The organism is Peribacillus sp. YIM B13481, from assembly GCF_042787985.1.
Taxonomy (GTDB): Bacteria; Bacillota; Bacilli; order Bacillales; family DSM-1321; genus Peribacillus; species Peribacillus simplex_A.
The window spans coordinates 1-57671 of the sequence record NZ_JBHZPE010000019.1 but is presented as its reverse complement, the minus strand read 5'-3'; the positions used below and the strand labels follow the sequence as shown (position 1 = coordinate 57671).

The 57671-nt window shown below is 40.4% G+C and carries 55 protein-coding genes, 5 pseudogenes and 2 riboswitches (1 of these 62 running past the window's edge); of the genes and pseudogenes, 20 read left to right on the top strand and 40 right to left on the bottom strand.

The window, feature by feature from the left end; genetic code table 11:
- A protein-coding gene (locus ACFX4X_RS13045; protein WP_377383967.1) for a GNAT family N-acetyltransferase crosses the window boundary here: on the top strand, nt 1-348 show its 3' portion. It extends 159 nt beyond the left edge of the window; 348 of the gene's 507 nt are visible here — the last part of the coding sequence; its start codon lies beyond the left edge, outside the window; the stop codon is at nt 346-348.
- A 69-nt stretch (nt 349-417) separates the two neighbouring features.
- Here the strand turns inward: ACFX4X_RS13045 and ACFX4X_RS13040 are convergent, their stop codons facing one another.
- Together ACFX4X_RS13040 and ACFX4X_RS13035 are read right to left on the bottom strand one after the other, a co-directional pair.
- Nucleotides 418-612, bottom strand: a complete 195-nt coding sequence (locus ACFX4X_RS13040; RefSeq protein WP_284471400.1) for an aspartyl-phosphate phosphatase Spo0E family protein — start codon at nt 610-612, stop codon at nt 418-420.
- Between the two features lie 251 nt (nt 613-863).
- Entirely contained in the window at nt 864-1052 is a 189-nt protein-coding gene (locus ACFX4X_RS13035) for a Fur-regulated basic protein FbpA (protein ID WP_377383963.1), read from the bottom strand.
- A 176-nt stretch (nt 1053-1228) separates the two neighbouring features.
- A riboswitch (SAM riboswitch) is annotated at nt 1229-1333 on the bottom strand.
- 159 nt (nt 1334-1492) lie between these two features.
- Nucleotides 1493-1597, top strand: a riboswitch (TPP riboswitch).
- Nucleotides 1598-1691: 94 nt separating this feature from the next.
- Here ACFX4X_RS13035 and tenA point away from each other — a divergent pair.
- From tenA to thiE, 5 genes are read left to right on the top strand one after another with little or no spacing between them, the layout of a single operon-like run.
- Nucleotides 1692-2381, top strand: coding sequence for a thiaminase II (gene tenA / locus ACFX4X_RS13030; protein ID WP_089364158.1), 690 nt, complete (start codon nt 1692-1694; stop codon nt 2379-2381).
- A gap of 15 nt (nt 2382-2396) precedes the next feature.
- Nucleotides 2397-2918 (top strand): energy coupling factor transporter S component ThiW, encoded by a 522-nt coding sequence (thiW, locus tag ACFX4X_RS13025; RefSeq protein WP_284472102.1) that lies wholly within the window; start codon nt 2397-2399, stop codon nt 2916-2918.
- Nucleotides 2887-3693 carry a bifunctional hydroxymethylpyrimidine kinase/phosphomethylpyrimidine kinase gene (gene thiD, locus ACFX4X_RS13020; RefSeq protein WP_284471402.1) on the top strand — a complete coding sequence of 269 codons (807 nt, stop codon included), beginning with the start codon at nt 2887-2889 and terminating at the stop codon, nt 3691-3693. The genes thiW and thiD overlap by 32 nt, the downstream gene beginning before the upstream one ends.
- Nucleotides 3690-4505, top strand: coding sequence for a hydroxyethylthiazole kinase (gene thiM / locus ACFX4X_RS13015; RefSeq protein ID WP_061462177.1), 816 nt, complete (start codon nt 3690-3692; stop codon nt 4503-4505). Before thiD ends, thiM begins: the two co-directional genes overlap by 4 nt.
- On the top strand, nt 4486-5118 hold the full coding sequence (thiE, locus tag ACFX4X_RS13010; protein WP_284471403.1) for a thiamine phosphate synthase: 633 nt from the start codon (nt 4486-4488) through the stop codon (nt 5116-5118). Before thiM ends, thiE begins: the two co-directional genes overlap by 20 nt.
- A 35-nt stretch (nt 5119-5153) precedes the next feature.
- Here the strand turns inward: thiE and ACFX4X_RS13005 are convergent, their stop codons facing one another.
- Nucleotides 5154-6359, bottom strand: a complete 1206-nt coding sequence (locus tag ACFX4X_RS13005; RefSeq protein WP_377383958.1) for an MFS transporter — start codon at nt 6357-6359, stop codon at nt 5154-5156.
- A gap of 278 nt (nt 6360-6637) precedes the next feature.
- Here ACFX4X_RS13005 and ACFX4X_RS13000 point away from each other — a divergent pair, with 278 nt between their 5' ends.
- Entirely contained in the window at nt 6638-8125 is a 1488-nt protein-coding gene (locus ACFX4X_RS13000) for an aldehyde dehydrogenase family protein (RefSeq protein WP_061462174.1), read from the top strand.
- A gap of 414 nt (nt 8126-8539) precedes the next feature.
- Nucleotides 8540-9772, top strand: a complete 1233-nt coding sequence (locus tag ACFX4X_RS12995; protein WP_377383955.1) for an aminopeptidase — start codon at nt 8540-8542, stop codon at nt 9770-9772.
- 513 nt (nt 9773-10285) lie between these two features.
- On the opposite strand, the gene ACFX4X_RS12990 is transcribed toward ACFX4X_RS12995, so the two are convergent.
- Nucleotides 10286-10573, bottom strand: coding sequence for a hypothetical protein (locus tag ACFX4X_RS12990; protein ID WP_284471406.1), 288 nt, complete (start codon nt 10571-10573; stop codon nt 10286-10288).
- A 385-nt stretch (nt 10574-10958) separates the two neighbouring features.
- On the opposite strand from ACFX4X_RS12990, the gene ACFX4X_RS12985 reads away from it, so the two are divergent.
- Nucleotides 10959-11126: a hypothetical protein gene (locus ACFX4X_RS12985; RefSeq protein WP_167555970.1), complete on the top strand. Its 168-nt coding sequence runs from the start codon at nt 10959-10961 to the stop codon at nt 11124-11126.
- A 124-nt stretch (nt 11127-11250) separates the two neighbouring features.
- Here the strand turns inward: ACFX4X_RS12985 and cspC are convergent, their stop codons facing one another.
- A complete protein-coding gene (gene cspC / locus ACFX4X_RS12980; RefSeq protein WP_010331195.1) occupies nt 11251-11451 on the bottom strand; it encodes a cold shock protein CspC in 201 nt (66 codons plus the stop codon).
- A 328-nt stretch (nt 11452-11779) separates the two neighbouring features.
- On the opposite strand from cspC, the gene ACFX4X_RS12975 reads away from it, so the two are divergent.
- Nucleotides 11780-12040 (top strand): hypothetical protein, encoded by a 261-nt coding sequence (locus ACFX4X_RS12975; RefSeq protein ID WP_377383952.1) that lies wholly within the window; start codon nt 11780-11782, stop codon nt 12038-12040.
- Nucleotides 12041-12095: 55 nt separating this feature from the next.
- Here ACFX4X_RS12975 and ACFX4X_RS12970 read toward each other — a convergent pair whose 3' ends face one another.
- The 3 genes from ACFX4X_RS12970 to ACFX4X_RS12960 all read right to left on the bottom strand — a co-directional run bounded on the left by ACFX4X_RS12970 (nt 12096) and on the right by ACFX4X_RS12960 (nt 13948).
- Nucleotides 12096-12713: a YdcF family protein gene (locus tag ACFX4X_RS12970; protein ID WP_377383949.1), complete on the bottom strand. Its 618-nt coding sequence runs from the start codon at nt 12711-12713 to the stop codon at nt 12096-12098.
- A 105-nt stretch (nt 12714-12818) separates the two neighbouring features.
- Nucleotides 12819-13604: a serine hydrolase gene (locus ACFX4X_RS12965; protein ID WP_377383946.1), complete on the bottom strand. Its 786-nt coding sequence runs from the start codon at nt 13602-13604 to the stop codon at nt 12819-12821.
- 179 nt (nt 13605-13783) lie between these two features.
- Nucleotides 13784-13948, bottom strand: a complete 165-nt coding sequence (locus ACFX4X_RS12960; protein WP_081108733.1) for a YezD family protein — start codon at nt 13946-13948, stop codon at nt 13784-13786.
- A gap of 522 nt (nt 13949-14470) precedes the next feature.
- On the opposite strand from ACFX4X_RS12960, the gene ACFX4X_RS12955 reads away from it, so the two are divergent.
- A complete protein-coding gene (locus ACFX4X_RS12955) occupies nt 14471-15859 on the top strand; it encodes an amino acid permease (protein WP_061462169.1) in 1389 nt (462 codons plus the stop codon).
- A 41-nt stretch (nt 15860-15900) separates the two neighbouring features.
- Here ACFX4X_RS12955 and ACFX4X_RS12950 read toward each other — a convergent pair whose 3' ends face one another.
- The 21 genes and pseudogenes from ACFX4X_RS12950 to ACFX4X_RS12850 all read right to left on the bottom strand — a co-directional run bounded on the left by ACFX4X_RS12950 (nt 15901) and on the right by ACFX4X_RS12850 (nt 35804).
- Entirely contained in the window at nt 15901-16878 is a 978-nt protein-coding gene (locus ACFX4X_RS12950; RefSeq protein ID WP_377383942.1) for an aldose 1-epimerase, read from the bottom strand.
- A 257-nt stretch (nt 16879-17135) separates the two neighbouring features.
- The gene (locus ACFX4X_RS12945) at nt 17136-17435 is read right to left on the bottom strand and encodes a YxcD family protein (RefSeq protein WP_089364719.1); all 300 of its coding nucleotides are present in this window, start codon (nt 17433-17435) and stop codon (nt 17136-17138) included.
- Nucleotides 17423-17869: a hypothetical protein gene (locus ACFX4X_RS12940; RefSeq protein ID WP_061466005.1), complete on the bottom strand. Its 447-nt coding sequence runs from the start codon at nt 17867-17869 to the stop codon at nt 17423-17425. The genes ACFX4X_RS12945 and ACFX4X_RS12940 overlap by 13 nt, the downstream gene beginning before the upstream one ends.
- A 207-nt stretch (nt 17870-18076) precedes the next feature.
- The gene (locus ACFX4X_RS12935; protein WP_483878232.1) at nt 18077-19432 is read right to left on the bottom strand and encodes a C40 family peptidase; all 1356 of its coding nucleotides are present in this window, start codon (nt 19430-19432) and stop codon (nt 18077-18079) included.
- 520 nt (nt 19433-19952) lie between these two features.
- Nucleotides 19953-21017 (bottom strand): sulfate/molybdate ABC transporter ATP-binding protein, encoded by a 1065-nt coding sequence (locus ACFX4X_RS12930; RefSeq protein ID WP_089364718.1) that lies wholly within the window; start codon nt 21015-21017, stop codon nt 19953-19955.
- Between the two features lie 10 nt (nt 21018-21027).
- Nucleotides 21028-21915 carry a sulfate ABC transporter permease subunit CysW gene (gene cysW / locus ACFX4X_RS12925; RefSeq protein ID WP_377383935.1) on the bottom strand — a complete coding sequence of 296 codons (888 nt, stop codon included), beginning with the start codon at nt 21913-21915 and terminating at the stop codon, nt 21028-21030.
- Nucleotides 21916-21924: 9 nt separating this feature from the next.
- Complete coding sequence (gene cysT, locus ACFX4X_RS12920; protein WP_375166307.1) at nt 21925-22755, bottom strand: sulfate ABC transporter permease subunit CysT; 831 nt, start codon at nt 22753-22755, stop codon at nt 21925-21927.
- 75 nt (nt 22756-22830) lie between these two features.
- Nucleotides 22831-23862, bottom strand: coding sequence for a sulfate ABC transporter substrate-binding protein (locus ACFX4X_RS12915; RefSeq protein ID WP_176432051.1), 1032 nt, complete (start codon nt 23860-23862; stop codon nt 22831-22833).
- 279 nt (nt 23863-24141) lie between these two features.
- Entirely contained in the window at nt 24142-24795 is a 654-nt protein-coding gene (gene nadD, locus ACFX4X_RS12910) for a nicotinate (nicotinamide) nucleotide adenylyltransferase (RefSeq protein ID WP_284471414.1), read from the bottom strand.
- A gap of 475 nt (nt 24796-25270) precedes the next feature.
- On the bottom strand, nt 25271-26116 hold the full coding sequence (gene kynA / locus ACFX4X_RS12905) for a tryptophan 2,3-dioxygenase (RefSeq protein ID WP_377383931.1): 846 nt from the start codon (nt 26114-26116) through the stop codon (nt 25271-25273).
- Between the two features lie 17 nt (nt 26117-26133).
- On the bottom strand, nt 26134-27495 hold the full coding sequence (locus ACFX4X_RS12900; protein WP_089364712.1) for an amino acid permease: 1362 nt from the start codon (nt 27493-27495) through the stop codon (nt 26134-26136).
- A gap of 1 nt (nt 27496) precedes the next feature.
- Nucleotides 27497-27794 (bottom strand): annotated as a pseudogene (locus ACFX4X_RS12895) (kynureninase/PvdN C-terminal domain-containing protein).
- A 389-nt stretch (nt 27795-28183) separates the two neighbouring features.
- Nucleotides 28184-28408 (bottom strand): hypothetical protein, encoded by a 225-nt coding sequence (locus ACFX4X_RS12890; RefSeq protein ID WP_377383929.1) that lies wholly within the window; start codon nt 28406-28408, stop codon nt 28184-28186.
- Nucleotides 28409-28508: 100 nt separating this feature from the next.
- Nucleotides 28509-30023: a carboxylesterase/lipase family protein gene (locus ACFX4X_RS12885; RefSeq protein ID WP_377383927.1), complete on the bottom strand. Its 1515-nt coding sequence runs from the start codon at nt 30021-30023 to the stop codon at nt 28509-28511.
- Between the two features lie 228 nt (nt 30024-30251).
- Complete coding sequence (locus ACFX4X_RS12880; protein WP_061462155.1) at nt 30252-30665, bottom strand: MerR family transcriptional regulator; 414 nt, start codon at nt 30663-30665, stop codon at nt 30252-30254.
- Nucleotides 30666-30749: 84 nt separating this feature from the next.
- Nucleotides 30750-31175: an STAS domain-containing protein gene (locus ACFX4X_RS12875; RefSeq protein WP_377384005.1), complete on the bottom strand. Its 426-nt coding sequence runs from the start codon at nt 31173-31175 to the stop codon at nt 30750-30752.
- Between the two features lie 141 nt (nt 31176-31316).
- Nucleotides 31317-32356, bottom strand: a pseudogene (locus tag ACFX4X_RS12870) (SulP family inorganic anion transporter); the annotation flags it as partial.
- Between the two features lie 658 nt (nt 32357-33014).
- Nucleotides 33015-33269 (bottom strand): annotated as a pseudogene (locus tag ACFX4X_RS12865) (family 1 glycosylhydrolase); the annotation flags it as partial.
- Nucleotides 33260-34378: an NADH-dependent flavin oxidoreductase gene (locus ACFX4X_RS12860; RefSeq protein ID WP_377383925.1), complete on the bottom strand. Its 1119-nt coding sequence runs from the start codon at nt 34376-34378 to the stop codon at nt 33260-33262. The gene ACFX4X_RS12860 and the pseudogene ACFX4X_RS12865, both read right to left, overlap by 10 nt.
- Before the next feature lie 21 nt (nt 34379-34399).
- On the bottom strand, nt 34400-34708 hold the full coding sequence (locus ACFX4X_RS12855; protein WP_284471421.1) for an iron-sulfur cluster assembly accessory protein: 309 nt from the start codon (nt 34706-34708) through the stop codon (nt 34400-34402).
- Nucleotides 34709-34817: 109 nt separating this feature from the next.
- On the bottom strand, nt 34818-35804 hold the full coding sequence (locus ACFX4X_RS12850; protein WP_377383923.1) for a Gfo/Idh/MocA family protein: 987 nt from the start codon (nt 35802-35804) through the stop codon (nt 34818-34820).
- Between the two features lie 205 nt (nt 35805-36009).
- On the opposite strand from ACFX4X_RS12850, the gene ACFX4X_RS12845 reads away from it, so the two are divergent.
- Nucleotides 36010-36795 (top strand): SDR family oxidoreductase, encoded by a 786-nt coding sequence (locus ACFX4X_RS12845; RefSeq protein ID WP_284471423.1) that lies wholly within the window; start codon nt 36010-36012, stop codon nt 36793-36795.
- A gap of 259 nt (nt 36796-37054) precedes the next feature.
- Nucleotides 37055-37466 (top strand): annotated as a pseudogene (locus tag ACFX4X_RS12840) (transposase); the annotation flags it as partial.
- A gap of 126 nt (nt 37467-37592) precedes the next feature.
- Here the strand turns inward: ACFX4X_RS12840 and ACFX4X_RS12835 are convergent.
- A complete protein-coding gene (locus tag ACFX4X_RS12835; RefSeq protein ID WP_377383920.1) occupies nt 37593-38846 on the bottom strand; it encodes a multidrug effflux MFS transporter in 1254 nt (417 codons plus the stop codon).
- 351 nt (nt 38847-39197) lie between these two features.
- Nucleotides 39198-40175, bottom strand: coding sequence for a 2-hydroxyacid dehydrogenase (locus ACFX4X_RS12830; protein ID WP_176432063.1), 978 nt, complete (start codon nt 40173-40175; stop codon nt 39198-39200).
- A gap of 342 nt (nt 40176-40517) precedes the next feature.
- Here ACFX4X_RS12830 and ACFX4X_RS12825 point away from each other — a divergent pair, with 342 nt between their 5' ends.
- The 3 genes from ACFX4X_RS12825 (at nt 40518) to ACFX4X_RS12815 (ending at nt 42967) form a co-directional block, all read left to right on the top strand.
- Nucleotides 40518-41474, top strand: a complete 957-nt coding sequence (locus tag ACFX4X_RS12825) for an MBL fold metallo-hydrolase (protein ID WP_284471425.1) — start codon at nt 40518-40520, stop codon at nt 41472-41474.
- 57 nt (nt 41475-41531) lie between these two features.
- Nucleotides 41532-41675, top strand: a complete 144-nt coding sequence (locus ACFX4X_RS12820) for a hypothetical protein (RefSeq protein WP_284471426.1) — start codon at nt 41532-41534, stop codon at nt 41673-41675.
- 89 nt (nt 41676-41764) lie between these two features.
- Nucleotides 41765-42967 carry a M14 family zinc carboxypeptidase gene (locus ACFX4X_RS12815; RefSeq protein ID WP_377383915.1) on the top strand — a complete coding sequence of 401 codons (1203 nt, stop codon included), beginning with the start codon at nt 41765-41767 and terminating at the stop codon, nt 42965-42967.
- Between the two features lie 863 nt (nt 42968-43830).
- Here ACFX4X_RS12815 and ACFX4X_RS12805 read toward each other — a convergent pair.
- Together ACFX4X_RS12805 and ACFX4X_RS12800 are read right to left on the bottom strand one after the other, a co-directional pair.
- The gene (locus ACFX4X_RS12805) at nt 43831-44802 is read right to left on the bottom strand and encodes a TRM11 family SAM-dependent methyltransferase (RefSeq protein WP_377383909.1); all 972 of its coding nucleotides are present in this window, start codon (nt 44800-44802) and stop codon (nt 43831-43833) included.
- A 158-nt stretch (nt 44803-44960) separates the two neighbouring features.
- Nucleotides 44961-46052 carry a CotH kinase family protein gene (locus ACFX4X_RS12800; RefSeq protein WP_377383907.1) on the bottom strand — a complete coding sequence of 364 codons (1092 nt, stop codon included), beginning with the start codon at nt 46050-46052 and terminating at the stop codon, nt 44961-44963.
- A 155-nt stretch (nt 46053-46207) separates the two neighbouring features.
- Between ACFX4X_RS12800 and ACFX4X_RS12795 the strand changes: the two are divergent.
- A pseudogene (locus tag ACFX4X_RS12795) lies at nt 46208-46261 on the top strand (hypothetical protein); the annotation flags it as partial.
- A gap of 22 nt (nt 46262-46283) precedes the next feature.
- Complete coding sequence (locus tag ACFX4X_RS12790; protein ID WP_377384013.1) at nt 46284-46733, top strand: hypothetical protein; 450 nt, start codon at nt 46284-46286, stop codon at nt 46731-46733.
- Nucleotides 46734-46857: 124 nt separating this feature from the next.
- On the opposite strand, the gene ACFX4X_RS12785 is transcribed toward ACFX4X_RS12790, so the two are convergent.
- Genes ACFX4X_RS12785 through ACFX4X_RS12775 form a run of 3 tightly spaced genes read right to left on the bottom strand, consistent with a single transcriptional unit; the run spans nt 46858 to nt 49600 of the window.
- Nucleotides 46858-47169: a DUF3870 domain-containing protein gene (locus ACFX4X_RS12785; RefSeq protein ID WP_061462142.1), complete on the bottom strand. Its 312-nt coding sequence runs from the start codon at nt 47167-47169 to the stop codon at nt 46858-46860.
- A gap of 23 nt (nt 47170-47192) precedes the next feature.
- On the bottom strand, nt 47193-48398 hold the full coding sequence (locus tag ACFX4X_RS12780; RefSeq protein ID WP_377384002.1) for an acyl-CoA dehydrogenase family protein: 1206 nt from the start codon (nt 48396-48398) through the stop codon (nt 47193-47195).
- A gap of 14 nt (nt 48399-48412) precedes the next feature.
- Complete coding sequence (locus ACFX4X_RS12775) at nt 48413-49600, bottom strand: CaiB/BaiF CoA transferase family protein (protein WP_377383904.1); 1188 nt, start codon at nt 49598-49600, stop codon at nt 48413-48415.
- Between the two features lie 468 nt (nt 49601-50068).
- Between ACFX4X_RS12775 and ACFX4X_RS12770 the strand changes: the two genes are divergently transcribed.
- A complete protein-coding gene (locus tag ACFX4X_RS12770) occupies nt 50069-51007 on the top strand; it encodes a DHH family phosphoesterase (protein ID WP_284471433.1) in 939 nt (312 codons plus the stop codon).
- Nucleotides 51008-51163: 156 nt separating this feature from the next.
- Here the strand turns inward: ACFX4X_RS12770 and ACFX4X_RS12765 are convergent, their stop codons facing one another.
- The 4 genes from ACFX4X_RS12765 to ACFX4X_RS12750 form a co-directional block, all read right to left on the bottom strand.
- Nucleotides 51164-52177 carry an aliphatic sulfonate ABC transporter substrate-binding protein gene (locus ACFX4X_RS12765; protein WP_377383901.1) on the bottom strand — a complete coding sequence of 338 codons (1014 nt, stop codon included), beginning with the start codon at nt 52175-52177 and terminating at the stop codon, nt 51164-51166.
- A 35-nt stretch (nt 52178-52212) separates the two neighbouring features.
- A complete protein-coding gene (locus ACFX4X_RS12760; RefSeq protein ID WP_061462138.1) occupies nt 52213-52971 on the bottom strand; it encodes an ABC transporter permease in 759 nt (252 codons plus the stop codon).
- Nucleotides 52904-53746, bottom strand: coding sequence for an ABC transporter ATP-binding protein (locus ACFX4X_RS12755; protein ID WP_284471435.1), 843 nt, complete (start codon nt 53744-53746; stop codon nt 52904-52906). The genes ACFX4X_RS12760 and ACFX4X_RS12755 overlap by 68 nt, the downstream gene beginning before the upstream one ends.
- Nucleotides 53747-54044: 298 nt before the next feature.
- Nucleotides 54045-56147 carry a YhgE/Pip domain-containing protein gene (locus ACFX4X_RS12750; RefSeq protein ID WP_377383897.1) on the bottom strand — a complete coding sequence of 701 codons (2103 nt, stop codon included), beginning with the start codon at nt 56145-56147 and terminating at the stop codon, nt 54045-54047.
- A gap of 582 nt (nt 56148-56729) precedes the next feature.
- On the opposite strand from ACFX4X_RS12750, the gene ACFX4X_RS12745 reads away from it, so the two are divergent.
- Complete coding sequence (locus tag ACFX4X_RS12745) at nt 56730-57422, top strand: DUF421 domain-containing protein (RefSeq protein WP_377383895.1); 693 nt, start codon at nt 56730-56732, stop codon at nt 57420-57422.
- Nucleotides 57423-57671: the final 249 nt, after the last annotated feature.

The following is a 57671-nucleotide window of genomic DNA, read 5'->3' as shown; positions in this document are numbered from 1 at the left end:
AGTCGACCGCTATATATCATTACTATAGAAGGGCAAACTGCCGGATGGATGAGCTTTCAATCTTTCTATGGCCGGCCAGCTTATGATTCTACGGCCGAAATCAGCATTTATATCGATGATTATTTCCGGGGAAAAGGAATCGGACAAATTTCGATTCAAAAGGCAATTGAAGTGAGCCCTAAATTAGGGGTGAAAACTTTATTAGGTTTCATTTTTGCCCACAATATACCTAGCCTGAAGCTTTTTTCAAAATTCGGGTTTGAAAAATGGGCAAATTTTCCTCGAGTTGCAGAGCTCGATGGCATTGAAAGAGATTTGATTATACTTGGGAAACGTGTCGATAATTAAAATATTCATTTAAAGCTATTGCCTTGAGCAGTAGCCTTTTTCGGATTAAGCGAGGCCGAAATGGAGAATTTAGAAATACCTATATCCTTTCTTAAGGGAAAAATATTCAGAATCTCTTTTATTTGTTAAAGCATTCAACAGCGTATCCAATTCTTGGCTTGCTTGAACAGTTAGAAGACTTGTTAAACCATAAATTGCCGCCAATTTGATCATTTCTTGTCTCTTCTCTTCTACTTTTTCAACAGTTACCTTCTGGCAAAGCATCAAGCCACCTCCCATTTATTCAATTTTTTTACACCTTCATCATAATGAAAATTATAGTTAAAATCAACTATTTATTTGAAATCAAATGTGTAATTTTACAGTTTAAATGTGACAAAAAGCCTATTTCATTTTCTAAATATGTATATATTGTGTCATCCCCTATATAAACATAAATAAAAAAAGCATCCACAAGTATAGACTGCGAATGCTTACATCATATCCCTTATCCCAAGATTATAGCCTATCGATTACTATGTCATCCATTCCGAAGGAGACTGGTTATTAGGTCTATTTATTACAATCTTATATTCATTTTCAAGTACTTTTAACGGGGCATCATAAAGGTGCCTTTCATCAGAGGTTTTGTATACTCCATTGGCCAATAACTCTTCAATAAGCATTGCCTTCCTCTGTTCAATCCTCTTAAATAATTCTGCCATGTAAATGGCTCCTTTCCTAGTCATCATAGAGCCCGCTTCTAGTTGAGCTAAACTGTATTAACCGGTTTGATTTCACCAAATTATATATACCTTTTCTAGTATGCCACTAAACGTTATTCCGCAAAAATAAAAGCCTCTTCTAATTCAAGAAGAGGCTTACAGTGTCCGTACGGCTCTTCTTATCTTCCAAGCAAATGCTTGTTGGATTTAGCACAGTTCCCAAAATGGGTCTGCTGCCGAGGTTTCTTTGGGCCAAGTCCCTCCACCTCTCTGGATAAGAATTCAATATATAAATGATGTAGAAATGATTTTATCCCAATAAACATCAAAAGTCAATTACCTGGTTCTTCCTTTTCCACTTGCCATAAATGGGTTTCCCCTTTCAAATGTGGGTTGCATTTTCTTGTCTTTCTGATATGATGTCAGTAATTACATACAATTCACACCACTAGGGGAGTCTTTTTTTAGACTGAGATGGAATTAGTTCCGGACCCTTTGAACCTGAACCGGCTCATACCGGCGGAGGGAAGTGGATGATATCGTCCATTTGCAGACTTTATCCATCTACCCCGTTCCGTATTCAGGAGCGGTTTTTTTTATGGATGTAAATAGGGGATCTATTCTAAAGGAGGATGAACAATGGAGAATACTAAATTAGAAACCTTCAGTGAAAGACTTCATGGACGGGCAAAAGAAATTTGGAAAAGGAACCATTCACATCCCTTTGTCCAGGCAATTGGAAACGGCACGCTACCTGAAAAAAAATTTTCTTATTATTTGAAGCAGGACTATATCTATCTCATGGAATATTCCAAGCTTTTTGCTCTAGGTGTCATCAAAGCTCATAATATCGAAACCATGGCAAGATTTTCCAGTATTTTAAACGAAACTCTTCAAGTGGAAATGGATATCCATCGGCAATATGCTTCGGAATTCGGAATCAGTACCAAGGAATTGGAAGAAACAGAACCTACGCCTACCACTTTAGCCTATACGGGTTACATGCTAAATGCAGCTCAGCATGGGACTTTGGCAGACCTCATCGCTTGTCTCCTACCATGTGCTTGGGATTATTATGAAATTGGTTTGATATTAAAAAAACAAAATGGTGAAGCATTGGAAAACAACCGCTACGCAGATTGGATAAGGTCCTATTCATCTCCTGAATTCGGTGAGGCACACAAGTGGCTGATTGCTTTATTGGAAGAATTAACAAGAGGCATGCCTGAAAAGGAACTTCTGAGATTAGAAAAGCACTTTTTGGTGACTTCCCGATATGAATATTTATTCTGGGATATGGTTCAAAATGAACAAGATTGGCCACTGTAGGTATTGGCCATGATGATGAATCCAATCAAGAAAATGACGTTGACTGCCATGATCACGGGTATAACGACTCTGACCAGTTCAATTATTTTCATCCCTGTCGGATTTGCTAAAATCTTCCCTATACAGCATCTGGCAAATGTCCTGACAGCCGTTTTATTGGGGCCTGCCTATTCGGTAACACAAGCTTTATTAGTTTCCATCATTAGAAACATGTCTGGTACCGGTTCAATTTTCGCCTTTCCTGGCAGCATGATAGGTGCACTATTGGCTGCCGTCCTTTATCGAAAAACACAAAGCTTGAAATTCGCCTGTCTAGGGGAAGTGATTGGGACCGGCATTCTCGGATCCCTATCCTGTTATCCACTTGCACTCCTCCTATTGGGGGAAAAAGCTGCTCTTTTTGGTTTTTTACCAGCTTTTATGCTTAGTTCATTCGCAGGTGCGCTTTTAGCTTTCATATTACTTAAAATACTTCTAAAAAATAATTATATGAAGGGGATTTTTTATGAAAACAGCATTAACCATCGCAGGCTCTGATTCAGGGGGCGGTGCTGGAATACAAGCAGATTTAAAAACATTTTCTGCACATGGTGTCTTTGGAATGTCTGCCATTACAGCTGTTACTGCACAAAACACAATGGAAGTGCGTTCAGTTCAGGCCATCGAAACAGCTATCATCTCGGATCAAATTGCTGCCATCTTTGAGGATATTCATGTCGATGCAGTAAAAATAGGAATGCTTGGATCAAAAGAAATAGTGAAAACAGTCGCTGCGTCCATTAAAACCTACTTACCTTCCATCGTTATCCTTGACCCAGTCATGATTTCAAAAAGCGGCCACCATTTGCTAGACGAAAAAGCTGTCACTGCCTTAAAAATGGAATTGCTTCCGCTTGCAACACTTGTAACCCCGAATGTACCAGAAGCGGAAGTCCTTACTGGCTTGTCGATTCGAACGAAACAAGATTTTTACAGGGCATGCATATCCATACATGAACTAGGTTCTAAAGCCGTTTTACTTAAAGGGGGCCATGCAGCAGGAAATCCAAACGATCTTTTTTATGATGGAACTGACTTCCAATGGATCAAGGGAGAACGCATTCATACACAAAACACACATGGTACAGGCTGTACCCTATCATCCGCCATTACATCCAACCTGGCAAATGGACTGCCATTGAAAGAGTCGATTGAACTGGCCAAGACCTATATTTCCGAAGCGATACGTAATAGCTTTTCAATCGGTAGGGGGCATGGACCTGTCCATCATTTTCATTCATTTTCAAAAAAAGAACGGAGTGACTTAATATGAATGTTGCTGCAGCCGATTTATTCGTGAAAGTACGAGAAAGAAAACCTCTCGTTCACCAAATCACCAACTTTGTTACGGTCAACGACTGTGCCAATGTCACCCTTGCCATCGGTGGCTCACCTGTAATGACATCGAGCCCCAGTGAAGTGGCGGATATGGTCAAATTAGCGAATGCATTGGTCCTGAATTTCGGTACGATTGATGATAAAGCCTTAGAAGCAATGGAGATTGCCGGCAAGACGGCAAATGCCCTGAATATCCCAGTCATTTTGGACCCGGTGGGAGTGGGTGCCACCTCCTATCGGACAGAGAAAGTCACAGAGCTCCTAAGTAAGGTTACTTTCCAAATCATTCGCGGAAATGCGAGTGAGATCCTACGATTGATGGGGGGGGATATCGTTACACGCGGAGTGGATTCAGGGGAACTAGCGATTAGCAATGCAGAGCTGGCTGCACAAGCAGCAAATAAATTGAATAGTATCATCGTGGTCAGCGGGGCTAAGGATGCGGTCAGCGACGGAAAACATACGTCAATTATCGACAACGGGAATCTCCTTTTAACTAATGTCACTGGTACCGGATGCATGGCCACAGCTCTTATCGGCACCTTTTCCGGAGTCACGGACGATTTCTATTCTGCGGCAATTGCCGGTATCTCGACCATGAGCATTTCAGGGGACCTGGCAGCTGCAAAACTTCAAGAAGATGAAGGGACAGGAACGTTTCGAGTGCGATTAATGGATGCAATATCAAGAATGGATAAGGAAATCTGGATGCATGAGGTGAAAATAAATGAAGAAGTCCCAAATTGATTTAAGTCTATATTTAGTTACGGAAGAGTCGATAGCAATAGAAGAATTGACCAAAATCATTGCAGAATCGGTTTCAGGAGGAGTTTCGATCGTACAACTTAGAGAGAAAAACAATTCCTCCCTCTCCTTTTATAAAAAGGCTTCTGAATTAAAACAGTTATTGAGCGAGCTGTCCATTCCCCTTATCATTAATGACCGGGTAGATATAGCACTCGCTGTTGAAGCGGACGGAATTCATATTGGGCAAGATGATCTTCCACTGCCTGTCATCAAACAAATGGTTCCTGACGATATGATTGTCGGTGTTTCAGTCTCCACACTTGAAGAAGCTCTCGAAGCCGAACAAAATGGAGCAGACTATATCGGAGTCGGTTCCGTTTTCCCTACGAAGACCAAACAAGATGCAACGCTAATGGCCATTGAAGATTTGGAGGAAATTTGTCGCAGCGTATCGATTCCTGCCGTAGCAATCGGGGGTATCACAGCCGATAACATTTCCTCACTTTCAGATAGCGGGCTATCCGGTACCGCAGTCGTTTCAGCAATCATGAATGCAGATAGTCCAAAGATTGCCTCCGAACTCCTTTTAAAAATAATAAAAGACTTTAAGTAAAGAAAAGAGGGGACTGATTGGTCCCCTTCCTTCGTTTATGTCAAAACGGTATTCTTTGTTTCCTTCCCAAAAGCCACAGCAGTGGCTCCCACTAGAATAGCAATTGTAAATATGGTGAAAATCGTTGAAATCGGGGTACCGGCAGCAACTAAATACCCTACAAGCAATGGCCCCAGGACACCGCCAATCCTGCCAATACCAGCAGCTAGCCCTGTACCGGTACCACGAACTGCAGTTGGATACTGCTCAGGTGTATACGCATAAAGCGCACCCCATGCCCCTAAGTTGAAGAAAGATAGGAACATTCCAGAAACTATCAGCAGTGCCAACCCCTCTGCCGATCCAAAGAAAAAGGCACTGATGGCTGTTCCAATTAAGTATGTGATCAAAACGAATTTACGACCCATCTTCTCTATCAGCCATGCAGCTGAAAAATAGCCCGGAAGCTGTGCAAGCGTCATGATCAAAACATATTCAAAGCTTTGAATCATACTGAATCCTTTTAAGACCATCACACTTGGCAGCCATAAAAACATCCCATAATAAGAAAAGACCACGCAAAACCAAAGAATCCACAAAACAAGGGTCTGGCGAGAATATTCCTTTTTCCAGACACTTTTCATGTTGCTTATTACTGTTGGTCTCTGCTTCTTTTCAAGTTCCGTAAATTTCGGTGAATCTGGTAGCTTCAAGCGCAGATACAGTGCATATAAAGCGGGAACTGCACTTAATATCAACGCAACCCTCCAACCATAAGCCGGAATGATGAAATAGGAGATGAGTGCTGCCAATATCCAGCCAACCGCCCAAAAACTTTCAAGGAGGACGACAACCCTTCCCCTTTTACTAGCATCAACACTTTCAGAAACCAATGTCGATGCAACCGGAAGTTCGCCTCCAAGTCCCATTCCAATCAAAAATCGCAATATCAAGAACAAGCTGAGTGTACCGACTGCTGCAGACAGGCCACTTGCGATTGAAAACAATAATAATGTAATGATAAAGACATTCTTGCGTCCGACCCTGTCAGCCATCGCACCAAAGAAAACAGCTCCGACAGCCATCCCTATAGAGTTTATGCTCCCTATCCAGCCAACCTGTTCACTGGTTAAGTTCCATTCCTGTTTCAAAGCAACTATAATGAAAGAAAGCATACCGACATCAAGTGCATCGAACATCCACCCTAGACCCGCAACACCTAATAATTTACGCTGCGATATCGTTTTAACATCATTTCCCATATATTCCTCCTGAAGAACTTTAGACCTTCTAGTTATTTTATCCCTATTCATTTTAACTATTAACTTTAATTTCCGCTATAGTATTTACACATGTCATGACAAAAAAACATCATTCGTTTATAAATGAAGAATGACTCTTGATTGGGGTATTATGTCGAATGATAAAGATTGAATATTCCTTTTTTTTCATTTATTATAAAAATTGGCATAGATCATAGCGTTATCAAATAAGTCATCATGTTTTGCCCAAGATATTCATTTTATTCAGGAGGGTACTTATGACAAATCTAACGTTAGAAGTAAGTGGAAAGCTGCAAAAATTTTTAACAGGACCAAAAAAGCTTTATATTAATGGTCAGTTTGTAGAAAGTGCTTCAAAAAAAACCTTCTCCACTCCTAATCCTGCTACAGGACAAAAACTTGCCGAAGTATATGAAGCAGATAAAGAAGATATCGACTTAGCAGTCAAAGCTGCACGCAAAGCATTCGATGAAGGTCCTTGGTCAAGGATGAGCGCCGCTACCCGCAGCAGGCTTATGTATAAGCTGGCAGATTTAATGGAAGAAAACAAAACTGAACTTGCTCAATTGGAAACGCTGGATAATGGGAAACCAATCAGTGAAACTACCAATGCTGACATCCCTTTAGCTATAGAACATATGAGATATTTTGCTGGCTGGTCCACCAAGATTGTTGGACAAACCATTCCGGTAAGCGGAAATTACTTTAACTACACAAAACACGAGGCTGTTGGTGTTGTGGGACAAATCATCCCATGGAACTTTCCGCTTCTTATGGCGATGTGGAAACTTGGAGCGGCACTTGCTACAGGCTGTACGGTCATATTAAAGCCTGCTGAGCAAACACCGCTTTCCGCACTTTATTTGGCTGAATTGTTCGCTGAAGCCGGTTTCCCTGATGGGGTGGTCAATATCGTTCCCGGCTTTGGTGAAACCGCGGGACAAGCACTTGTCGACCATCCGCAAGTAAATAAAATTGCATTTACCGGTTCGACTGAAGTTGGAAAATTAATCATGCGTTCCGCGTCATATTCATTGAAACGGGTCACATTGGAACTTGGTGGGAAATCCCCAAACATCATCCTACCCGATGCGGATTTCTCAAAAGCCATACCTGGAGCTTTGAATGGGGTCATGTTTAACCAAGGGCAGGTATGCTGTGCCGGATCCAGGGTTTATATTCAAAAGAAACATTATGACAACGTTGTTGCCGATATGGCCAGCCATGCAAAAAATATCAAACAAGGGGCAGGTTTAGATCCAAGCACACAAATTGGGCCGCTTGTTTCCCAGGAGCAGCAAAATCGGGTAATGGGCTATATTGAAAAAGGGAAAAACGAGGGCGCGGAAGTCCTTGTCGGCGGTAACAAACCGGGTGAACAAGGCTACTTTGTTTCTCCTACCATATTCGCTGGTGTTGAAGAGGAAATGACGATCGCTAAAGAAGAGATTTTCGGGCCGGTCATTGCCGCAATGCCATACGAGGATTTAGACGATGTCATTAACCGCGCAAATGCCAGTGAATATGGATTGGCTGCTGGCTTATGGACAAGCGATTTAGCCAATGCCCATTATGTTGCAGGAAAACTCCGTGCTGGTACAGTGTGGGTGAACTGTTATAACGCTTTCGACGCGGCTTCCCCGTTCGGCGGTTACAAACAATCAGGAATCGGACGTGAAATGGGATCTTATGCACTTGATAACTATTCGGAAGTGAAAAGCGTCTGGATCAATTTGGGTAAGTGATTTTTTGAATATTAGAAAGGGGGTCTCAAAGAGACCCCCTTTCTTTCAGTCCGTGATGAACTGAGAAACAACAAAATTATTGCGACTATTCAAACCTTTCCGATAGTCTTTCCTTCTTTAGTTTTGGTAGGTTGAAACATGGACAAAAAGAATGTTGAAGGCACCTTTACTGCTGGAGCTAGCGCGGGTGTACGTGTTCAAACGCCGGTGATGGTGTTGAGGCGGCCATTAATCACCTAAGTGAAATCAATTGGGAATGTTATGTGGACCATGATTTACTGAAAAGTTGTTTTTGATCTTATAATCTTTCATAGAACTATAAAGTTTTTCCATACAACGATGTAAAAAGTTTCTTTTTTATATGACAATAAGTACAATTATAGATGTAGAAAATGGAAAAGGAGTTTTTAAATGATGAGTGATTTTCAAACGAATTTAGAAAAATATGCAGAACTGGCCGTTAAGGTCGGCGTTAATATCCAAAAAGATCAAACCCTGGTTGTAAACACTACATTAGAGGGAGCTGACCTTGTGCGTCTCATCGTAAAAAAAGCATATGAGAACGGCGCGCGGAATGTCATCGTTAATTGGAATGATGATATCGTTGCACGTACCAAATATGAACTGGCTCCTGATGAGGTGTTCCACGAGTACCCAAAGTGGCGGGCAGAAGAAACGATCGAACTTGCGGAAAACGGAGCTGCGTATCTGTCCGTCATCTCCTCAAGCCCTGACTTATTGAAAAGTGTACAACCTGAAAGGATTGCCAACTTCCAAAAGGCATCCGGGACTGCTCTGAAGAAGTGGCGTCAGTATATGCAATCGGATAAAGTAAGCTGGTCCATAGTCGCCGTCCCTTCAAAGGCTTGGGCTGATAAAGTATTTCCTGAAGAAGCAGAAGGAAAACGCGTTGATATGCTATGGGAAGCCATTTTCAAGGCAGTTCGTGTTGATGTGAAGAATCCTGTAGAGGCTTGGAAAAAACACGATGATACCCTGCATGAAAAGGTTGATTATTTAAATGATAAGCATTACCAAAAATTGCATTACACGGCTCCTGGAACCGACCTGACAATCGAGTTGCCTGACAAACACCTTTGGGTCGGAGCAGGAAGCGTTAACGTACAGGGTCATGAATTCATGGCTAACATGCCAACCGAAGAAGTGTTTACGGTTCCATTGAAAACAGGTGTTAACGGTACGGTTTCCAGTACGAAACCCCTTAGTTATGGCGGCAACATCATTAATAATTTTTCCGTAACCTTTAAGGAAGGACGGATCATTGAAGTAAAAGCTGAAGAAGGGGAAGAAATCCTAAAACAATTGGTTGAAACGGATGAAGGTTCACACTATCTTGGGGAAGTGGCACTCGTTCCATTCAACTCACCGATTTCCCAATCGAATGTTTTATTCTTCAATACATTATTCGATGAAAACGCGTCAAACCATCTCGCTATCGGCAGCTCCTATGCTTTCTGTATTGAAGGCGGAAAAAATATGAGTCCAGAAGAGCTTGCAGAAAATGGGCTGAATGAAAGCCTTGCACATGTCGATTTCATGATTGGATCCGTGAAAATGAACATCGACGGCATCAAACAGGATGGCACTTCAGAACCTGTCTTCCGTAATGGGGATTGGGCGTTTTAATTAAAGGGTTGATATAGAGGGGTTTTGAAGGTCCATAACCTTGAGTGGTCACAGAATTGGTCACATTTCATTAGATTTAAACAAATTATCTAGCTCATCAGCCACGTGTTTCTGCATACTAGGAAGCACGTGGCTATAAAGTGTACAGTTTATTTTGGAAGTCCCTTTAAATAGTCACCTGTTGATGCTCTTTAATTAATTTGTCTAGTGTTGGTTTTGATCCACCTAATTCCTTTGCAAGCTGAGAATTCGATAGTTCTCGAATGGTATATCTTTTATATTGCTTGTCGAAGTCTGGAATCAATACTTCTTTCCTTCCTTACTACTTTCCTGCTGCTTTACCTATATGATACTCATGGAAAACAAGCCATTTATATACAGATTATGAATAAAATTTTGTATATAAACAGTATTAAATATTTGTGTTATTGAACTCAAACCAGCGTCTAATAAGGCAAATGTTCATTTTAAAATAACTTCATGTGCAAAATTAACTAATATTACTTAATTAGGCTAGTAACAACCATGTCCGTGATGACCGCCATAACCCATACCGTATCCAGAATGACCGCCATAGCCCATACCATAACCAGAATGACCGCCATAACCCATACCATAACCAGAATGACCGCCATAGCCCATACCATATCCAGGATGACCGCCATAGCCCATACCATAACCATGATAACCACCATAGCCCATACCGTATCCAGGTTGACCGCCATAACCCATGCCATAACCGCCTAAACCGCCATAACCCATGCCATAACCAGGATAACCGCCAAAGAATTGTCTTTCCATTTATATCTCCTCCTCAAATTGCTTCAAAAATAGTGTATGTGTCCATATTCAAAAAGGAATAGACATTTGCCTATATTAAAAATTCACAAGTGTTTACAGACAATTAGCCAGTCAAAAAAGGTATGGGGGAGAATATGAAGAAGCATTTAATGGGCAATGGATTGATATTAATTTTCCCGATCCTAAAATTAGTTTTAGGCATCCTCATTCCTTTTATAATATCCGAATGTGCAGAACCTTTTTAAATATGCTCTGTTCAAGGCAAAAGATCTCACAATACGTCCACTTATCACGTTTAGGAAGCTACATAATATATCATTGGAATATCTTGAACACATTTTTTATTCCCAAATATGTTATACTATTAATAAAGAGGGTGCATAAATTGAAAAGCAATAAGTATAATACTGGCGAAACAGTAACTATTCAGGATACTAATGAATTAGTAACCATTAATAAATGGGCATACGTAAAGAACATGAAAAGATATTCTTATACTGTAAAAGAACATCCAACTACTTTTTTCTTTGAAGAAGAATTAAAAAAAGCTTAATAACACGTCCCTAAAACCCTACTCCGCTCAGAGTGGGTTTTTTTATGCCTTCATTTTTTAAAACAATAAAAAACAGACTCCAGTAGAGGAGTCTGTTCATATAGGTTACGATTTAATTTTAAAATTAAGCTTTTTGAACGTTAGCAGCTTGAGCTCCACGAGCACCTTGCTCAACGTCGAAAGTTACTTTTTGACCTTCGTCTAAAGATTTGAAGCCTTCGCTTTGGATAGCTGAGAAATGTACGAATACGTCGTCTCCGTTTTCACGTTCGATAAATCCAAAACCTTTTTCTGCATTAAACCATTTAACTGTACCTTGTTCCATTTTTGTTGCCTCCTAGTGCATAACACACATGTTATTACTATTTTTAACCATTTGGAAAATAACTAGTATCCTCTTCCACAATCAAAAACAATTCTTTATTAGATTAACATGAAATGATTAATATAGCAAATTATCTAGAGATATTTTAAAAATACAAGGATTACATCTTCTTCACCTTCCTTGGATAGATTTTTTCAATTGCCCATTTCCCTCTTTCCTTTATTTTCTTTATTTATCCAATAGAATGATTCAGATAATGATGAAAGGGTATATCAAATAAGAAACAGTACCATTTCACTTAAAGAGTAAACAGCAAGGAGGTCAATCAATGAAATATTACAAAGTTTCCAATAGCGGTTTTGAAAATAAGGTTATTGTAGCCTATAGCGGGTATGAGGCACTTGGATTCTATTTAATGGAAATCAATGATCAACTTGGTTTTGTTGATGATATAGATGTGGAAGAAGTAGATCCTGATGAACGAGTCGAGATTTCCTACACCGGGTATCCCGTCTATAAGACACTTAAGGAAATATATCAAGAGAACGATTTTTGGGAAATTCCCAATGTTGTCGTGGAAGTCGAATAATAAAAAAATCCCCCGTCTATAAGGAAAGGGAATTCGGATTATGCCCCTGGGATGGTTATCTCCCAATTAATTCAGTCAAATAATATTTGGTAATAGCGAGATATTCACGGATATACGATTTCAACAATACCACTTTTGGTGTCTTTGCCGGTATTCCCTTCATGTCCAAGCCTTCTTTTTTTGCTATTTCAACTGCCCGGTAGATATGAAAATCATTACTGACAATCAATCCGGAAGCAGCTTTATCAGGAATGAGTTCTTTTGAGAAAACAATATTTTCGTGAGTTGTTGTAGATTTGTCTTCCATCATGATACGCGCTGCTTCTATTCCATGCGCGATTAGCCCCTGTTGCATTGCCTTTGCTTCCGAAATATCTTCCCCCGGACCTTTGCCGCCAGATACAATGACCACAGTATGTTCATTCGCCGATAAATATTCTGCAGCTTTATCAATCCGGTATTGTAAAGATAATGATGGAACCGAACCTTTGACCCTTGCTCCAAGAATTATGAGGTAATTGGCATTTTCCGGAATCGGCTGGTGAATGCTTTGTTGAATTTTCATATGTAAAAAACCAAAATAACCCAGTAACACAACAAATCCAATTACGCCAAATTTCATCGTCCTCTTCAATGTTTTTCCCCGTTTCGTTTTCCTTTCATTATATACCATTTTCCCTTATTTCCCCTTATAAATAATAATATGGAAGAGCGGGAATCATGATTGACTTCCCGCTCTTCTTCTTATTATAGTGATGACCATTCTAAATCGGATAATCTATTCTGAGACCATATCATCATATATCAACTTTCCAATTTTACTTATTACTTGACGGCTTTCTTCCTCTGATTTCATATCTTCAGTTAGAACTGCAGCATAAACTGTTTGTGTTTCTGACCGAATGATTGCACAATCATGGGCAACTCCCCGAATTCCGCCCGTTTTGCTTGCGACCTTAACTCCTCTACCCATCAGTGATGGAAGTTTATCCCGTATTTGCTGATTATCAAATACACGCATTATTCTTTCCTGGCTTTCTTTCGTTAAAAAGTAGCCTGTATGTATGGCTTTTAAGCAGGTAATCGTATCTTCCGCCGAAATGGTATTGTCCCGTCCTTCCTTTAATGCCTTAAAATCCTGCATTTTTCGTTCAAGGATGGTATTTTTCAAACCAAGTTCCTTGATGCATCGATTAATTTCATCAATGCCTAACAGGCTCATCATCATATTCGTGGATGTATTGTCAGAAACGGTTATCATCAATGTCAATAAGTCCTCAACCGTTAAAAATACCTTATTTGATAAGGCATGCAGGACCCCAGATCCGCCGGTCACTTCATTAGGGGGGATGGTCACTGGTTGATTCAAATAGATTTTCTTTTGTTCACTTTGACGATAACCTTCGATGATCATTGGTATTTTGATTAAACTAGCTGATTGAAAGGATTCATTCACGTGATATCCAATAGTCTCTCCTAGACCATTTTCAATTTTATATGCAATTTTCCCATTAAATGATTCAACTAATGCCAAGATATCATGTTCTATGGTTTGTAAGGTCATAAATTCCCTGTTCCTCCTTATTGTTTCATTTAAGTCCCTTTAAAAACTCCCTTATACCTTAACTTATTCTACCATGTTAAAAGCAGTACAATCTTCTACGAAATTCCAAATCGAATTAATTTGTATAAAAAGCAAAATAAAAGAGCCTTCGTCTTGAAAGCCCCCTTAAAAAGTGGTAATTATCTTGTTTTAACAGCCCGGCCCTTAACTGGGAATCGTTTCTTCTCAGTTGTATCCACCTGAGTGATTTCACCATCATGTACGGTTATTATGACGGATCCATATTGCAGATCTTCCAAGCTTGAAATAATATGCCTAAATTTGAATTCTTCTTTCTTTTCCATAATCTCTCCCCTTCACTACTGGTAATAAAGATTCGTTTCATATCTAATGTTAAAAAGAGATCGTACGAACATACACGTACTCTCCCCGCTTTCCATGTTTTCTTGAGGAACTTGGTTTACCTATCATATCCTCATCATACTTTGCGTATAAGAATAACCAGTTAATAGGAACTCCACATTCCCCTCCCCCCACTATAAAAAATAAAAGGCACCCGCCATCAAACAGAAGTAGATGTAAGGGTGCCTTTAGTTGACTAATCGGCAATATTTTAGAGTTGCATATGTTATAGAAAAATACGATTTAAAGCAAAAACCGCATTATTCTTACCAACTAACTTGGTATTTACTAATATAATCCAATTCCCTCGTTTTGTCAATATGAATTAGAATTTTCTGATTAGTATGTGTTTTACATTTTACTTATTTACCACTTTACCAAACTAAACTATTTAAGATATACTATTTTAGTATAAGTTGTCGGTATTAACACACACTTTGTATTTAAGAAAGGTTCGATTATAAATGGTAAATAAAAAATGGGGTTTATTGATTTTGACCACATTCGTAATCGGGAATATGGTCGGCGGCGGAATTTTCATGCTCCCTGCTCAATTAGCACAAGTATCCAGCCCATTAGGGGCCACATTGGCGTGGGTGGTTACTGGACTGGGAGTTTTTCTAATAGCTCTGGTGTTTGGTAACTTGGCAGTCCGGAAACCGGATTTGAAGGCTGGACCTCAAAGTTATGCTCAAGCATTATTTAAATCTCCGGCTAAAGGAAGGGTTTCAGGATATAGCATGGCTTGGGGTTATTGGGCTGCAAATTGGGCTGCGACAGCTTCTGTCATCATTTCATTTGCTGGTTACCTATCAACATTTTTCCCGGTCATGCATAGTACCAAAGTGATTTATACTGCTGGTTCATTTGATCTCGAAGTTGGTAAAGCACTAACATTTGCGGTATGCTCCATTGCACTTTGGGGGATCCAGGCAATCTTGGTAAGAAATTTTAACAGTGCTGGAAAACTGAATCTTTTTGCTACGGTTACCAAAGTGCTTGGATTCTTATTTTTCATCATTATCACGATATTCATCTTCGATTCTTCCAATCTGGGGAACGGTGCTGAATTTTATGATAAAGCAGGTTCAGCCATCTCTTTAGGTGCTCAAGTGAATGCTGCTGCAATTTCAACATTATGGGCCTTCATCGGTATTGAAGCTGCCGTCATGCTTTCAAACCGTGCTAAGTCACAAAATGATGTAAAGAAAGCGACGATTCTTGGTTTACTTATCGCTGTTTCCATTTATATCGGCATTACCTTATTGACGATGGGTGCCATATCTCAAGATGATTTGAAAATATCCCAAAAGCCACTTGTTGACGCACTACAAGCTATAGTTGGTTCAAGCGGCACGTATTTAATGGCCGCTCTTGCCGTCATTTCCTTATTGGGATCAACAATCGGATGGATTGTCGTTGCATCTGAAGTTCCTTACCAGGCAGCGAAATCAGATCTGTTTCCGGCCTACTTTGCAAAGGCAAACAAAAATGGAACACCCGTCCGTTCTATGACAATAACAAATATCATGACACAGATATTCTTATTCTCCACTATTTCGGGAACGATCCTGGAAGCTTATAAATTCTCAATGATTGTCGCAACACTCGCTTACTTGATTCCTTATCTTGCATCAGTTCTGTACCAGTTAAAGTTAGTCATGACTGGTGAAACATATGACATCATGAAAGGCTCAAGGGTACGTGATGGCATCATCACCATCCTAGCGTTAGTCTACTCGATCTGGGTCATCAAGACCGGTACAGCCGATATGAATACATTCATACTTGGCATTGCCTTATATGTATTTGGAATCGTTCTATACCCACTCTGGATGAGAAAGAAAGCATAAACTTAAACACCTTGGCATTCAAAAGTGCCAAGGTGTTTTATTTATACCTCTTTCATTATCAGTCTAGTCTTCAGCAGAACCGTTTCCCCTGAGCTTAGCTCCCGCAATCCAGTCAAATCCGCCGATAAATCCAGATTAGGAGCATTCGTTACCCATGTATATGGTTCCGGACAGACGAACCCCTCCTGATTGAACAATACCCAAAACTTAAAACGTTGATCGCCTTGATAAATGACTTGTATGCCAGCATCTTGATCAGTGAGAACACACTCGTTTTCCAGAGCACTTTCCTCATCATAGCCATAAAGATCATCAAACCGCCGACCTTCCAAGCTAAATCCATTTTGGATTTCCAACGTATTGGCCGTTTCATAAATTTCACCAGTGGGCAATGACCTTTCATTCAACTCCCATTGTTTATTGACGGGAAGTGATATTCTGCAATCCTCCATTTTGCTCCCTGGTCCAAATGGAAAATTGAATACAGTGTGATAACCTGCTCCCCACGGAAAGGGTTCAATGCCCTTGTTGGTGATTTCCAATTGGATATCCAATGTATCATCCATTAAAGACAAAGACATATTCACAGTGATATCTTGTGGGAAGCTACCTTTTAGATTAGTAAAATCACTGCTTGAAAATTCAGTATTAATGACGATTTCGTTCCCGTTCACTTCCTTTTTGCAGACTCGCCACGGCTTGTCATGCAAAAGACCATGAATATGATTGAATTTTCCCATTTCATTGATTGGAAACTTATACGTATTCTCCTTATATGTAAATTGACCATCTTCAATTCGATTGGGAGGAAACAAGATTGGCATACCGTATAAAATCGGGTCCTTTTTATACTCTTCCAAACTATCCGGAGTTCGCAGCACCTCAATATCCTTTCGCTTGTACTTCAACGAAAGCAGATTGCTGCCTAAAGATGGTGCAAGCATCGCTTCCACATTTGCATTGCCGAACTTTATGGCCTTTTCATTTAAAAAAATGATATCCTCTATATACCCTGTCACTTATTCTCCCCCTTTGGCTTGAACATATATCCATCCTACTTCCAATGACCACTTTTTGCAACAAATGGAAAATATATTTCATTCTTAATATTTCCCTGTTTGAATTAAGTGTTGGTAATCTAGGATTTTGCTTAGTTTGCTTTACTATTTTTCTGTTTCTCTTTTATACTTTTTACTGTGCACTGCTCGACTACCGTTACTTTACTAGGTACCTTATTAAATAAAAAAGGATGCCTTTTACGGCATCCTTTATCATATTATCGATTACTTTCACTTACTAATGCCACTATGCCCTCTTCATCATCCAAAACAAGTTCAATACCTGAATATGGATCAATATTCAAATATTCATCGAGCCATGAGCGAAGCGCTTCTATCAAGTTGATGGTAATTAACACTTGTTTCCGGCCATCTACAAACGTTTCAGCCGAAAAGCCATAATCATCATCATACATTAACTCCACTTCTACCTCATTAGGTTCTACCTGCTTTTTACGGGCAATGTAAACACAAACCGCATTGATGATATCTTGTTCGGAAATCTTTAGCCTCTCCATGGGTTTGGATCCTCTTTCTTCTTCTTATCTTTGAAGTATGTGAATATTTTACGGATTACAACGATTAATGCAACTACCGCTAACACGTTGATCATTAGTCCAAGTATAGAACCAAGGGCTCCCATATTGGCGAATAGGCCACCAAAAAGTAAACCTGCTAGTCCACCTAGCATAATTCCTTTCATTAAGCCGCCTTTAGAGAATGATTTCCCACTTTTTGTATCAGTCTTTGCTTTATTAGTGGTAGTGACATCGGATTTCTTCGTTTCTTTGTTTTGGAAAATCGATTTATTATTGTTGTTGCTATTAAAGCTTCTTTTCCCAGACTTGTAACCCCTTGCATCGACTGACTCCGAATGATCCTTGAAAACATAAGTGCCGACTGGCGAGAATGCTAGTGTAATTGTAAGTAATGCTGCCATAAATTTTTTCATCATTTTTTTTTGCCTCCGTTTAATAGTATAGAATGTCGTTTCATTATATGTCTTCCCAGATTTACTGAAAGTCCACATCACCTATCCCTTGTTTTATCTTATAGTATTTACGTTTAATATCAAAATAAGTTTCACTTTTCTGGATATTTTTTAAAAGAAATAAAAAAAAAAGCAGGAGCGTTTACTCCCCTGCTTATTAATGAACTATTAATTTACACGAACGACACGGCCATTGAATACCCCTGCCCAATATCCACTATCCATATTGGCGATAGCAACACCTGTTGAACTTTGAGAACCGATAAACTTGCCGCCGCCGACATAAATACCGACATGCCCATCAGTTTTATAGGTATTGAAAAATACTAGATCTCCAGGTTGCATTTGGCTTTTAGATACTTGACGTCCTGCGCTTTTCAATGCATCCGTACTTGGTGGAAGGTTCACACCAGCCTGTCTATAAGCCCATGCAACGAACGCTGAACAATCGAATCGGCCGTTAGCAATATCGGAAGCCGTTCTTCCGCCACCAAATTTATATGTGGAGTTACCGATATATTTATAGCCTGCTGTAATTGCAGAGCCAGTATTTGCACTGCTTGGCTTACTTGATGTTTCAGTTATACTCGCTGCAGGCTTATCTGCAGAACTGTTATTAGATGAATTGGAAGATGATGATTCACCTTTAGATTTAGACGAACCTGATGCAGATGCTTCACCTTTAGGCGAACTTGATGATTCTTCGCTAGAAGAATTTGAAGAACTCACTTCTTTAGCAGCACGGTCAAGTTCTGCTTTCTCTGATGCTTTACGTTCTTCCTCTTTTTTGATATCTTCACGAATGGATGCTATTTGCGCTTCCAAACCTGCATCTTTATTCTCTAAAGATTGTTTAAGGGCAGCTGTTTCCGATTCCTTCTTTTCACTCTTTGCCTTCATCTTCACAGTTTCTGCTTTTTGATCTGCAATTTGGGATTGCATGCCTTTAAGCTCCACTTCCATATCCTTCAGGCTCTGCAATTTTTTCTCAACAGTCGCTTGTTTTTTTTCTAAGTCAGCTTTATCCGCTTCCTGCTCCTTAAGAATCTGTTGGTCAGCTTCCACAATGGTAGCTACCGCTCCAACACGATTAACGAATTCACCAAAGCTTTTAGAACCTAAAACAACTTCTAGGTAGTCAACGTCTCCACCGCTCTCTTGGAATGAAAGGGCACGCTCTTTCAAGACTTCCTCACGTTTTGCGATTCTTTCTTCCAAAGCTTTAATTTCCTTCTTTAAAGAATCTATGTCTTTTTCGGTGTCATTAACTTCTTGTTTAGTGTCTTTAATTTTTTGGTCATTTTCTTTCATTGCCGTTTCTATCTGGGCAATTTGGGAATTCATTTTCGATTGTTCATTTTTCAATTCCTTAATAACCTGTTCTGCCTCTGAAATATCTGATTGTACTCCTGTGCGTTGCGATTGAATATCCGAGATAGATTCAGCTTTAACCGACGGGATGGCAAAAGCGCTTCCTAATCCTAGCATAATTGTCGTGTTCAAAACGATAAGTTTTTTCTTCAAACTCATTTCCCCTGCTTTCCTCCCCTTGCATTTCCATCGACCCACATCTTTTTCTCTATGAAAAATAATTAGTCAAAATAAATTGCTGGGAACTCTTCTCTATTTTTTTTACTCATTATGTAATCCTCTAAGGTTGTAATACTATTGAATACATTGCTGAAACTCTTCTATGTTTTTACCTAAGTCGTAGTATATCATCAGATTTTGTCAAATACGTAATAACAATGTTACATTTACATTTCATTTTTAACATAATATATAAAAATTCGACTTTTTCCTGTGATAAACCAACCAATATTTTACATAAATATTTTCATTTTTTGATGCAAGACTTTCTATCTAGTGTTTAGAACCAAGGGACCATAGACTATTGGCGGTAAAAACTCACCAAAATCCAAACCGCATATCAGCTCTGTAGCTGATGGCAGCTTATAACCTTTCATATAGGGAAGTCACTAATATCCTCATTAAAAACTAAAAAACCGCTCTCAGCGGTTTTTTCGTCAATTTTCGACCCACGCTAAATTCCAGCCATATAGTCGACAAAGACTTTCAATTCTTTTGGTCGGACAAACACCCTTTCACCTTTCCTTATTTCCAGATTCATATAATGCTCTTTTGTCAGTTCGATTTCTAGCGGTTCGTTTGTATCCTGGCGAATCACTTCTATCCGGACAATGGGGCCAATTGTATGAATGTGATCAATAATGGATGCAATCGAATCCTTTCCTGATGATTCTCTTTCTATTATAAAGTTATGAGCCCTTACATAACCCGTACTCACTCCATCTTCACTGTCCGGAGCATTCATTTCCACATTCCCAGTTACCAATTTCCCTTGGTGAACGTTGCCCTTAAAAAGATTGACACTGCCGAGAAAATCATAAACAAATGGATTTTTCGGATGATCATACACTTCTTCCGGAGTTCCAATCTGTTCAATTTTCCCTTCATTCATGATAACGACCCGATCAGCAACATCCATCGCCTCTTCTTGATCATGCGTCACGAACACACTCGTAACATTGAATTCATCATGAAGCCTTCTTAGCCAACGCCGAAGTTCTTTTCGAACTTTAGCATCCAATGCCCCGAATGGTTCATCAAGCAAAAGAATATTCGGTTCAACCGCAAGCGCCCTTGCCAATGCTACACGCTGGCGCTGCCCCCCTGATAATTGGGATGGGTAACGATCTTTATAGCCTTCCAGCTTGACGAGCTGAAGCAATTCGGTAACCTTTTGCTCAATCACTTTTTTACTGGGCCTTATTTTTCTAGGGCGGACCTTTAATCCATAGGCAATATTATCAAAAATGGTCATATTACGAAAAAGGGCATAATGCTGAAAGACAAAACCTACATTCCGATCTTTTACATGCTTATGCGTGTAATTCTCTTCATTGAAGAGGATCTTTCCGTTCTCTGCCTGTTCAAGACCCGCGATGATACGCAGTAATGACGTTTTTCCAGATCCGGAAGGGCCAAGAAGGGCTACGAGTTCCCCGCTCTTTATTTCCAAATCGATGTTCTGGAGTGCTTGATAGGACCCGTAATATTTTGTAACATTTTCAATGATGATACTCATTTCCTTCCTCCTAACTCGCTTTGGTTGATTTAAAGTCGGTTTTCCATTCTATGAAACTTTTAATGACCAAGGTTATGATTGCAAAAATGGACATCAGGGATGCAACGGCAAAAGCGGCTGAAAATTGATATTCATTGTATAAGATTTCAATATGAAGCGGCATCGTATTTGTCATCCCCCGTATATGGCCCGATACGACCGATACGGCTCCAAACTCCCCGATTGTCCTTGCATTGCAAAGGATGACTCCATATAAAAGTCCCCATTTTATATTGGGAAGCGTCACATACCAAAATGTCTTAAACCCTCCCGCCCCCAGCGTGAGTGATGCCTCTTCTTCAGACGTCCCCTGACTTTGCATGAGCGGGATCAATTCACGCGCAATGAATGGGAAGGTAATGAAAATGGATGCGATGACAATCCCTGGTATTGAAAAGATCACTTTAATGTCAAAGGTTTGCAGCAATGGACCAAGTGTTCCATGTAGGCCGAACAGAAGGACAAATATCAACCCTGCAATGACGGGTGAAACGGAAAAAGGCAAATCAATCAACGTTATTAAGAAGTTTTTTCCCTTAAAATCATATTTTGTAATTGTCCACGCAGCCACTATCCCAAATATGGCATTAAGTGGCAAGGTGATGAGAACAACTATCAATGTTAATTTAATTGCAGCCAATGTATCAGGGTGTGCAATGGCCGCAAAATAAGCTTCAGCACCTTTTTCAAAGGCCTTTACAAAGATTGCGATTAATGGGACAACTAAAAACAAAGTCAGAAATAGCAATACAATGGAAATAAGGACCCACTGTATGGATTTAGGCTCTTTTGTTGTGTTTCTCGTTATAATGACTGGATCATTCGTATTTACAACCACTGAATTATCATGTTCCAACATGTCCCCCTCCTACTTCCCTGAATATCTTTTGCCAGTCCACCATTGTAAGATATTGATGGTGAACAAAATTATAAATGTAATAATGAGCATGACGGCTGCTACCGCTGTTGCACCTTCATAATCATACTGTTCAAGCTTTGTCATGATGATCAGCGGGGAAATCTCCGTTTTAAATGGCATATTTCCTGCAATGAAGACAACGGATCCATACTCTCCAAGTGCTCTCGCAAAAGAAAGTGCAAAACCCGTCAATATTGCTGGAATCAATTCCGGGAAGATAATTTTAATGAATGTCTGCATTCGATTCGCCCCTAGGGAAGCAGATGCTTCTTCCATCCCTTTTTCTATATTTTCAAGTACCGGCTGAACCATCCGCACCACGAATGGGAGGCCTATAAATATAAGGGCGATGATAATCCCGGTAGGGGTGAAAGCGATTTTAAAGTTGAAAAATTGCCCAATCCACCCGTTCGGTGAGTACAAAGTGGTCAAAGTAATCCCTGCCACAGCAGTCGGCAGGGCAAAAGGCAAATCCACCAGCCCATCGATGATCCGTTTGCCGGGAAACTCATAACGAGTAAGCACCCAGGCAATTAAAACGCCAAAAACTGCGTTCACGAAGGCCGCAGTTAACGCTGATAAAAAACTCAATTTATACGAAGCGACAACCCTTGGTTCAGTTATGGTCGCCCAAAAATCCTGAAATCCCATTGAAAATGTGTTTAGAAAAACCATGGATAATGGAATCAAAACGATGATGGATAGATACAGTAACGTAAAACCCATCGTCAAACCAAAACCGGGTATAGTCCTCTTTTTCTTCTGTTTACCTTCTGTCATTATATTCATCGCTTCGCCCCAGCTCTTCTTCTTATTATGAAGGAGAAGATGTGTCTATCCATCTTCTCCCCCTGCTTATTGCGGTTGATAAATTTCGTCAAATGTACCACCGTCATTGAAATGTGTTTCTTGGGCTTTTTTCCACCCGCCAAACGTATCATCAACGGTCACCATATCGATATTTGCAAATTGGTCTTCATATTTAGCGAGTATCTTCTCATCCCTTGGACGATAGAAGTTTTTCGCGGCAATTTCCTGACCGGCATCCGAATATAAGTATTCCAGGTAGGCTTCAGCCACTTCCTTTGTTCCTTTTTTCTCGGCCACCTTGTCAACAACAGCTACCGGTGGCTCTGCTAATATACTGATGGAGGGATTGACGATTTCATATTTGTCATCACCGAATTCTTCAAGTGTTAAATAGGCTTCATTCTCCCAAGCAATAAGTACGTCACCAATTCCCCTTTCTACAAAAGTGGTGGTTGCACCCCGTGCCCCTGAATCCAGAACCTCAACATTCTGATAAAGCTTTTTCATGAAATCCTTAACCTTTGTTTCGTCACTACCGAATTTCTTCTCTGCATATGCCCACGCAGCCAGATAATTCCACCTTGCCCCTCCGCTTGTCTTTGGATTTGGTGTAATGACGGATACATCCTTTTTGATTAGATCATCCCAATCTTTAATGCCTTTGGGGTTATCTTTTTTCACCAAAAATACAATGGTTGATGTGTAAGGTGTCGAGTTTTCCGGTAAACGTTTCTGCCAATCCTCCGCTAATAGGTTACTAGCTTCATAAATGGCATCAATATCATAGGCCAATGCCAATGTAACGACATCCGCTTCCAATCCATCAATAACGGCCCTGCCCTGTTTACCAGATCCGCCATGGGATTGTTGAATCGATACATCCTGACCCGATTCTTCTTTCCAATGCTTCACAAACGCTTCATTGAATTCCTGGTACAATTCACGTGTCGGATCATATGACACATTCAATAGCTCGACTGGCTTTGATGTCCCGTCCCCTTCCGTTTTTTCCGAGTTGCATCCTGCGAGTACACCGAAAGCCAATATCAAACTTGTCAATATCATCAATTTTTTCATGAACTTCCTCCTGTTTTTCACTTTTTGCAACAAAAAAGGCATACTATTCCCTTCTTAATTTTATTCAAGGAGATAGTATGCCTTCAGTTCTCTGATCAGCGAATATTCTGATTTTATGTATCATTACCATAAAACAAAGTATACCAAGTTGTCAACTGTGTTTTTGTTTTTACCTGTCCTTTATTTAAACTTATTCACGTATATAAGGTTAATGCATTTTCCAAACGAAAGGAGCTCGATCCAACGGAGAGATCGAGCCCATTCATCCCCAGCTAACACTTAAGGATTTGATTCTTTTTGATATAGCTTATTGTCCACAATATACTGATAACACTGATCAGGCAGTAAATATCTTGGCTCCCCTCCCATCGCAAGTTCATCCCTTATATATGTAGAACTGATTTCCATTGAAAGGCCTTTATCTATTAGGTGGAATGTATTGCCATCATCATAATTCCTAAGCAACGGACTTTTCGATATGATTTTTAACATATCGATCCCATCCCGTGCCATGACGATGAATTTATGATTGGCAATCAATTTTTCCCTGAATTTCCATCGTAAGTGTACCGGTAACTCCTGATTGTCAATATCCTCAAGTAAATCTGCACCCATAATGAAATAAACTTCATCCTTTGGATATCGTGATTTAAAATATTCCATCGTATACCAAGTATATTGTTTACTCATTCCAGCGCGTTCATTAATTTCATAATCACTAACTTCGAATAACGGGTTGCCCCCTATTGCCAGCCCAAGCATCTCCCAACGGTGTTCATTGCTCGTTTTCATCTGTTTATCGATACGTCCATTTGCACAAGGCAAAAAAATCACCTTGTCTAGCTTAGCACGATGCGCAATGGTGGATGCTGTCCATAAATGCACATTGGTGACTGGATCGAAGGAAGATCCATAAACTCCAATTTTGCCCATTCCCATATCCCCCTTATCAGCCTATCTTTTTCTCCACGGCCTTGACCGGACTGCCATCCTCTCTTTCTATTGCAAGCGGCAAAGCAGCCAAATCGTACAACCCAGACTCCACCTCGTCAAGAACAAGCCCTTCCAGGATAGGAATCCCTCAGCCTAAAAAAAAGGGGTCAGGTTGCTTTGGCTGGATTTACTTCAACCGGTGGAATCTATTCAGGAAAACGGCTAAGGTCATAGTATAAATCAAGATCAAGTTCGGTAATGTTTTTTCCCTATCCATCAAAATGAAAGGGAGCATCCAATATGGATTCCTAAATGGGTACTCATCCGAATTTCCCCTACGTTGACGGATGACCCTTCCGTTAATGAATTCAACCAAAATGAATATTGCGTTTCTCCAGGCCAATATCGCGAACTTTCATTAAGGTGCTGGAAATATCTAACCATTGACTCATGCATATTCCCCTCCAGTCAAATCTTACAGCTTGGTCCTTAATGTCAAAAGCTCAGGAAAAAATGGCTGTTCGACCACTTTCTTCAGATAACTTACACCGGATGATCCGCCCGTTCCCGTCTTATTACCGATGATACGCTCTACAGTGCTCATATGATTGAATCTCCAGAATTGTTGCTGACTTCCAATATCAACGAGTTTTTCGGCCAACTCATACAAATCCCAATATTTATGCACGTCACGGTAAACTGTCAGCCAGGCGCTTTCAACACTGGCATTTTCCCGATAGGTTTCAGGCCAATCCCTGTTCAAGACCGATTCATCAACAGGAAGCCCTCTTGCAGCCAATGCCCCTATAGCCGCATCATAAATACTAGGTTTATTCAAAGTTGCTTTCATCGACTCATAAAGCTCAGGCTGATGACGGAAAACGGCCAATATTTGCGGATTCTTTTGACCCATCGCAAATTCTATCAACCTGTTCTGAAATGATTGAAACCCTGAAGAGTTTCCTAGTTTCTCCCGGAACTCCATATAATCAGATGGCGTTAAGGTCGAAAGCACATTCCAGGATTGAATAAGTTGCTGTTGGATCCTAGCCACTCTGGATAGCATCTTAAAGGATGGCTCCAAACGTCCTGCCTCAATATGGTCCTTTGCTGCAGTCAATTCATGGAGGATCAATTTCATCCATAATTCACTTGTTTGGTGAATAACGATGAACAACATTTCATCGTGATGACCGGAAAGCCGATGCTGACTTGATAATATTTGATTTAATTGCAGGTAGTCCCCATAGGACATATCCTTATCAAAATCAGTTACCATACCTTCTTCCAAACCATCTTTATCCATTGGTCCCTTATCCATACCATCCCTCTTTCCCTTTACCTTCTTTTGATTTTCGACATTAATAAATAGACGATGCAAAGAAAGACCAGCCAAGGTACACCGAACTGGAGAACGATTTTAAACGGGCCAGTGAACCAAGTAGATACCGTCAAAGCAAACAAAAGTAATGCACCAAGAATCGTTAAATACGGAAAGCCATACATTTTAACCGGTAATTTACGCCCCCCTGATTTCTCCCACCTCTTTCTGAAAAATAAATGGGAGATGAACACCATGAACCAGGTTAAAATGGCACCGAACATCGATACCCCCATCATGAATGCATATGAAGTATCCGGGAGAAGAACCTTTACTCCTGCAGCAAGAAATATGCCCAAAGTGGATATGAGAAGGGCCCTTATCGGGACTCCTTTCCGGCTTACTTTTTGAAATAGGGCTGGAGCCTGCTTTTGCTCGGATAATGAAAATATCATTCTGGTGGAGGCATATAATTGACTATTCATTGCAGATAAAGCCGCCGTTAAAATAATGAAATTCATTATCCCCGATGCTCCAGGAATATTCAGGATTTCCATCACCCTAACAAATGGGCTTTTATCAATACCAGCGGATTGCCAGGGTACAATTAGTAACATGAGCCCGATTGTCAGTACATAAAAAGTGGTAAGCCTTAAGACAGTTGCCTTCAAAGCTTTAGGGACGGCAATATCAGGGTCCTTTGCTTCTCCCGCCGTAACCGCAATCAACTCCGTTCCTAAGAAGCTGAAGAGAGAAATAAATATAGCGACCCAAAGCCCCCAAAACCCAAAAGGCATAAAACCTCCATCATTGGCATAGTTCTCTACACCGATCCCGCTTGAAGGTTCGGCGCCAATCACCACGTAGGCGCCCAGTAGAATGAAAATGACAATGGCGCTAATTTTGATCATTGAAAAAATATACTCAAAGTTCCCGAATGTATTGACACTCGTTGCATTTACATAGATGAGCAAGGCAGCAAAAAGGAAAATCCAAATGCTTCCTGGTACATCCGGGAACCAATATTTCATATAAACAGCGATGGCACTCACTTCGACACCAATGGCCAGGACATTCGCTATCCAATATGAATACCTCACAACAAAACCCGCAAATGGACTTATATATTTTTCAGCAATGGTTCCAAACGATCCCGATGTTGGATAAGCTACAGTCATTTCCGCCAAACAGCCCATCAATAGAAGGACAATGAATGCACCTATTGCATAGCTGATCAGTACACTTGGACCTGCCGTCGAAATCGCAAGGCCACTTCCCAAAAATAATCCGGTGCCTATTGCACATCCCATGGCAATCATTGTGATTTGATTCGATGATAATTCACGTTGCAGTTTACTTTTCTCCATATGGTGCTCCATTCTAGGCAATGATTCCCCTTTTATTTTCATAGTTTTCATATAACCTGCCATCCATGATCTTTTTAAGGACCTGTACCGTTTCATAAGCTTCCTGAAAAGAGGTATAAAGAGTAACAGGTGCTAGACGAATCATATTCGGTTCACGATAATCGGGTATGATAGCGTCTTGTTTCAATGTTTTACATATTCTTGCGACCTTCTTGATGTTCAAGGATGATATGACCTCCCCTTTTTGATTCATCTCTTGGGCTGCCAATTTCAAATCCGTATCCCGATAATTCCGAATCGATTAAATCCATAAGATATTGAGTCAACCTCAAAGATTTTTTCCGGACTTGTTTTATTCCTACTTCCGTAATCATTTCTAGCGAGCCCAAAAGGCCTATGCTTAATATATGGGGGGGCACTTCCCACTTGTCAAACCGATGCGGAATGGCACCCACGGAATGACAGGCATGAATCCAATCTCGATTATACGCGCATGGGCTTCCTTTGTTAACCTCTGACCGCTACGATATAAGATCGTCGAAAGTACAATGAACGCTTTTCCTCGTTCATCTCTGCAGATCTACCCTTTCCCAGTGATATCTATGCACTACAAAGCCGCTTCAATTACATGGACTGAATCCTTCGACACATTTAGCCCAGGTGAAAAGCCGGGGTGGTAAATTCCATGAAGAAGATGAAATCATTCCGCCAAAATCTTATTCCTGCCAGCTCTTGGTTCAAAAAAGGTGGCCGCAAGCTGATGCAGATTAGCTGTAGTTAACACTGCCATTATCACTTCATCACATGCAGCCCCTAGCAATTGGGCGCTCAATTCACCCAATCTCTCAAAAAAGTAAATCCAGGGCTCGGCACCGTCCGTCCACCCATCGATTCCATGCTTTTTCCAATCCACCAATGACTTCATTAAACTTTTCTAAAGCCCGCTTCGATAAAAGGGCCAATGACTTCGTTGACATATTTATTGATGCCCATGTTCTCCTCGCTTTCTTCCGATCCACTACATTTCACTTGTAAATCCCTACTCCTTCCCATGCCAACCTTATCATTCTGTTAGGATCTTTTTCAATATAATCCTTTTTATCAAAAATCATTGTGTAGTGATTGGTTTCATCATATTTTGGCCATACTTCACCTTCCGGGGGATTTGGGTTTCCACGCTTAGCAAAGTTGACCCAATGGCCCTGGATTCTATTGGATACCTTTAAAGCCGCTGGCCTGGAACCATATGAAGTAATCTGTTTGCCCAATGACGAGTCAAAAGTCTGGAAGGCAAAAGGAATTTCCATACCATGTGTCGCCCCTAATTTACTTATGCGCATTGCCGCCGTTTTATAATCAAAACGGTACATCCATGTTTTTTCAAAGCGACTGTATGCCTCCGCATACCAAACCGAGGGAATATGGAAAGTCGCATCACGGCCAATGCCTAGCAAAGCCTCCTTTTCCGGGTAGTTCAAATAAGCATTCGTAATTCGCTCTTTTGCCTCAGGATCAGTATTTTCGAACATTTTATGAATCATCTCTGGATTAGTCGGGATTAACGGGTGATCCATCTGGTCGAATAATGTAGCTTCGTCCCTATTTGTTCCTATAAGCAAGGGTATTCCCTTTGCTTTTGCTGATCGAATCGAATCTAGTGGATAATCAGGCAGGAAGTCACCATCCACGACAGGTCCAAATGATAGGGAACCCGGCAAGGCTTGTGAGTTCTGCCGTAAGAGTTGGTAGGACGCCGCGACAATTTCTTGAACTGGAAGTGTTTTTAATCGATGGATTTCTTTCATTCCAATGCCCAAGATTTCAAGAAACCTTTCACTGAATTGGCGTGCAAATCCTTTTCCGTAAACAGATGTCGGAGCGGGACTTTCTGCAATAGCCTGTTTAAAAAGACCCCTTGCAGAAGGGACAGTAAGTAAGGTCGTTACGGCATTCCCTCCCGCTGATTCTCCAAATATCGTAACATTTTCAGGGTCGCCGCCAAAGGCTTCTATATTCTCTTTAACCCATTTCAGAGACGCCACTTGATCACGTAAACCTAAATTGGTTTCGAATATTTCACCATCAACTGATAACTCGGTAAAATCCAAATAACCCAGTGCACCCAGCCTATAGTTTATGCTTACAACGACTACGTCTCCATTCTTAGCCAATAAATGTCCATTGTACATATCAAGAGATCCGGCTCCCGTTAGATATGCTCCACCAGGGATCCACACCATTACCGGACGTTTTTTATGATCAGCTCTAGGTGACCAAATATTCAGGAACAAGCAATCCTCATCCATTTTTTCATTTCCTGCCATTCCTGTTCTTACATCCCGATCCATCAGCTGTGGGGGAATGGGACCAAAATCCACTGCATCCATGACACCGCTCCAATTCTCAACGGGCTCCGGTGAGCGGAAACGCAGAGAATCAACCGGCGCTTTCGCATACCTGACTCCACGCCACACGCAAATATCGTTTTCCAAAGTGCCTTGAAGATGACCTTTAGCCGTCGTTACTATTGATCCAATCATTCACTCTCACCTCTTCATATAGTCGTAGATACTTATGTTCTTCTTTTTCCATTCCCCAGTATCCTTCATCTTTATCGAAAAAAGATTATTTGGCCATTCCAACAAAGTACCACTATCTTATATAAAAGTTAAAGTCATGCCTAGGATTTGAAAACGTTATTGAGGATATTAACCCATGTAAATAAAAGGACAAAAAAAGACCCAATCAGGTCTTATTTTGGCAAAATCTTAAGAGAACATGGCAATGATGCTCAATAAAGAGCTACCCCGAACGGAAAGCTGTTTTGCAGCATATGTTAACTGCCGTTCATCGAGCTGTTCCAGTAAAGGCTTTAATTCAAGCAATTCGTTCTCCAGTCCTTTAAGGTCTGTAGATATCTTGTCCACCATCAAGAGCACTTGCTCAGAATCAACAGTGGATTCAGACCAAACAAGTAACCGTTCCTTGATTTCAGTCAACGGCATATTCTGTTCTTTATACCGATTAATCATTTGAAGACGATTTAGAGCATCTTCTGTATAATATCGATATCTTGACCCAGTTTTTTCATAGCTCAGCATTCCTAATTGTGTGTAATAGTCAATGGTTCTCCTCGAAACATTCGCAAGTTCAGCAAGCTGGCCAATCCGATATACATTCACCCAGATAGTCACCTTCTTTTAAAATCTACTGTTAACGATACTATAACATAACTATCCTATAAGGTGACCTCGAGGATGAATCTATTAGACTACTTTATCAGAATTGCCCTTCAACTGCTTCTTGGCAAAATACAGGGCATCTTCTTTCGATTTAAAAAAGTGCTGTTTTTCTATCTTATGATACAAACCAGTGCTGAGTAACAATTCCTTTGGTTGCTGCTGGATTCCGGAAATGATTAATTTCCCCTTATATTTTCCGATTCGATTAACAATCGCCAATAGTGCAGCCTCTGCTGAAGTGTCCATATATGTTACCCGGCGCATGCTTAATACCAACACTTTCGTCTTATTATCCAGGTTCGCCAATATCGATGACTCCAGGACGTCTATCGAACCAAAGAAGAGGGGACCTTCCAAGTTATACACGTTGATCTTTGAATCCGAATTATCAATTGGAACAATCTCAGTGATCTCATGACTTCTTTCCCTAACCTTTAACGTTTGGCTCATTTTTGCAATGAAGGTGATGAATGCAATCGATAAGCCGATTCCCACTCCCATGATTAAATCAGTGAAGACAGTGATGAGGAAGGTGACTAGCAAAACCGTCGTATCCGCCGTCTTCGTTTTCAATACATGAGCGAATTCCTTTCTTTCACTCATATTCCAGGCAACAAACATCAATATGGGCGCCATGCTAGCCAAAGGTATATGCGCTGCATATGGAGAAAGTACTAGCAAAACCAGTAAAACGACAATTCCGTGAATGACTCCGGACATCGGGGAGGCTGCCCCGCTTTTTATATTGGTAGCTGTCCTGGCAATAGCACCTGTTGCCGGTATCCCACCGAAGAATGGAGTCGTGATGTTCGCAATCCCTTGGGCAACCAATTCCTTATTACTATCATGCTTGGTTCCCCCCATATTATCGGCCACTGTAGCTGATAAAATGACTCGACACCGCCCAACAAGGCAATGGTAAAAGCAACGGGAAGGAGGGTGATAATGATCTCCACTGAAAGCTCCGGCACTTGGAATTCAGGAAAACCTTTCGGAATCGCCCCATACGTGGAACCAATTGTAGCCACCTTATCGGGAAGTAAAAAGTAAGCTGCCATTGTGGATATTAGCAGACCCAGGAGCGGTCCTGGCACTCGTGGCAGGAGTCTAGGTGCCAGCAGTATGACGACAAAACATATGATCGCAACAAACACACTATACATATTGATCGTGTCTGCTTTAATCACCAGTTCCTTCATGTTATCCATGAATGCTTCATGTTTTTCCACTTTCATACCAAAGAAGTTGGCAATTTGCCCCGAGAAGATTATTATCGCAATTCCTGTTGTAAATCCAATGATTACTGGACGGGGAATGAACTTCATCAAATTGCCTAACTTAAGAAGACCCATCAAGACTAATATCATTCCCGCTAAAATTCCGGCAATTAGCAGACTTTCATACCCATATTGCATAACGATTCCAAATAATAAAGGAACAAACGCCCCGGTTGGTCCTCCAATTTGATACTTGGAGCCACCCAAAATCGATATGAGAATTCCAGCTATGATGGTCGTATATAACCCGTATATCGGTTCGACGCCTGAAGCAATTGAAAAAGCCAATCCTAAAGGAATGGCTATAACACCTACAACCAATCCTGCCGTTACGTCTTTTTGAAAACCCTTCATGTTATATCCTTGAAATCTAGAATCTTTTATCATCTTTTTCAAACTCACATCCTTATTCGTTTTTTAAGATTGGAATCTACCATCATCAGGAAAAATGACATTCTTTCATTTTAGAGGGAGTTACACGATCGAAAATAAATTAACTATTGTAGAGGATACTATCCTTTCAACGGGACTGATTCGTTCACTACAAGCATGCGGGGGGCCTTTCCAAAACTAAGGAATAATCGTCATATGCACTCTCCTTTTGTAAGGTTATTTGACATGGTTCTTGCCACGCTCCAACATTATACAGTAAAACGTAAAACTGTACATTGTTAGTAACGTTAACATTTGTTTACAACTTTTTGCATCTTTTTACATTTACATTACAATCCGGGACCATACTTCCAGTCTGGTAAATTTGAAGCCGGAGATTTAGACTAGGAATCAGGAGGTTTGACCTTTCGACTAATTCCCCATTCAGCTCATGGTGTAGTTTTGAAACTAATTTGGATCAAATTAAGACCAGGAACCTTGATTAATGAACAATAGAAAGAGCATGTTTGAAAAGGTTGCTCAAACATGCTCTTACCTTAGTCCGACTAAATGATGCATTCAATCATTACCTTATAAATAAGAAAACCTCTTGATTGAAATCAAGAGGTTTTCTTTTTATTTACAGCTCTTCCCCTCTCGTCTCGATAATATGCTTATACCAATGAAACGACAGCTTCTTTTTTCGTTTTAACTGATCATGATGATCCACGTAAATAAATCCGTATTGCTTCTTATACCCGTTTAACCAACTTAATAGATCAATGACAGACCATGCATAATACCCTTTTATATGGATGCCTTCTTTGATTGCACGCTTAATCACTTTTAAGTGTTCCTCAATATATTTAATACGGGGAACATCCACTATTTCACCGGGAGCCAACCTTTTATCCCGATCAACTTTTCCCAAAGCGGATCTGGAATGACCAGTTCATCCTGATCTTTTTTTGAGAGGGTAGTCCGTATTTCCGCTTCTTTTCCAGACCTGATTTTTTCAATCCAATGCGGTTCCATAAGAAGTTCACGGCCTAGGGCGATAAAAGGGACACCCGTTTCCATGGCTTCTGCAACTTCATCGGGTGTATGCAGTGAACCTACACCGACCACCGGGATACGATTACCTACTTTATCGAAAATTTTAACGATGCGCGACTTTGTCCTATCACTCTCACGGAATGAGCCATTCCAGAAGTGACCTACCGATATATGTAGATAATCCAGGTTTTGATTCGCTAATCTATCAACGAATTGGATCGTATCATCTAAAGTGATTCCAGGATTGCTGCCTTCTTCAGGAGAAAGGCGGTAGCCAATTATAAACGGCTTTTCTGCATGATCGGCAACCGTTCTCTCGACTTCATTCACAATGGTAAGCGGGAAAATCAATCGTTTTCCCAATGTTCCGCCCCATTTATCTGTACGGCGGTTCGAGTGTGGCGAGAAGAATTGTTGAAGCAAGTAAGTATTGGCACCATGGATTTCCACACCATCGAAACCTGCTTCGATGGCCCTTCTTGTTGCTTCGCCAAATGCCTTAATAACGTCTTGTATTTCATCTTCATTCATTTCCCGCGGTACAGGTGCTTCCTCGCTGGAAGCAATGGCACTTGCAGAAACAGGTTGGTTATCAGGCAATAATTCCGGAGGACTTTGCCGGCCTCCATGATATATTTGCAATATCGCTTTTGACCCATTAGACTGAATCGTTTCCGCTAATTTTCTCAAAGATGGGATAAATGAATCGTCATCTGCACTAAATTGACCTGGGAATCCCTTTCCTCCGGCAGATACATAGGCACATGCCGTGACCACCGCACCTACACCAGCCGAGCGTTCAGCGTAATAGGCCAGTTCATCATCGGTTACAACACCTTGATCATCCGAAGAATAAGTGGTCATAGGAGCCATCATGATACGATTTTTCACTTCTACCCCTGATGGAAATTTATATGGTTGAAAGATCTTTTCGTATTTTTGGTTCATGCCAAATCCTCCCCCTTAATCTTAATCGTGATGATGTCCGTGCGGCTCTTTTGAAGGGTTCGTGATTTCAAAGCCTTCTTCAGGTACATAAAAATATTTAATCCAGACGCCATCCAGAAATTCCTCACGTGAATCAAGCAAGATATCGATATCTTTATCTGTTTTGACGATTTCATCATGCTCTGCCGGTGTATCTAGTTTCATCTCATAATGGGCATGATCGCCATGCATATGCGTGATATATACACGAATCATTTTCCCTTCGGCTTCATCAGTGCCCAGCATTTTTTGTAAGACCTTTGCTGCATTACGATTAATTTTGCAATTCATGTCCATTCCTCCAACAATAAAAATTTCCATGTACTAAATTCTACCCAATTATGGGGCAACAGTAACATCCATTTATATCCTTCCTGCTTGGACATGTCCAATTAAGTGCTTATAATCGGTCTGAAGGAAAGACGACGCCAATTTGCTTTCTTGCTTCATCCATGATTTCCATAGTCAACAGTGAATTAGAATATGAATTTATATCGGACTCCATTTTCCCCTGCTGTATCAATTCAACAAATTCTTTCGCTTCATAATACATGGTAGGCATATCCTGTTTAGCCGAAATGCTTTCAGTTGTTCCATCCCGATACTGGATATCCACCGCTTGCGGTCCTGAAATTTTCTGAATGAGGATGCTTCCAAGTTCACCTTGAATTTCCGATGGCAAATTGGATTCGGTAATCTTCGAAAACATGACGACCGCCTCCATTTCATCATAGGAAAGCAAGATCGTGCCCTGTCCATCAACTCCTGATTCAAGCATCGTTCCTGACGCCTGCACCTTATTTGGTTTACCGAATAGTACAACAAGTGGATAGAGGACATAAATACCTAAATCCATTAAAGAACCATTAGAGAATTCAGGATTGAATGCATTCAGCACAGTGCCTTGTTTATACGAATCATAGCGAGATGAATATTGACAAAAGCTTCCCGAAAAACGTCGTATTTTCCCGATTTTATCCAGATTCGCCTTTATACTTTCGAAATTCGGCATGATGGTCGATTTCATCGCTTCCATCAATAGCACTTCATTTTGTTTTGCAGCTTCAATCATTTCCATTACTTCTGCCGCATTTGAGGCCATTGGTTTTTCACATAATACATGTTTTTTATTTTGTAAAAACAACACGGCTTGCCTGCAATGATGAGAGTTAGGGCTGGCAATATATACAGCATCGATCTCATCGCTGGCCGCCATTTCTTCTAAATTTGTAAAAATCGTATGTACATCGTATTTATTGGCAAATTCCTTGGCTTTCGCTTCTGTACGTGAATACACGGCGGTTAAAGATAAATCCGCTACATGCTTTACAGCCTCCAAAAATCGTTCCGTGATCCAATTTGTACCTATTACCCCTATTCGTATCAACAGCCTATCCCCTTTCAAACTAACTTATCATGTCCTCAATATACAGACATTTCCTTGAAAAACAAAGAATAATGAACACTGGCAACCGTTTAAATTGGATTTTTCAGGCAATATTCGTTTATAATTTTCCTATATAATCACTGCCATGATGTTTCTACATACTCCCTAAACGGGAAAGAAAACTTAAAAGGAGCGTGTGAAGTTTATGACAGATTTAATGAAAAACAAAGTTGCCATCATTACCGGTGGAGGATCTGGAATTGGCCGCGGTGCAGCACTTAAACTTGCTGAAAACGGCGCGAACATCATCTTTTTTGACCGTACAGTCGAAAATGCCGAAAAGGTGAAGGAAGAAGTGGAAAACCTGGGCAGAGAGGCTTTAATCATTAAAACGGATGTTTCCAAGGCTGAGCAAGTTGAACATGCCTACAAGGCCGCCTATGACCATTTTGGCAAAATTGATTTTGTATTTGCAAACGCAGGCATAAACGGAGTGATAGCCCCTATTGAAGATATAAAGCCAGAAGATTGGGATCAGACACATACCATCAACCTCAAAGGCACCTTTCTCACCATCAAATACGCCATTCCCTATATGAAGGAAACGGGTGGCAGCATCGTAATTAATAGCTCCATCAACGGAAACCGCTATTTCAAGAATTTTGGATTTTCCGCCTATAGCTCATCCAAAGCTGGTCAAGTCGCTTTTGGTAAAATGGCTGCACTCGAATTGGCAAAATATAAAATCAGGGTGAACACCATTTGTCCCGGCTCCATCGATACGAACATTCACGATAACACTTTCCCGGAAGATGAAAACTTAAAAAAAATCAGGATTCCCATAGAATATCCGCAAGGTTCTCAGCCCCTGGCGAAGAAAGCGGGGACTACCGAACAAGCTGGTGATCTCGTATTGTTTCTAGCATCAGACATGTCCTCCCATATTACGGGCACGGAAGTTTATATCGATGGTGCAGAATCACTATTATAATTCATACTTCCCCCTCGGATATTCCATTAAAAGGGAAAAGCTGAAATCCCATATTAGGATTTCAGCTTTCAGACTGTAGCGTTGATTTCCACTCCAGGCACTCGCTTTCCGCGGGCGGTCCGGGAGCCTCCTCGGCTTGCGCCTGCGGGGTCTCCCCTAGACGCGCTTTTCCCGCAGGAGTCTCGCGCCTTCCGCTCCAATCAACTTTGTTATAAAATTTAGATAAAATCTCTTTTGCCTACAGTCTTTTTTGTTTTAATATTTCTGCAAACATGACTATGTTTACGATGAACATTTTGATTATTACCTTTGCCCATCGGGCGAGATTTTAAAGTACTCAACAACGAATTACGAGGGCTATCGCGAGACAAAACACCAAAACACATTTGTGTGACATGTCCATTTTTATCAAAGTGACCGAAAGTAATGACCATCAAAAAGTAGTGACATGTCATATCTGGCAAGATTATATGAAAGAAGCCGATCATCTGCGTCATCATCAAGATGTAAAACCTATCTATGCGGAGCGTGTTTTCGCAGATGCAAAAGAAAAGCATGGCATGCGTTGGATTACTTTAAGGGGACTTAAAAAATTGTCGATGCAGGCGATGCTCACTTTCACTGCCATGAATGTAAAGAAGATGGCCAATTGGACATGGCAAGGTCCCTAACATAGGGGGCTCATAGAGACCCAATTCCTTAATATTGAGCAAAATTCAAAGGGAATTTCAAAAGGGGTTCGGAATGTTTTAATTCCGAATCCCTTTTGTCTACAAACTGAAAGCTGAAATCCCACATCAGGATTTCAGCTTTTCTTTTAAAGCAACTCGCCTTAACCCGCGACGGGCAAGGAGTAAATAAGCCCACATGGCGATGACATGACAACTTACCATCACAATCCCCATTGGCAAGGGTGACTCACCTGAACCTAGTCCCACCAAGGGAGCCATTAGTGATCCTAATATGAAAGGAAGCAAGCCAATTAAAGCCGAAGCACTGCCTGCTGTTTTTTTCTGATTTTGCATCGCTAAAGAAAAACTCGTTGTACCGACAATACCGACGCTGGAGACGGAGAGGAATAAAGCGGCCAAGATTCCTGCCAGCCCAATTTCGAGAAGGACTGAGGCAAGAAGTAATATTCCCCCAAACAAAGCTAGACATAATCCCATTTGAAGCAGTTTTTCTTCTTTAACCTTCCCTGCCAGCTTCCCGGCAACTTGTGAAGCGATGATGATCCCAATTCCGTTTATTGCAAAAATCAGACTGAAGGTCTGTGGGGAAACGCCATAAATGTTCTGGAGAACAAAAGGTGATCCGGAGATATAAGCGAACATTGCGGCACTTATGAATCCTTGTGCAAAAGCATAGCCCATAAACACCCTATCCTTCAATAAATTCCCAAACGTCTTGATTGTATCGTTTATCCCACCAGCACTCCTGAGATTAGGCGATAAAGTTTCCTTTATCCCAAAAAATGCAGCCGCAACCATAATGATACTTAATACTGAAATGACAATGAAAACTCCCCGCCAAGAAGTGAACTGCAAAAGTTGACCGCCAAAAACCGGAGCCAATATCGGTGCCGCCCCATTCACCAGCATTAACATGGAGAAGAACTTGGTCAAATCCGTTCCTGAAAAAAGGTCACGAACTATGGCCCTTGAAATGACAATGCCTCCCGCTCCCGCAATACCTTGGATAAAACGTAATAATAAAAGCAATTCAATGGTTGGAGCAAAAGCGCATAACAGAGATGTAATGCAATAAATGGATAAAGATATGATTAACGGTGAACGCCTTCCTTTTGCATCACTTAGCGGCCCTAAATAAATTTGGCCCAAAGCCAATCCTAACAAGCAGGCAGTCAAGCTCAGCTGCGCTAATGACGTACTGCTTTTCAGATCCTCTGCCAGTGTGGGGAGACCCGGTAAATACATATCAAGTGAGAGTGGTCCGATGGCTGCAAAAGACCCTAGCATAAGAGCCATCAACAGCCTTTTGGATTTAGTCATTTCGTTGCCTGATGATATCGTTTCCTTCATTTCAATCATTATTACCCCTATCCCTTTCAACTAATTGTTTTTCCTAAATAAAACTCGACTTTCTTTATTTTACAAAAGACCGGAACAATTTACGATAAGTATGCTTCAATTGAAAGGGATTCTTCCTTTCGGCACTCAGTTAAGCACAGGTGCATCAAAACTCCGAAATCTTCTAAAAAGGACAAATCATATATCAGGAAATATCATTTGAGAATACGACGAAGTAAAGAAAAACTATTAAAGGTCCAACATTCCCCATAAAAAAATGACCCCATTTCGGAGTCATTCAGACTATAGCCAAACTTGGAGAAAAGTCTGAGAGTAAAAAACGGTGAAACCAATCCGAACCCCATTTTAGCTTCATTTTCCTTTATTCAACAATACTAAATTACGGGGAGAATCACCAGATAATCCTTCCTTCAAGTTTTGTACAGCAAGAGTTGCCATTTTTAATCTTGTGGCAATACTTGCACTCCCGATATGGGGTAATGTAACCACATTGGGCAATGTAAGCAGAGGGTGATCCAACGGAACGGGTTCTTCTTCAAATACATCCAGTCCAGCCGCCCAAATCTCCTGATTTTTCAGCGCCTGATATAACGCGTTTTCATCAATTATCCCGCCTCTTGCGGTATTAATGAGCACAGCCGTCCCTTTCATTAATCCCAGCTGCTCCTTGCCGATCATATAAGCGGTTTCCGGTGTGAGCGGCAGCATGACACAAACGAAATCCGAGATTTGGAGCAATTTTTCAAGGGGCTGATATTCGATTCCCAATTCTTTTTCCTTTTCATACTTTCGACTACGATTAAAATAAACTAAGTTCATATCAAATCCCTTTGCTCTTTTTGCAAGGGCTTCACCAATCCTCCCTAACCCGATGATACCAAGCGTCGCACCGTTTACATCTTGTCCGGTCAGCTGCATTGGCGACCACGTTTCCCATCTCCCACTCCTTAAATAATCTTCTGCCTCCATCAACCTCCTTGCCGTTGCAAGGAGCAAGCCGAAGGTTAAATCGGCTGTCGTTTCCGTTAAGACCCCCGGTGTGTTCGTTACCATGATGCCCCGTTTAGTTGCACTTTGAACATCAATATTATTATGGCCTACTGCCATATTCGCGATGATTTTCAGATTAGCCGCCTTTTCAATCAGTGACTCGTCGATTTGTTCCGTCAACAAGCAAAGCAGCCCCTCTACTTCTTGCATTTCTTGTTCAAGGACTTCTCTAGGGACCGGTATATCCTCTTGGTCCCACATCCTGACATCATAATTCCCACTAAGACCATCGATGATTTGTTCCGGCAATTTCCTTGTAATATAAATTTTAGGCTTCAAACCATAACCCCCCATACCGTTTTTTTATTCATGGAGACACACTTGCTTCATTCGTCATGCATTCAGTTTTCATTTCATATGAGACTTCAAAAAAATTAATTATTATATTGGCTAAGTAACCAGATTGTTTATTCAATTTTAAAATAAACTAGATAATTAGACCATTCATTTCCAATCATTCTTACTATTAAAATATTGTTTATCTGAAAGCTTCCGCTTGACAGTTTTATTTCATTCAACTAATCATAAATAATAACCCTATAATTCTATTCTTACTTTATTTAGTAATGTCGCAATTTTTCAGATGAAGTTTATCTCGATTTAGGAGGATATGAGACGTTCATGAAAAATAATAAAATTTATCCAATTATAGCTCCAAGCGCTTTATCTTTAAAAAGTATAAACTTTTATTTAGTCAAACAGGATGAATCTTTAACATTAGTCGATGCTGGTATGAATGATGACGTTTGCTGGAATGCACTGCAGCAAACCTTAAAGGAAAATGGATTTACCGTTGGGGATATCACGGGAATTTTATTAACCCATCATCATGGGGACCATGTTGGCTTGGTCAACCGGATTACTGAACTCCATCCTATACCAGTCTATGCCCATTCTAAATCCGTTCCCCGTCTAAAACGGGACCCTGACTTCTTAAATATGAGAATAGAATTTTATAAGCAGCTTTATCTTGAGATGGGCTGTGGCGAACTTGGAGATAAACAAGTAGCATACCTTTTCAACGCGGTCGACAATAATAAAGATCAAAAACTGAATTGTGACATCATCGCAATCACAGGAAAACAATGGCTGAATTTTGAAGTGATCGAATTTCCCGGGCATGCCCCGGATCAAATTGCTTTTCTTGACCAAAAAGGGAAACTGCTTCTTTCCGGTGATTTATTGATTGAACATATTTCAAGTAACGCCTTGATCGAACCTGATGAAAACGGCAATAGGATGCTGACTCTTGTCGATCATATCGACTCATTAAAGCGATGTTTAGCATTACAGGTGAATCTCCTCTTACCAGGTCATGGCAACATCATGGAACAACCTGGTCCATTGATTGAAAAAAGACTCAATAGCATTGAGAGAAAGTCACAAAAAATCCTGGCCTTAATAGAATCTGGAATTTCTACAGGAAATGAACTGGCAAAGGAATTTTACAAACAAAAGTATACATCAGAATTCCCGCTCGTCATGTCAGAAATCATCGGCCATTTGGATTACTTGGAATATCAGGGGAAGGTCAAGAAACAACTTATCGAATATGTAGTTCATTATCAAACTAAGTGACAATCAATAAGGCTGAATAGATATTATCCCCACTGTCCCCTCAGTGAGGATTTTACTATGTCTAGAAAAAATAACAGCTTCTTGAAAGTTAAAGATTCAAGCAGTTCAAGGTTATCTAAATGGTATGGATACCGTCGGATGAAAATTGCGCTGCGTGGTAAACTGTCATTTTGGATTGAATTTTTCTTTTCACATTTATAGGCCTTTTTAGGTGTTTTTAATAATCTAACAGGAAAAAGAAGAGAAAACGAAGAATTTTTCTGAATATTGGATATTTTCGAAAAAGGATAATGGATGTGAAAAAGAAACTTTTTAAGGTTTTAAGTTCAACAGTAATAGCAGCAGCATTACTTGGCCCTAATGTCAGCTTTGCTGAACGAGGACCAAACCCGACAGGTGGAACGAATCTTTCTACTGAAGCATTCCTTAATTATGACGAGCTTGTAAAAAAATTAAATCAACTTGAGCAAGTGAGTAAAGGGAAAGTAAAAGTAGAAGTGGCTGGACAAACAAATCAGGGGCGTTCCATTCACAAGGTAACGGTCGGTCATGGTGACAAAGTCGTTCTTATTCAAAGTGAAATTCACGGAAATGAAAAAACAGGAACTGTTGCGTTATTGAACATTCTTGAAAACCTTGGTCAAAGCAACTCGCCTGAGGTAAAGAAAATGCTTGATGAATTAACAATCGTTGCTATTCCAATGATGAACGTAGACGCCTCAGAGCTTGATCGCCGTGGAAATGAGATGACATGGTCAGAGGTTGTAGGGAAATTCCCACAACTTTCAAATGTGAAACCCGCTTGGAACTATTACACGATTCCCAGATCTGGAGACGACTATGCTAGCAAACCGGGATTTGATGTTAATCGTGACTTTAATCCAAACCTTAACTATGTACCAAAGCCTCAAGACTTCCCGGGGGCATCTGAAAAGCCGGGCTGGTTTATTACACCTGAATCGCAAACGGTACGTGACATATATAAAGGGTTAAAATCGAAATTTGGTAAAGTGGATGTTTTTATCGACCTTCATCACCAAGGGTTCCCATATATCGAAGGAACTGATGATCGTGTAACAATGTCAATATCCGGAAAATTCGTTGCCAACCCAAGCACTCCTGCAGGGGCTAAATATGCAGAGTATGCAGATAATTTTAAATATGATTTCTCCCGTCAGTTGACACTTACTGCGTATAACGCACTACAAGCAAAAGGGAATTCCGTGTTTACAAATATTTCATTGTACGATCAATCTATCGACCTGCCAGGTACTGCTTTAGGAACGTTTGCTTTAAACGGAAGTGGTACGGTTCTATTTGAAGTAAGTGGACAAACACAAAACTTTGGGCAAAAAAAGAAAGGCCAGCTAGTAAAAACGGTTGAAACTGGTCTAATGGGTATTATCAATGGTGTAACAGATGGATCGGTTCATAATCTTAATCCATCAGACTATGAAAATATTCCTGAAAGTTCATCTACACCGGGATTCTAATCACGTTGAAACTTAATTTTAAAGGCGGCTATCTCAATAGATAAATTGATATTATCCCCTCTAAGTGGACAGTGTAAAAAACGTTCATTCTTGGAGAGGGATTTTATTATGCCTAGAAAAAATAACGCTACTCTTGGAGTTAAAGATTCAAGCAGTTCAAAGTTTTCTAGATGGTATGGATGTCCTCGGGTGAAAATTGCATTGCGATCGAGGCTTTTTCGTCATTCACAAAAAAGTATATGCTTAATGTGGGAATTACAAGTACAGTCCATTATTAGAAGGGAAACCGCGTTTCTTTAAAGGCGAATACTCTAGAACCTATCCACATTTGAACGAAAATTTCAGAATAGAGCCCACTGAAGTACTCGTTAGGGATATTACCTATATTTGCTGAAGTGTGGATTTCATTATTTATCTGCCGTATAAGACATTATAACAATGAGATTATTGCTTGGAAGTTGTCTTCACGGAAGGGATTTACATCTTGTGTTGGATAGATTAAATTCAGTAACAGAAAAAAGAAATGTGTACAGAACCATTCTCCATTCGGATCAAGGGTTTCAGTACACATCTCCCGCCTATCATAAGCAATTAGCACAACTGGGTGTTATTGGAAGCCCCCTTCGTAAGGGAAACTGTCATTTATAATGCTTGTATTGAATCAGAATGTATTTTTTTAAATCAATTTGAATCTGAAAATAACGACAAGCAGCCATTGTGAACGATTCCAAAAAAGACTCTGCCACCTCGCACCGATAGAATATCGATGCCAGATGGCAACTTAGCCTTTTTAGTTGTCTGTTTTACAGGGGTAACTTCAAAACCATTAAAGATTTCAGCTTTTTTCATCTTGCTGACGAAACTTATACACACACTACAACTTGTCTGGAAAAAATGCCTTTCCTTGCTACACAACGATCAGCAATTTCAAATCCTGCTTCTTCAATCATATGATCCATCGTGTCAATCGTAACGACAACGACCTTGTCAGCAAAGCCCCTCGAATGTTTAAGGATCGATAGCTGATCTTCCGGCGTCGCATGCGTATATAAATTGTAAGGCATATCGATAATCGCTACATCATATTTACTGGTGACCTCCGAAATCGGACCTGTAGTTACATCACCTTCGAGTCCGAAATAGGCAATGTTCTCCCTGGAACCGTCAGTAACAAGTGGGTTGATATCTCGGCCAACAATATTTATCCCCATTGATAGTGCTTCCACCAATACCGTTCCAATTCCGCAGCATGGATCAATGGCCTTCACTCCATCTGGATGTGGAACGGCTATGTTGGCAATGGCCCTCGCCACTCGTGTGCTAAGTGCTGTTGAATATTCACGCGGCTTTTTCATATGATGTAACCAAACCGCTTCAGGTTTTACATACTTCCCAAAATACCAACGGCCGCCTAGGGTTACTATTCCATAGACCTGATCAGGATTTCTCACATCGGCATTCCCCTGAATGTGCCAGCCAATCTCCCGTTCAATTTCACGCTGTCCATCATAATCTATTTTTTCTTCTTTATTAAGATCATTAATTTTTACGAATAACACTTTGAACGTCGAATCAGGCAATTTTATATCCTTCACTTGCTCAACAATTTCGGATATGCTATCCCCTTCAAACATGACATCGACCCGTCCTTTTATAAAGGGACTTCTGCTCGGTTCAATTTTTATATCACTTTTTAATATATTTTCTGAAGCCTCAAAGCCAAAGAACGAGCGCATTTCCATTTTAGATAATGAGCGTTCGTCAGGGCTGCACGTAAAGGTGTATATATATGCCGGTATACGGCTTTGATTAGTCAATCCATTCCCATCCTTCATTTACTATAGATTATATCTTTCTATCAAACATAGCTGTAATAGGATGGAAAAGCAAATGGAATCGTGCAGAAAAAACAACAGGAATGCTTTTCTTTCAACACTCCCGTTATTTTTCCCCATTTCCAATCACAATTTTCAAAGTTAAAGTATGGGAATCATTAATCTAATTTATGCAGCCGACCCTTTATATACTTTGCGCGGCTCTCTATGAATTTCAGGATAAAATCAGGCTCATTATCAAAAGTTTTCTTATTATCCTTGATATATGGATCTTTTGAAACATAAGGACTTATTTGATCATGCATTCCCTGAATGATGGGTTTCATATGCTTAACGTTAAACCGGGTGTTCAAAATCCCCTTTAGGAGTCTTTGGTATCGAACACGAAATGCCCTTACATCAAGGATTCTAGCAGTCAATGTATTGAATCCCTCGATTCCCACATAATCCTCTTCCATCACTTTTCCGTTAACATCCCTGCCCCATGTCGCATCATAATCCCATGGAATCATTTCAAAGAGTCCAGTATCTCCATTTCGATACAGGGCATAGTTGTGAACAAACCCATCATAGTTTTGCGTGAATATGACACCAGCCAGCCAGCGCAGGTACTTTTCCACATCGAGATAATTTACGATTTCCCTTTCAAAATCCGCCCTTGAAATTGTATTGATTTGGATAATCAATTCTTGTAAATATAATTCATCCTTTGCTGACCCGCATTTTTTTTGATATCCCATTTCCAATGATTTTTTGATTCCTTTATCCAAATCACTCATCAATGAAAAATTTGCATCACCGTCCACTGCATAGAAAATTGATCCCTTAGGAAGATCCCTATTCTTCAAATAAAATTCATCCACTGATTCCAATTCTAGATATATTCCCTCGTCCTTCCCGTTCAGATTCAGGAAAACAAACTGGGATTTCGGTGATAAAGTCCCGATATCCGCAAAAAAGTCTAAAGATAATTTATTTCTTAGTAAAGATTTATCCTTATACTCAGCATTTAAATGAACTTCCTTAGCATTCCTAAAAGTATTAGGTTTATAAAAGACTACATTATAAGACTTTTTCTGGAAACCGCGGATATGTGAGCCACGGTAAACAATATCAATATCCAATTTTTTTCTGTTAATGGTTAACTTTGCAGGTAAAGGATCATTGCACCATATATCCCTGCGAAGTTCCTTTAAATTTACAGGTGGAATAAAAAGCTGATATACAGGCAGCTTCTGGTCATTATTCATATAACCCTTCCCTTTCACTTTCCTATTAAATTATGGGAAAAAGCGAAGGACGTCACAAAAAAACAACTCTTTTTTTCAAAAAAGTTGTGCGTTTATCATTAGCACATTACGTACAAGCCGAATAGTCTAACGTATAGAAAGGAGGATATATAAATATGTCAAACATCATTCGTGATATACAAAATGCGGTGGATAGAGCCAATTCCTTCGGGTTAAGCGATTTCATGTTTAATGACCCACGTTCAAATTGCCGTTCTTCACGTAAAAGAAACAAAAAAAGACGGTCCACTTGCTGGAAAAGGTCCACTTCCGGCACACGATGGGGATCTTGCTGGAAACGGAGATCTACATGCAGCACGCAAAGGCGCACTAGCAGAAATCGGAGATCTACATGCAACACGCAAAGGCGCACTAGCAGAAATCGGAGATCCACATGCAGCGCGCAAATTCGCACTAGCAGAAATCGGAGATCCACATGCAGCGCGCAAAGGCGCACTAGCAGAAATCGGAGATCCACATGCCGAAACCAAAGGCGCACTAGCAGAAATCGGAGATCTACATGCAGAAACCAAAGGCGTACTAGCAGAAATCGGAGATCTTCTAACCACGGCAGCGGCAACAAGAAATGGAATTGGAGCTTCTAGTTTCATCATCCCTTTCATGTATTTTAATAATTTATAAGACAAAGAGGTGTTTACATCAACGCCTCTTTTTTATATCCTGAAAACGAAAATTGAATGATTTTTTAATCCTCAAAAAAGGATCCTATCGGTTTCACATACCGGTAGGATCCTTCCATTTTCCCTTATTTGACGGAGACCAATTCGAACTGTGCATACACATCCTTCAGTCCTGCTTGAATGGCTTGACCAGCTTTTCCACGATAATACTTTTGTACACGATCAATCAATTCTTCGATACCATCTTTCAGGCAATACCCTCGCAGCAGGTGACGAATGAATTCCCTGCCATGTTCTGTAGCAAGTGTACAGGAAGCCTCGACAATGACACCATGTTTAAAATCAAGTTCTACCGTGATCGTGATGGAATCATATATATTTCTCGCTGCCATCCCTTGTGGAAGTTTTGCATGCCCTGCAATAAAGTATGTGTTCATCATCTGATCTCCTCTATCTATAATTAATGTACGGAAATTTGCTCGAAGGGCCATGCAGGCAATTGCTTGCGAAGCGCTTTATCTTGTCTGTAGCCAAGAGCGTATTCACCCTGCATTACAGTATGAATCTCACGGGTTCCTTCGTAAATGACCGGAGCCTTTGAATTCCGGAGAAAACGTTCGACTGGATATTCATCCGAGTAGCCATAGGCACCATGAATTTGAACAGCATCATTGGCCACTTCGTTAGCAGCATTACATGATATCCACTTGGCAAGTGATGTTTCCTTCGTATTCCTTTTTCCTTGATTTTTTAAGGTACCCGCTTTAAAGACCAGCAATCTTGAAATCTCTAAATTTGCGGTCATCTTGGCAATCATCTGTTGAACGAGCTGATGCCTGCCAATCTCTTTTCCGAAGGTACTTCGTTCATGACAATACTTCAAGCTTGCTTCAAGGCTTGCTTCAATTAACCCTACAGCACCTGCGGCCACTGTAAACCGGCCGCTGTCCAATGCCGACATGGAGATTTTAAAGCCCTCACCTTCTTCACCAAGCCTATTCTCCACCGGAACTTTTACATCCGTTAAAAAGACTTCGCCTGTATTCCCCGCACGGATTCCTAATTTCCCTTTAATGGCTTTCGACTCCACTCCCTCAAAAGTCCGTTCCACTATAAAAGCGGTAATTCCCCTTGAGCCGGCATCATGATCCGTCTTGGCGAAAATAAGGAAATGATCTGCATAATCACAGAGCGAAATCCAAGTTTTTGATCCATTCAGGATATAATGGTCCCCAACACGTTTTGCAGTTGATTTCATTGACGCTACATCAGATCCTGCATTCGGTTCAGTCAGCCCAAAAGCGCCAATCTTGGTCCCTTTTGCTTGAGGAACTAAGTATTTCCGTTTTTGTTCTTCCGTCCCCCATTGCAGCAGGGTCATGCTATTCAACCCTGTATGTACAGAAACTGCGGTTCGGTAAGCCGTATCGCCTCGCTCCAGTTCTTCACAAACGATGGCCAGGGTATTATAATCCATTCCGACTCCACCGTACTCTTCTGGTATACAAACGCCCATCAACTGCAATTCCGCTAATCTTTTTAAAATATGTGGCTGGAATTGACCCTGCCTATCCCACTCTTGAATATATGGGGTAATTTCCCTATCCACGAATTTCCTTACCACTTTCTTTACACTTTGCTGCTCTTCTGTTAATTCGAAATTCATCATTAAAATTCCTCCTAAATAATTTTATTTTCCTTGAATTTGCTTATTTGGTCTGGACTATATCCAATTTCAGCCAAAATGGAATCGGTATGCTCACCATACAACGGCGGATGCTTTCTCATCGTAACCGGCGTTTTCGAAAGGTTCAGGGGCGATCCCGTCACTCTAAGATTTTCAATTGTCGGATGTTCCATGTTCACCAACATGCCTCTTGCGATGATTTGTGGATCCTCGAACATCTCTGCGATATCATTAATCGGACCATTGGGTATCCCTGCATCATCAAACAGCCTTTTCCATTCTTTCTTTGTCTTTCCTCTCAACGAATCCTCTATAATCCGTATTAATTCTTCCTTGTTTTGCAAACGTTTTTCATTATGCTTAAACTGTTCCTGCTCGGCTAAATCAGGTCTGCCTAAAACGGTTGTGAATCTCCTGAACTGATCATCATTTCCTACAGCCACGACAAGCTCCCCATCCCTTGTCCGGAACGTCTGGTATGGAACGATATTGGGATGTTGGTTTCCCATTCGTTCAGGGGTCAAGCCACTGAATAAATAGTTGCTGGCAACATTCACCAATGAAGAAACCTGACAATCCATTAACGAAATATCAATTTCCTGTCCTTCCCCCTCTTTATCCCTATGATGTAAAGCGGATAGAATGCCAATGCCTGTATACAAACCAGTCAATATGTCAGCTATGGCCACTCCGACCTTCACGGGGCTTCCATTTTTTTCTCCTGTGATGCTCATCAAACCACTCATTGCTTGAATGATATAATCATAGCCAGGCAAATCTTTATAAGGACCGGTTAAACCAAATCCCGTAATCGAGGCCATGATCAATTTAGGGTTAATTTCCTTTAAATCTTCATAACCTAACCCCATTTTTTCCAATGTACCCGTCTTAAAATTTTGAATCACTATATCCCCTGAAGACACTAATTTCTGGAAAATCTCTTTCCCTTGTTCAGATTTTAAATTCAAGGTCATGCTTTGCTTATTTCGATTGGCACATAAATAGTAAGCGCTTTCTCCTTGGGCGAATGGCGGACCCCACCCTCTCGTTTCATCACCTGATTCATGATGCTCAATTTTAATTACCTCCGCACCCAAATCACCGAGAATCATTGAACAGAACGGTCCCGCCAAAACACGGGATACATCGATAATCCTGACTCCTTCCAAAGCTCCATTCATATCATCACCTCTTTCAAACTGTCAGGATACACAAAAAAGAGCCAGTAAAACCAACAATGTCATACATTGATGTTTCACTGACCCTTATCCACGAACTGTCTTCCTGCAAAGGAAGATCAAGTGAACCAAGTCAATTTTTATGAATTCCAGATTTATGACAAGCCGGCCATGCAACAAGGTAACTTGTTGTCATCGGTTTGGTAAATTAAGTATAGTTTCATTTTTTGAATTTTGCAATAACTTTGTTTGGGTGTTTTTATTACTTCCACTGAAATACTCTTTAGCATACTTCCCGTTTAATATAAAAATACTTCCAGGACTCCCTCAAGCTAAAGTAATTGGAATTGCCTTTATTCGTGAGGCATGTGATGATTGGATATACATAACTGTCTATATTTAAAATGAGAATTTTCCATACAATCAATTATCGGTCGACAGACAAGGAAAGATTCAAAGGGAGATGGCAATATGGTCAATAAAAAAAAGGAAATAATCGAAGCGATCAAGAAATACCCAACCATTATCATTCACCGCCATGTTAATCCGGACCCCGATGCATTGGGATCACAAATCGGCTTACAACGGCTTTTGAAGCACTCATACCCTGCCAAGGAAGTTTTTGTGGTTGGCGAAGAAGTGGATAGGCTTTTATTCATTGGTGAAATGGATGTCATTACCGATAAAAAATACAAAGGGGCCTTAGTGATTGTTTGTGATACTGCCAACCTTTCACGGATAAGTGATTCCCGCTATGATCACGGGGACCTGCTGATCAAAATTGACCACCACCCCGAGTATGAACAATTCGGTGACCTTTCTTGGGTCGACCCTTCTTATAGCTCTGCAAGTGAAATGCTTGTTGATTTATTTTTGCAATTTCCAGAAGACTTTATCATGAATAAAGAAGCAGCTAAATCATTTTATGCAGGAATTCTAGGTGATACAGGGAATTTCATGAATGGGAATACCACTCCTAGGACATTAAAAATGGTTTCGCACTTAAGAACTTATAATTTTCAGCCAGAAAGAATCCATAACTGGCTTAATATAAAGTCGAAAAACTCTTCAAGACTTCAAAAAGACATTCTCATGAGCTTCAAGGTAACCGATAAAGGGGTAGCTTACTTCATTATTACGGAGGATCTGTTAAATATGTATGGAATAGATCGAATCGAAGCTTCGAATTTAGTAAATACTCTATCAAGTGTAAGGGGAAACAAAATCTGGGCTTTCTTCATCGAATATCCTTCTGAAATCCGTGTCAGGATTCGTTCACGGAGTATTCCCATCGCTTCTGTCGCACGTCAATTCAATGGAGGAGGACATTCACTGGCGTCAGGTGCTACCATCCATTCCTGGGAAGAGGTTGATCATGTTATTCAGGCATTGGATCGAGTCTGTCCATAATACAGGAGTTCATGACAGTGCCGTGTTTATATGTATAATCATCTTCTCAGGCCATTATAACGGATTAATCCGACCTAAACTAGATTTTTTCGACCTTTACCGGAATACAAAAAACACGCCCAAGCCTGGATGGCTGAGGCGCTTTCTCATTACAATTTACTTGGACACTTTTTCAAGAGTTGATAGATCGATCATGCCTTTTATATCACTGCTAGGAATATAACCGGCTTCTTTGCTTATGTCAGCCATTTCCTGGATGACTTGCTCATTAACTTCAGTTGTCACTTCCAAGCGTGAAAATGCTGAAGCCACTTCTTCTTTACTTAATTCTTTTCCAGTCAGTTCCTTCAAATGCTTAATAACCAGTTTTTGGCTTTCTTCAGGGTTGTCCTGTATAAACTTCACCGCTTTTTCATGCGCTTTCAAATAGGAAGCAGCGAGCCCCTTTTTATCCAAGAACTTCTGGCTTGCAGCCACTACCGTATTAGGTGAATCTTTTCCCCATGCAAATTGATCCCAGTCAAGCACTAACTTTCCTTTTGCCTGGTTTTCCAATACATACCCCCATGGTTCCTGGGTAGCAGCTGCATCGACTGATTTTTGGACAAAGAGAGCGGTTGTGTCAGCAGGGGCTGTCGCATACAACTCAACTGTTCCCCCATTTGTAGTCGGTTTTAAGTCAACATCTTGAAGGGCTTTCCTAAGCATGACATCCTGTGTGCTCCCAATGACGGGAATCGCTACTTTTTTACCGTCCAAATCTTTTAAATCCGTTACCTTGCTGTTCTCACTGGCCACAAGAACGGCACCGCCATTAACAGCGCCAGAGATCAGATGGTATTCAGGGTTTTTCACGTAAAAGTTAAGCAATGGACCAGGTCCAACCGTTCCGACATCAATAGCGTTTGTAGCCATTGCTTCCATGAATAATCCGCCATTGGCCACTGTTTTGGTTTCAATCTTAACATCTTTACCGAACTCTTCTTCAAAAAAGCCTTTTTCAAGTGCAATGATCGTTGCACTGTGAGTTAAATTAGGAAAATATCCAATTTTCACAGTTTGTTTACCAGAGCCTTTTTCCTCTTCTTTACTGGTGGATTGTGTGCATCCGCTTACTATTCCGATTAACAATACGGACATAATAAGGGCAAAAAATGATTTTTTCAGCATATTTCCCTCTCCTTTTACACTATAATCTTATTAATCTACCGTTGGTTTACTCCCCATTTCAGTTGAACATTACGCTCTAGGCGTGAGAAGACAACATTATCCACAATTGTTCCAATGATTGCGATAATGATCATTACGGAGATCACCAAATCCATTTGTCCAAGTGATCTGCCCATTTCCAGCAACTGTCCAAGACCGCCGCCACCGCCAAGTAATTCACCTGCCATCAATGCACGCCAAGAAAATGCCCATGCAATTCGCAGCCCGGATATAATTTGTGGAACAGATGCTGGTAAAATTACGGTACGTAGAAAATGAAAACCGGTTGATCCATATGTTTTGGCAACCCGTTGATACAGCTGGGGCACATTCCGGAATCCACTTGTTGCATTAACTGTCATCGTCCAAGTTGCGCCGATCGTGACGATAAAGAGAATTGAAAAATCATTCAATCCAAACCAAATTATTGCCAAAGGGAACCAAACGATACTCGGGATGGATTGTAAAGCAGTCACTACGAATCCAAGCGTATCCTCAACCAGTTTAAAGCGCCAAATGAAATATCCTAAGATTAGACCTATTATAATGGCAATCGTGAAGCCGATTAGGATACGGCCAAGGCTTTTTCCGATGGCTTCGGTTATTTGTCCGCTTACTAGTCCATTAAACAGAGTTTCCAACACTTGAGTCAGGCTGGGAAACATGAAGTCCGGAAGACTGGAAAGTCTAGATGTGACTTCCCATATCCCCGCTATCATCGCGATGAATATGATTCGTCTTAAAGCTGTAATCATTCCCCATTTCCTCCTTCAGCACTTTTTCAATTTCCTCCTGCAAGATCGATAGAACCCTTTGTTCAGTATGCAAAGTTACACTATCCGGCATAACTCCATCTTTCATGGAAGGGACGGAAATCGTCTCTTTAATTTTCCCGGGACGGGTTGCAAAGACGATAATTTTTTCGGAAAGCTGAACAGCCTCACGAATATTATGGGTAACGAAAAAAATGGTCACTTTAGTTTTTCTCCAGATTTCGAGCAGCTCTTTATGCAAGACCATCCTCGTTTGCTCATCAAGAGCAGAAAATGGTTCATCCATCAACAGGATATCAGGTTCCATCACCAGCGCTCTTGCGATGGCTACCCTCTGTTTCATCCCCCCCGAGAGTTGATGTGGATAGGAGTCAACATATCTGCTGAGGTGAACCATTTTTAAAATGTCCAATGCTTTGGCTTTAGCCTCTTCTTTGGGAATCTTCTTTAACTTCAATCCGTATGTAACATTTTCAAGAACCGTCAACCAAGGAAATAACCCAGCCTCTTGAAACACTACAACCCGCTCCGGACCTGGCTTAATCACCTTTTTTCCAGCTACACGTATTTCACCTTTATCAGCCTTATCAAGGCCGGCAATTAGATAAAGGAGTGTCGATTTGCCACATCCTGAAGGTCCGACGATCGAAACGAAGCTTCCTTTCTCGACCTCTATATTAATCTCATCGAGCACCTTTATGCTTTCTTTCTTTTCATTCGAAAAACTTTTTTCAATGCCATCTATTGTTAAATACATAAAGTCACCCCACTTTTATATCGCACCGATTAACTAAACATTATTTCTTAATAATGATTAATCCAATGGTTTTTGTCAACAATAAAAATGCAAAAATTCTAATTTATCGGTATCTTTCTATCAAACTGTCAATATATTGATAAATATTCCAATTTTACATAAAGGTTCATATAAACAAATTCCATTCAACAAATAAAAAACCTGAGCCCTTTTCAAGGGTTCAGGCTGATTTTTCAGTATCCAATTTCGTGCCTTCATTTCAGTTAAGTTAACCGAGGTCTCCGCTCCATTCAGTAACTTAAAAAATCCTGCTTCCATACAATTTATCCTTCATCTTTTGCGTCCTTTCATGCAGTGGCTTTTTCAATATGATGCCAAAGCTGAGCGTGATTATTAAATAGAGGAATAAGATGAATATATCATTGCCAGCGACACTCCAGGTTATCCCTCCAACTGATTCACGAAGTAAACCAACGGCATAGGTAAACGGCAGGAAGGGGTTGATATATTGGAAAAATGGCGGTGTTACTTGAATGGGGAAGGTACCTCCCGAGCCTGATATTTGAAGCACCATCAGAACTACGCTTATTCCCTTCCCAACATTTCCCAGAACCGAGACGAAGGTGTAGACCATTAAAGTAAATACTGTACTTATCAAGACGGAGAACATGACGTACTCGAATTTATTTACTGCATATACATCAATCAGAAAAAGGTTACCGATGGAAACGGCTAATGCCTGCATCAATCCAATGATGAAGAATATAAGGTACCTGCCAATATAAATTTGATATGGACTGTAACCCTTTTGTGTGACGCTCACGCTAAGCATGGAAATCAATATTGTCCCACCCACCCAGAGGGAAAGTGCCGTGAAGAAGGGGGACATGGCAGATCCATAGTTCGGAATGGGAAATAAACTGTGTTTATTGAGCAATACTGGCTCCGAGAAAAAGTCACTTTCCTGTTCAATATCATTCTTTAGAAAATCAATCACTTCTTCCATATTATAAGATTTATCGATTTCTCTCATTTTAGAAGCCAGAGCCTTGATTTTTCCCTCGATCTCCGGAAATTTATCCTGTAACTTATCGATATCTCCCGTACGAGTTACTAACGTTCGATTCGTCTCATTCAACAATGTCTTCACTTCAGGAAGAGCTTGGCTTCCCTCCTCAAGCATACGCTGGGCATTCTGTAATATAGTATCCGTTTCAGCCCAGATTTCATTGAATTTTGGTCCTGTCTCCTTTGAAAAGGTATCCTGGAAGCTTCCCAAGACTTCATCATTATTTTCACCAAGATTTCTAAGTGAGTCGAAGGAATGGTCATTCAGTGCTTGAAGTTGACCCGAAGCATTATCCCTTAAACCATCCACTAGATTTATTTCTGGCTGAAGGCGGTTTTTTTCACTAAATTGATTGACGCTCACCAATAAGTTATACATACTGTCCAAAAGATATAACTCTTTATTTATCCTCGTTCTCCCTTGTTCAACTAGCTGATTCCCCTCATTATCGGGCAAATCCTGATCCGCTAACCTATTTGCAAGCACTAAAATCGATTCATTATCACTCCTGATGCTCGCAATATCATTTTTCAAGAGTGGATGGATTTCGGCAAATGCCTGCTTGGTTGAGTCTACATAATTAGAAACACCTGACACCAATTTGTCTTTCTGTGATGTTAAACCTTCTATTGAATCCAGACCATCATTGACCATTTTAATGATTTCTTCTGCTCTTTTCACATGTGTTTGTACGATTTTCAGATTTTGTTCAAGCTCCGGAAGTTCTCCCTCTAATAAATACACCATATTCTTCATTTTCTGAATTGTCGGCAACTCATTTTGCAAGGTGATTCCCAGTTCATTAAAGATTGCAAGAATACTCCCGCTAGCTGATTTGATAAAGCTTTTGCTCACATTTCCCACAATGCTGTTGGCCCCCGCTGCCGTAATTTTAGGAGCAATGGAATTGATTTTTTCATTCACATAATAATCAATCTCCGCTTTAATAGGGTCATCGGTCATGATTGTCGCAATATGCTCCGAAAAATTCTCTGGAATGATGATGGATGCGTAATAATCCCCCTTTTCCACTTTTGCTAACGCCTCTTTTTGAGTTGTGAATCTCCAGCCCAAATCTTTGTTTCCCTTTAACCCCTCTATGACTTCCTTGCCTATGTTTACGGCTTCGCCATTTAACTCCGCACCTTTATCATTATTTGAAACACCGACAAGGATTCCTTCCGTATTTGCATATGGGTCCCATGATGCAACAATATTAAACCACGCATAAATGGATGGGATGAACATAAGAAACACAACAACAATACAAATAAAGAAATTTTTATAAATGCATTTTAAATCGTCAATGAATATCTCCCGAATATTACTCAAAACATACCCCCGTGCAAAAAGTATTTTGATACTATTATTCGAAAAATGTTCTAAATCAATACTAAGTAAACATATCCATGGATTTTCGACACCAAATAAAAAGAAGCAAGTAACGATATGCTACTTGCTTCCTATTTCACTTATTTTGAATGCCTGATTTATAAGGAAGTACGTTTCATAATTATGTTGATTTTTTCGAAACACACAGTGATTATACTGATTCAGGAATGCATATTGAAACAGTGAACGAAATAAAAAAATGCTAGGCCGAAAACTATAGGGTCCCGTTTATTGAAAAGGGACATGTAAACTGGTATACCTCATTTTTAATAGTTGATCAAATTAATTACAAAAAAAACCAATTAGTTTCCCTACCTATTTTTGACTTATGCCTTCGTTCAGGAAGAAAACCAATCCTTATTAAAGAATCGCTCCCTTTATGGAATATTTAAAATATGGCCACGATCCTAAAAAACTTAATTCTTCTTCAACTTTCGCACCCAAATTACAGAATAATGGGCTTGCTGTAAAAACATACTATTACAAACGAACTGTCGGGATTTTTAAAAGGGAGAAATAGCCATGCCAGGATCTGTTGAAATCATCTTTCGAACCTTTACAGCTTTTATTTTATTATGGGTATTTGTCCATCTGCTCGGTAAACAGACGATTGCCCAAAGGACCTATCACCTTTATATCGCTTCAATTACGATGGGGACAATTGCAGGCAATCTAGCATTCAATATTAAAATTAAATTCTTGTATTTTATCCTTGCAATGATTATTATGGGTGCCGTCGTTTTTATACTGAATCTTGTAGCGGTTCGAAATCCGCGCTTCGGAAAATGGATTGCTGGAGAACCTGTTGCCTTAATTCAGAAAGGACAGATTCTTGAGGAGTCCATGCAGCGAATGGGGTATTCACTGGATTCTCTTAAACAGGCTTTGCGGGGCAAGGATATCTTCCATTTTGATGAAGTGGAATGTGCCATATTAGAGATAAATGGCTCACTTTCTGTATTAAAAAAAACACAATACCAAAATACCACCAAACAGGATTTGGCTATACGGTCCTCAGCTGGAACTATACCGATAGAGATGGTCTATGATGGGAAGATCCTATACGAAAACTTATCCAAACAAACCTACGATGACGAATGGTTAATGGCTGAACTTAAAAAAAGAAACCTTTCTGTTATTGACATCTCTTATGCTGTTGTAGGGACAAAAGGAAATTTGTCTATTGATTTGATTTGGGATCAATCAAGGGAATGATCTTTAGCATTTCAGTAAGTATCATAATCAGTATTAAAAATAAATTCGGGTATGGAAAGAAAAAGTGGTTTTTCCAGAAGGAAAAACCACTCAGACTGTAGACAAACTCGATGAAAATCGAGTTTGTCTATTTTTTATGAGTTGTACAATTTGGCCGTTGATTGGAACGTAGGGCACTCGCTTTCCGCGGGCGGTCGGGGAGCCTCCTCGGCTTTCGCCTGCGGGGTCTCCCCTAGACGCGCTTTTCCC

Excerpts from the sequence above, each read along its gene's own strand:
- ACFX4X_RS12775 (WP_377383904.1), bottom strand. The coding sequence starts at position 49,600 with ATGAATGGAGCTTTGGAAGGAGTCAGGATTATCGATGTATCCCGTGTT.
- ACFX4X_RS12930 (WP_089364718.1), bottom strand. The coding sequence starts at position 21,017 with ATGAGTATCATCATTGAAAATGTTACAAAATATTACGGGTCCTATCAA.
- ACFX4X_RS12780 (WP_377384002.1), bottom strand. The coding sequence starts at position 48,398 with ATGAATTTCGAATTAACAGAAGAGCAGCAAAGTGTAAAGAAAGTGGTA.
- ACFX4X_RS12960 (WP_081108733.1), bottom strand. The coding sequence starts at position 13,948 with ATGGAAAAGAAAGAAGAATTCAAATTTAGGCATATTATTTCAAGCTTG.
- ACFX4X_RS12900 (WP_089364712.1), bottom strand. The coding sequence starts at position 27,495 with ATGGAGCACCATATGGAGAAAAGTAAACTGCAACGTGAATTATCATCG.
- ACFX4X_RS12955 (WP_061462169.1), top strand. The coding sequence starts at position 14,471 with ATGGTAAATAAAAAATGGGGTTTATTGATTTTGACCACATTCGTAATC.
- ACFX4X_RS12875 (WP_377384005.1), bottom strand. The coding sequence starts at position 31,175 with ATGAGCCAAACGTTAAAGGTTAGGGAAAGAAGTCATGAGATCACTGAG.
- ACFX4X_RS12760 (WP_061462138.1), bottom strand. The coding sequence starts at position 52,971 with ATGATTACAGCTTTAAGACGAATCATATTCATCGCGATGATAGCGGGG.
- ACFX4X_RS13000 (WP_061462174.1), top strand. The coding sequence starts at position 6,638 with ATGACAAATCTAACGTTAGAAGTAAGTGGAAAGCTGCAAAAATTTTTA.
- ACFX4X_RS12815 (WP_377383915.1), top strand. The coding sequence starts at position 41,765 with ATGGATGTGAAAAAGAAACTTTTTAAGGTTTTAAGTTCAACAGTAATA.
- ACFX4X_RS12915 (WP_176432051.1), bottom strand. The coding sequence starts at position 23,862 with ATGAAAAAATTGATGATATTGACAAGTTTGATATTGGCTTTCGGTGTA.
- ACFX4X_RS12890 (WP_377383929.1), bottom strand. The coding sequence starts at position 28,408 with ATGAAGTCATTGGTGGATTGGAAAAAGCATGGAATCGATGGGTGGACG.
- kynA (WP_377383931.1), bottom strand. The coding sequence starts at position 26,116 with ATGGATAAGGGACCAATGGATAAAGATGGTTTGGAAGAAGGTATGGTA.
- ACFX4X_RS12770 (WP_284471433.1), top strand. The coding sequence starts at position 50,069 with ATGGTCAATAAAAAAAAGGAAATAATCGAAGCGATCAAGAAATACCCA.
- ACFX4X_RS12820 (WP_284471426.1), top strand. The coding sequence starts at position 41,532 with ATGTCTAGAAAAAATAACAGCTTCTTGAAAGTTAAAGATTCAAGCAGT.
- ACFX4X_RS12970 (WP_377383949.1), bottom strand. The coding sequence starts at position 12,713 with ATGGTATATAATGAAAGGAAAACGAAACGGGGAAAAACATTGAAGAGG.
- ACFX4X_RS12785 (WP_061462142.1), bottom strand. The coding sequence starts at position 47,169 with ATGAACACATACTTTATTGCAGGGCATGCAAAACTTCCACAAGGGATG.
- ACFX4X_RS12835 (WP_377383920.1), bottom strand. The coding sequence starts at position 38,846 with ATGATTGAAATGAAGGAAACGATATCATCAGGCAACGAAATGACTAAA.
- ACFX4X_RS12855 (WP_284471421.1), bottom strand. The coding sequence starts at position 34,708 with ATGAATTGCAAAATTAATCGTAATGCAGCAAAGGTCTTACAAAAAATG.
- ACFX4X_RS12825 (WP_284471425.1), top strand. The coding sequence starts at position 40,518 with ATGAAAAATAATAAAATTTATCCAATTATAGCTCCAAGCGCTTTATCT.
- ACFX4X_RS12990 (WP_284471406.1), bottom strand. The coding sequence starts at position 10,573 with ATGGAAAGACAATTCTTTGGCGGTTATCCTGGTTATGGCATGGGTTAT.
- ACFX4X_RS12800 (WP_377383907.1), bottom strand. The coding sequence starts at position 46,052 with ATGAATAATGACCAGAAGCTGCCTGTATATCAGCTTTTTATTCCACCT.
- ACFX4X_RS12790 (WP_377384013.1), top strand. The coding sequence starts at position 46,284 with ATGACCCACGTTCAAATTGCCGTTCTTCACGTAAAAGAAACAAAAAAA.
- ACFX4X_RS12745 (WP_377383895.1), top strand. The coding sequence starts at position 56,730 with ATGCCAGGATCTGTTGAAATCATCTTTCGAACCTTTACAGCTTTTATT.
- cysT (WP_375166307.1), bottom strand. The coding sequence starts at position 22,755 with ATGACAGAAGGTAAACAGAAGAAAAAGAGGACTATACCCGGTTTTGGT.
- cysW (WP_377383935.1), bottom strand. The coding sequence starts at position 21,915 with ATGTTGGAACATGATAATTCAGTGGTTGTAAATACGAATGATCCAGTC.
- ACFX4X_RS12885 (WP_377383927.1), bottom strand. The coding sequence starts at position 30,023 with ATGATTGGATCAATAGTAACGACGGCTAAAGGTCATCTTCAAGGCACT.
- ACFX4X_RS12845 (WP_284471423.1), top strand. The coding sequence starts at position 36,010 with ATGACAGATTTAATGAAAAACAAAGTTGCCATCATTACCGGTGGAGGA.
- thiE (WP_284471403.1), top strand. The coding sequence starts at position 4,486 with ATGAAGAAGTCCCAAATTGATTTAAGTCTATATTTAGTTACGGAAGAG.
- ACFX4X_RS13005 (WP_377383958.1), bottom strand. The coding sequence starts at position 6,359 with ATGGGAAATGATGTTAAAACGATATCGCAGCGTAAATTATTAGGTGTT.
- ACFX4X_RS12995 (WP_377383955.1), top strand. The coding sequence starts at position 8,540 with ATGAGTGATTTTCAAACGAATTTAGAAAAATATGCAGAACTGGCCGTT.
- ACFX4X_RS12975 (WP_377383952.1), top strand. The coding sequence starts at position 11,780 with ATGAAATATTACAAAGTTTCCAATAGCGGTTTTGAAAATAAGGTTATT.
- ACFX4X_RS13035 (WP_377383963.1), bottom strand. The coding sequence starts at position 1,052 with ATGGCAGAATTATTTAAGAGGATTGAACAGAGGAAGGCAATGCTTATT.
- ACFX4X_RS13040 (WP_284471400.1), bottom strand. The coding sequence starts at position 612 with ATGCTTTGCCAGAAGGTAACTGTTGAAAAAGTAGAAGAGAAGAGACAA.
- ACFX4X_RS12965 (WP_377383946.1), bottom strand. The coding sequence starts at position 13,604 with ATGACCTTACAAACCATAGAACATGATATCTTGGCATTAGTTGAATCA.
- ACFX4X_RS12805 (WP_377383909.1), bottom strand. The coding sequence starts at position 44,802 with ATGAAGGATGGGAATGGATTGACTAATCAAAGCCGTATACCGGCATAT.
- nadD (WP_284471414.1), bottom strand. The coding sequence starts at position 24,795 with ATGGGCAAAATTGGAGTTTATGGATCTTCCTTCGATCCAGTCACCAAT.
- thiD (WP_284471402.1), top strand. The coding sequence starts at position 2,887 with ATGAAAACAGCATTAACCATCGCAGGCTCTGATTCAGGGGGCGGTGCT.
- ACFX4X_RS12945 (WP_089364719.1), bottom strand. The coding sequence starts at position 17,435 with ATGGAGAGGCTAAAGATTTCCGAACAAGATATCATCAATGCGGTTTGT.
- cspC (WP_010331195.1), bottom strand. The coding sequence starts at position 11,451 with ATGGAACAAGGTACAGTTAAATGGTTTAATGCAGAAAAAGGTTTTGGA.
- ACFX4X_RS12755 (WP_284471435.1), bottom strand. The coding sequence starts at position 53,746 with ATGTATTTAACAATAGATGGCATTGAAAAAAGTTTTTCGAATGAAAAG.
- tenA (WP_089364158.1), top strand. The coding sequence starts at position 1,692 with ATGGAGAATACTAAATTAGAAACCTTCAGTGAAAGACTTCATGGACGG.
- thiW (WP_284472102.1), top strand. The coding sequence starts at position 2,397 with ATGAATCCAATCAAGAAAATGACGTTGACTGCCATGATCACGGGTATA.
- ACFX4X_RS12940 (WP_061466005.1), bottom strand. The coding sequence starts at position 17,869 with ATGAAAAAATTTATGGCAGCATTACTTACAATTACACTAGCATTCTCG.
- ACFX4X_RS12860 (WP_377383925.1), bottom strand. The coding sequence starts at position 34,378 with ATGAACCAAAAATACGAAAAGATCTTTCAACCATATAAATTTCCATCA.
- ACFX4X_RS12765 (WP_377383901.1), bottom strand. The coding sequence starts at position 52,177 with ATGCTGAAAAAATCATTTTTTGCCCTTATTATGTCCGTATTGTTAATC.
- thiM (WP_061462177.1), top strand. The coding sequence starts at position 3,690 with ATGAATGTTGCTGCAGCCGATTTATTCGTGAAAGTACGAGAAAGAAAA.